At 71.5% G+C, this 56,609-nt stretch carries 50 protein-coding genes and 1 tRNA gene (1 of these 51 running past the window's edge); 23 read left to right on the forward strand and 28 right to left on the reverse strand.

The window, feature by feature from the left end; genetic code table 11:
• Positions 1–114: 114 nt before the first annotated feature.
• On the reverse strand, positions 115–603 hold the full coding sequence (locus ACFVQG_RS25885) for a hypothetical protein (RefSeq protein ID WP_383387799.1): 489 nt from the start codon (positions 601–603) through the stop codon (positions 115–117).
• 117 nt (positions 604–720) lie between these two features.
• Between ACFVQG_RS25885 and ACFVQG_RS25890 the strand changes: the two genes are divergently transcribed.
• Entirely contained in the window at positions 721–999 is a 279-nt protein-coding gene (locus ACFVQG_RS25890; protein ID WP_383387801.1) for a DUF1876 domain-containing protein, read from the forward strand.
• A 177-nt stretch (positions 1,000–1,176) separates the two neighbouring features.
• Here the strand turns inward: ACFVQG_RS25890 and ACFVQG_RS25895 are convergent, their stop codons facing one another.
• The 4 genes from ACFVQG_RS25895 to ACFVQG_RS25910 form a co-directional block, all read right to left on the reverse strand.
• Positions 1,177–2,337 carry a serine hydrolase domain-containing protein gene (locus tag ACFVQG_RS25895; protein WP_383388110.1) on the reverse strand — a complete coding sequence of 387 codons (1,161 nt, stop codon included), beginning with the start codon at positions 2,335–2,337 and terminating at the stop codon, positions 1,177–1,179.
• Positions 2,338–2,429: 92 nt separating this feature from the next.
• A complete protein-coding gene (locus ACFVQG_RS25900; RefSeq protein ID WP_383387803.1) occupies positions 2,430–3,200 on the reverse strand; it encodes an energy-coupling factor ABC transporter ATP-binding protein in 771 nt (256 codons plus the stop codon).
• Positions 3,188–3,949, reverse strand: a complete 762-nt coding sequence (cbiQ, locus tag ACFVQG_RS25905) for a cobalt ECF transporter T component CbiQ (protein ID WP_383387804.1) — start codon at positions 3,947–3,949, stop codon at positions 3,188–3,190. Before cbiQ ends, ACFVQG_RS25900 begins: the two co-directional genes overlap by 13 nt.
• A 1-nt stretch (position 3,950) precedes the next feature.
• Positions 3,951–5,012 carry an energy-coupling factor ABC transporter permease gene (locus ACFVQG_RS25910; protein WP_383387806.1) on the reverse strand — a complete coding sequence of 354 codons (1,062 nt, stop codon included), beginning with the start codon at positions 5,010–5,012 and terminating at the stop codon, positions 3,951–3,953.
• A 170-nt stretch (positions 5,013–5,182) separates the two neighbouring features.
• On the opposite strand from ACFVQG_RS25910, the gene ACFVQG_RS25915 reads away from it, so the two are divergent.
• Positions 5,183–5,548 carry an SsgA family sporulation/cell division regulator gene (locus ACFVQG_RS25915; RefSeq protein WP_383387808.1) on the forward strand — a complete coding sequence of 122 codons (366 nt, stop codon included), beginning with the start codon at positions 5,183–5,185 and terminating at the stop codon, positions 5,546–5,548.
• Here the strand turns inward: ACFVQG_RS25915 and ACFVQG_RS25920 are convergent.
• The 3 genes from ACFVQG_RS25920 to ACFVQG_RS25930 form a co-directional block, all read right to left on the reverse strand.
• Positions 5,532–7,208, reverse strand: a complete 1,677-nt coding sequence (locus ACFVQG_RS25920; protein WP_383387810.1) for a penicillin-binding transpeptidase domain-containing protein — start codon at positions 7,206–7,208, stop codon at positions 5,532–5,534. The two genes, ACFVQG_RS25915 and ACFVQG_RS25920, sit on opposite strands and share 17 nt — an antisense overlap.
• Before the next feature lie 134 nt (positions 7,209–7,342).
• On the reverse strand, positions 7,343–8,956 hold the full coding sequence (locus ACFVQG_RS25925; protein WP_383387814.1) for a penicillin-binding transpeptidase domain-containing protein: 1,614 nt from the start codon (positions 8,954–8,956) through the stop codon (positions 7,343–7,345).
• Between the two features lie 125 nt (positions 8,957–9,081).
• On the reverse strand, positions 9,082–10,827 hold the full coding sequence (locus tag ACFVQG_RS25930) for a dolichyl-phosphate-mannose--protein mannosyltransferase (protein ID WP_383387817.1): 1,746 nt from the start codon (positions 10,825–10,827) through the stop codon (positions 9,082–9,084).
• 104 nt (positions 10,828–10,931) lie between these two features.
• Between ACFVQG_RS25930 and rsmI the strand changes: the two genes are divergently transcribed.
• The 11 genes from rsmI (at position 10,932) to ACFVQG_RS25985 (ending at position 24,186) form a co-directional block, all read left to right on the forward strand.
• Positions 10,932–11,777 (forward strand): 16S rRNA (cytidine(1402)-2'-O)-methyltransferase, encoded by an 846-nt coding sequence (gene rsmI, locus ACFVQG_RS25935; RefSeq protein ID WP_383387819.1) that lies wholly within the window; start codon positions 10,932–10,934, stop codon positions 11,775–11,777.
• 231 nt (positions 11,778–12,008) lie between these two features.
• A complete protein-coding gene (locus ACFVQG_RS25940; RefSeq protein WP_383387820.1) occupies positions 12,009–12,329 on the forward strand; it encodes a hypothetical protein in 321 nt (106 codons plus the stop codon).
• Positions 12,330–12,367: 38 nt separating this feature from the next.
• Positions 12,368–13,240 carry a TatD family hydrolase gene (locus ACFVQG_RS25945; RefSeq protein WP_383387822.1) on the forward strand — a complete coding sequence of 291 codons (873 nt, stop codon included), beginning with the start codon at positions 12,368–12,370 and terminating at the stop codon, positions 13,238–13,240.
• A 103-nt stretch (positions 13,241–13,343) separates the two neighbouring features.
• Positions 13,344–14,618: a ubiquitin-like domain-containing protein gene (locus ACFVQG_RS25950; protein WP_383387825.1), complete on the forward strand. Its 1,275-nt coding sequence runs from the start codon at positions 13,344–13,346 to the stop codon at positions 14,616–14,618.
• A gap of 5 nt (positions 14,619–14,623) precedes the next feature.
• Complete coding sequence (gene rsmA / locus ACFVQG_RS25955) at positions 14,624–15,538, forward strand: 16S rRNA (adenine(1518)-N(6)/adenine(1519)-N(6))-dimethyltransferase RsmA (RefSeq protein WP_383387826.1); 915 nt, start codon at positions 14,624–14,626, stop codon at positions 15,536–15,538.
• Positions 15,535–16,440: a 4-(cytidine 5'-diphospho)-2-C-methyl-D-erythritol kinase gene (locus ACFVQG_RS25960; protein ID WP_383387828.1), complete on the forward strand. Its 906-nt coding sequence runs from the start codon at positions 15,535–15,537 to the stop codon at positions 16,438–16,440. Before rsmA ends, ACFVQG_RS25960 begins: the two co-directional genes overlap by 4 nt.
• A gap of 134 nt (positions 16,441–16,574) precedes the next feature.
• The gene (locus tag ACFVQG_RS25965; RefSeq protein WP_383387829.1) at positions 16,575–17,651 is read left to right on the forward strand and encodes a peptidoglycan recognition family protein; all 1,077 of its coding nucleotides are present in this window, start codon (positions 16,575–16,577) and stop codon (positions 17,649–17,651) included.
• Between the two features lie 75 nt (positions 17,652–17,726).
• Entirely contained in the window at positions 17,727–19,532 is a 1,806-nt protein-coding gene (locus ACFVQG_RS25970; protein ID WP_383387831.1) for an ABC-F family ATP-binding cassette domain-containing protein, read from the forward strand.
• Positions 19,533–19,746: 214 nt separating this feature from the next.
• Positions 19,747–21,522, forward strand: coding sequence for a PQQ-binding-like beta-propeller repeat protein (locus ACFVQG_RS25975; protein WP_383387833.1), 1,776 nt, complete (start codon positions 19,747–19,749; stop codon positions 21,520–21,522).
• Between the two features lie 88 nt (positions 21,523–21,610).
• Positions 21,611–23,347: a PQQ-binding-like beta-propeller repeat protein gene (locus tag ACFVQG_RS25980; RefSeq protein ID WP_383387834.1), complete on the forward strand. Its 1,737-nt coding sequence runs from the start codon at positions 21,611–21,613 to the stop codon at positions 23,345–23,347.
• A 164-nt stretch (positions 23,348–23,511) separates the two neighbouring features.
• Positions 23,512–24,186 carry a LuxR C-terminal-related transcriptional regulator gene (locus ACFVQG_RS25985; protein ID WP_383387836.1) on the forward strand — a complete coding sequence of 225 codons (675 nt, stop codon included), beginning with the start codon at positions 23,512–23,514 and terminating at the stop codon, positions 24,184–24,186.
• Positions 24,187–24,292: 106 nt separating this feature from the next.
• Here ACFVQG_RS25985 and ACFVQG_RS25990 read toward each other — a convergent pair whose 3' ends face one another.
• Positions 24,293–24,616 carry a hypothetical protein gene (locus ACFVQG_RS25990; protein ID WP_383387838.1) on the reverse strand — a complete coding sequence of 108 codons (324 nt, stop codon included), beginning with the start codon at positions 24,614–24,616 and terminating at the stop codon, positions 24,293–24,295.
• Positions 24,617–24,643: 27 nt separating this feature from the next.
• Positions 24,644–26,335, reverse strand: coding sequence for a sodium:solute symporter family protein (locus ACFVQG_RS25995; RefSeq protein ID WP_383387840.1), 1,692 nt, complete (start codon positions 26,333–26,335; stop codon positions 24,644–24,646).
• Between the two features lie 165 nt (positions 26,336–26,500).
• On the opposite strand from ACFVQG_RS25995, the gene galT reads away from it, so the two are divergent.
• The 3 genes from galT to galK are packed head-to-tail and all read left to right on the forward strand — an operon-like array spanning position 26,501 to position 29,735.
• Positions 26,501–27,586, forward strand: a complete 1,086-nt coding sequence (gene galT / locus ACFVQG_RS26000; protein WP_383388112.1) for a galactose-1-phosphate uridylyltransferase — start codon at positions 26,501–26,503, stop codon at positions 27,584–27,586.
• The gene (gene galE / locus ACFVQG_RS26005) at positions 27,583–28,545 is read left to right on the forward strand and encodes a UDP-glucose 4-epimerase GalE (RefSeq protein ID WP_383387842.1); all 963 of its coding nucleotides are present in this window, start codon (positions 27,583–27,585) and stop codon (positions 28,543–28,545) included. Before galT ends, galE begins: the two co-directional genes overlap by 4 nt.
• 23 nt (positions 28,546–28,568) lie before the next feature.
• Positions 28,569–29,735 carry a galactokinase gene (galK, locus tag ACFVQG_RS26010; protein WP_383387844.1) on the forward strand — a complete coding sequence of 389 codons (1,167 nt, stop codon included), beginning with the start codon at positions 28,569–28,571 and terminating at the stop codon, positions 29,733–29,735.
• 38 nt (positions 29,736–29,773) lie between these two features.
• Here galK and ACFVQG_RS26015 read toward each other — a convergent pair whose 3' ends face one another.
• The gene (locus tag ACFVQG_RS26015; protein WP_383387845.1) at positions 29,774–30,229 is read right to left on the reverse strand and encodes a GNAT family N-acetyltransferase; all 456 of its coding nucleotides are present in this window, start codon (positions 30,227–30,229) and stop codon (positions 29,774–29,776) included.
• A gap of 298 nt (positions 30,230–30,527) precedes the next feature.
• Between ACFVQG_RS26015 and ACFVQG_RS26020 the strand changes: the two genes are divergently transcribed.
• Positions 30,528–31,298: a LuxR C-terminal-related transcriptional regulator gene (locus tag ACFVQG_RS26020; protein WP_383387847.1), complete on the forward strand. Its 771-nt coding sequence runs from the start codon at positions 30,528–30,530 to the stop codon at positions 31,296–31,298.
• Between the two features lie 23 nt (positions 31,299–31,321).
• Here the strand turns inward: ACFVQG_RS26020 and tamR are convergent, their stop codons facing one another.
• Positions 31,322–31,819 carry a MarR family transcriptional regulator TamR gene (gene tamR, locus ACFVQG_RS26025; protein WP_383387849.1) on the reverse strand — a complete coding sequence of 166 codons (498 nt, stop codon included), beginning with the start codon at positions 31,817–31,819 and terminating at the stop codon, positions 31,322–31,324.
• 73 nt (positions 31,820–31,892) lie between these two features.
• Here tamR and ACFVQG_RS26030 point away from each other — a divergent pair, with 73 nt between their 5' ends.
• Positions 31,893–32,684, forward strand: coding sequence for a trans-aconitate 2-methyltransferase (locus ACFVQG_RS26030; RefSeq protein ID WP_383387851.1), 792 nt, complete (start codon positions 31,893–31,895; stop codon positions 32,682–32,684).
• Between the two features lie 4 nt (positions 32,685–32,688).
• Here ACFVQG_RS26030 and ACFVQG_RS26035 read toward each other — a convergent pair whose 3' ends face one another.
• Together ACFVQG_RS26035 and ACFVQG_RS26040 are read right to left on the reverse strand one after the other, a co-directional pair.
• Positions 32,689–33,369 carry a TetR family transcriptional regulator gene (locus ACFVQG_RS26035; protein WP_383387853.1) on the reverse strand — a complete coding sequence of 227 codons (681 nt, stop codon included), beginning with the start codon at positions 33,367–33,369 and terminating at the stop codon, positions 32,689–32,691.
• Positions 33,366–34,376: an acyl-CoA desaturase gene (locus tag ACFVQG_RS26040; RefSeq protein ID WP_383387854.1), complete on the reverse strand. Its 1,011-nt coding sequence runs from the start codon at positions 34,374–34,376 to the stop codon at positions 33,366–33,368. The genes ACFVQG_RS26035 and ACFVQG_RS26040 overlap by 4 nt, the downstream gene beginning before the upstream one ends.
• 302 nt (positions 34,377–34,678) lie before the next feature.
• Between ACFVQG_RS26040 and ppc the strand changes: the two genes are divergently transcribed.
• Positions 34,679–37,411, forward strand: coding sequence for a phosphoenolpyruvate carboxylase (gene ppc / locus ACFVQG_RS26045; RefSeq protein ID WP_383387856.1), 2,733 nt, complete (start codon positions 34,679–34,681; stop codon positions 37,409–37,411).
• A 91-nt stretch (positions 37,412–37,502) separates the two neighbouring features.
• Here the strand turns inward: ppc and ACFVQG_RS26050 are convergent, their stop codons facing one another.
• The 8 genes from ACFVQG_RS26050 to ACFVQG_RS26085 all read right to left on the reverse strand — a co-directional run bounded on the left by ACFVQG_RS26050 (position 37,503) and on the right by ACFVQG_RS26085 (position 44,021).
• Positions 37,503–38,192, reverse strand: coding sequence for an LPXTG cell wall anchor domain-containing protein (locus tag ACFVQG_RS26050; RefSeq protein WP_383387858.1), 690 nt, complete (start codon positions 38,190–38,192; stop codon positions 37,503–37,505).
• Between the two features lie 136 nt (positions 38,193–38,328).
• On the reverse strand, positions 38,329–38,820 hold the full coding sequence (locus ACFVQG_RS26055) for a hypothetical protein (RefSeq protein ID WP_383387860.1): 492 nt from the start codon (positions 38,818–38,820) through the stop codon (positions 38,329–38,331).
• Positions 38,821–38,895: 75 nt separating this feature from the next.
• Entirely contained in the window at positions 38,896–39,498 is a 603-nt protein-coding gene (gene pth / locus ACFVQG_RS26060) for an aminoacyl-tRNA hydrolase (protein WP_383387861.1), read from the reverse strand.
• A gap of 91 nt (positions 39,499–39,589) precedes the next feature.
• Positions 39,590–40,192, reverse strand: coding sequence for a 50S ribosomal protein L25/general stress protein Ctc (locus ACFVQG_RS26065; RefSeq protein WP_383387863.1), 603 nt, complete (start codon positions 40,190–40,192; stop codon positions 39,590–39,592).
• Positions 40,193–40,389: 197 nt separating this feature from the next.
• Positions 40,390–41,370, reverse strand: coding sequence for a ribose-phosphate diphosphokinase (locus tag ACFVQG_RS26070; protein ID WP_383387865.1), 981 nt, complete (start codon positions 41,368–41,370; stop codon positions 40,390–40,392).
• Positions 41,371–41,504: 134 nt separating this feature from the next.
• Positions 41,505–42,953 carry a bifunctional UDP-N-acetylglucosamine diphosphorylase/glucosamine-1-phosphate N-acetyltransferase GlmU gene (gene glmU / locus ACFVQG_RS26075; protein ID WP_383387866.1) on the reverse strand — a complete coding sequence of 483 codons (1,449 nt, stop codon included), beginning with the start codon at positions 42,951–42,953 and terminating at the stop codon, positions 41,505–41,507.
• 115 nt (positions 42,954–43,068) lie between these two features.
• Positions 43,069–43,143 (reverse strand) — tRNA-Gln (locus tag ACFVQG_RS26080).
• A 14-nt stretch (positions 43,144–43,157) separates the two neighbouring features.
• The gene (locus ACFVQG_RS26085) at positions 43,158–44,021 is read right to left on the reverse strand and encodes a hypothetical protein (RefSeq protein ID WP_383387868.1); all 864 of its coding nucleotides are present in this window, start codon (positions 44,019–44,021) and stop codon (positions 43,158–43,160) included.
• A gap of 133 nt (positions 44,022–44,154) precedes the next feature.
• On the opposite strand from ACFVQG_RS26085, the gene ACFVQG_RS26090 reads away from it, so the two are divergent.
• On the forward strand, positions 44,155–45,471 hold the full coding sequence (locus ACFVQG_RS26090; RefSeq protein ID WP_383387870.1) for a sensor histidine kinase: 1,317 nt from the start codon (positions 44,155–44,157) through the stop codon (positions 45,469–45,471).
• An 18-nt stretch (positions 45,472–45,489) separates the two neighbouring features.
• Here the strand turns inward: ACFVQG_RS26090 and ACFVQG_RS26095 are convergent, their stop codons facing one another.
• Together ACFVQG_RS26095 and ACFVQG_RS26100 are read right to left on the reverse strand one after the other, a co-directional pair.
• Entirely contained in the window at positions 45,490–45,999 is a 510-nt protein-coding gene (locus tag ACFVQG_RS26095; protein WP_383387872.1) for an SUKH-3 domain-containing protein, read from the reverse strand.
• 166 nt (positions 46,000–46,165) lie between these two features.
• Positions 46,166–46,678 (reverse strand): YwqJ-related putative deaminase, encoded by a 513-nt coding sequence (locus tag ACFVQG_RS26100; protein ID WP_383387873.1) that lies wholly within the window; start codon positions 46,676–46,678, stop codon positions 46,166–46,168.
• 364 nt (positions 46,679–47,042) lie between these two features.
• On the opposite strand from ACFVQG_RS26100, the gene ACFVQG_RS26105 reads away from it, so the two are divergent.
• From ACFVQG_RS26105 to ACFVQG_RS26115, 3 genes are all read left to right on the forward strand, one after another.
• Positions 47,043–48,047, forward strand: coding sequence for an SMI1/KNR4 family protein (locus ACFVQG_RS26105; RefSeq protein WP_383387875.1), 1,005 nt, complete (start codon positions 47,043–47,045; stop codon positions 48,045–48,047).
• A gap of 7 nt (positions 48,048–48,054) precedes the next feature.
• Entirely contained in the window at positions 48,055–50,547 is a 2,493-nt protein-coding gene (locus tag ACFVQG_RS26110; RefSeq protein WP_383387877.1) for an SUKH-4 family immunity protein, read from the forward strand.
• Positions 50,548–50,781: 234 nt separating this feature from the next.
• Positions 50,782–51,672 (forward strand): cellulose-binding protein, encoded by an 891-nt coding sequence (locus tag ACFVQG_RS26115; RefSeq protein WP_383387879.1) that lies wholly within the window; start codon positions 50,782–50,784, stop codon positions 51,670–51,672.
• A 73-nt stretch (positions 51,673–51,745) separates the two neighbouring features.
• On the opposite strand, the gene ACFVQG_RS26120 is transcribed toward ACFVQG_RS26115, so the two are convergent.
• From ACFVQG_RS26120 to ACFVQG_RS26135, 4 genes are all read right to left on the reverse strand, one after another.
• Positions 51,746–53,356 carry a cation acetate symporter gene (locus ACFVQG_RS26120; protein WP_383387881.1) on the reverse strand — a complete coding sequence of 537 codons (1,611 nt, stop codon included), beginning with the start codon at positions 53,354–53,356 and terminating at the stop codon, positions 51,746–51,748.
• Positions 53,353–53,796, reverse strand: coding sequence for a DUF485 domain-containing protein (locus ACFVQG_RS26125; protein ID WP_383387883.1), 444 nt, complete (start codon positions 53,794–53,796; stop codon positions 53,353–53,355). The genes ACFVQG_RS26120 and ACFVQG_RS26125 overlap by 4 nt, the downstream gene beginning before the upstream one ends.
• A gap of 239 nt (positions 53,797–54,035) precedes the next feature.
• Entirely contained in the window at positions 54,036–54,785 is a 750-nt protein-coding gene (locus ACFVQG_RS26130; RefSeq protein ID WP_383388114.1) for a hypothetical protein, read from the reverse strand.
• A 369-nt stretch (positions 54,786–55,154) separates the two neighbouring features.
• Positions 55,155–56,609, reverse strand: partial view of an MFS transporter gene (locus ACFVQG_RS26135; protein ID WP_383388116.1) — the 3' portion only. The gene runs 27 nt beyond the window's last position; only the last 1,455 of its 1,482 coding nucleotides appear in the window; its start codon lies off the right edge, out of view — the gene reads right to left on this strand; the stop codon is at positions 55,155–55,157.

Below are 56,609 nucleotides of genomic sequence, written 5' to 3' on the forward strand. Positions count from 1 at the left end.
CCCGTTCCCTCGGCCCCCCTTGGCGCTCCGCCCCCGGGGGGGGGGTGTCGTGGGGGTGGGGGGGGGCCGGCCCGCGTGCCGCGGGGGGGGGGCCCGCCCCCCCCACGGCGCGCGTCAGAGGGTGTAGTCCCTCCAGACGTACCGCTCCGCGATGACATTGCCCGAGAGGAGGCGGCTGTAGAGATAGCCGCTGTCATAGACGCCGAGGTGGTTTCCGTTCTGGTTCTGGAGGAAGGCGCTGTCCGCGGTCCAGAACTGTCCGGAACGGCCGCCTCCGCACGGGGCCATCCAGACGCTGTTGGTGTCCACCGCGTCGTCCGTGGTGAGGCAGTCACCGGACTGGTTGTTCACCAGGCGGCGCATGGAGTGGCCGTCCCAGCTGTTCGATTCCGATCCCCAGTGCCAGGTGTGCGAGATGCCGCTGCAATCGCCGACATAGGGCCGACTGCCCTCGGGCGCCTTGAGGCAGGCGAAGGCGTAGTCGCTGACGAAATACCAGTTGGTCGCCGCGGCCGCCGGGGTCAGGGCGCCGGTGAGCGTGAGCATGAAGGCGGCCAGCGCCATGGACACGGTCAGTCGCAGTTTCGCTCTTCGGGATGTCATGTACGCGAGGCTCTCCCCCCGCGCGGAACGTTCGACGACATCCACATGACATTTCGGTAGGTGCGTCCGGTTGCTCCGAGGGGCACTCTGGAAGCAGGTATTCCGGAGGTGACCGTCATGACGATGCACACCACAGTGGGATGGCACGTGGAGCTGGAGTTCCAGGAGGACGCCCAGCACACCAAGGCTGCCGCGCTGGTACGGCTGCCGGACGGGTCCGAGGTACGGGCCCACGGCAACGCCAGCAGGCACCACACGGACGCGAATCAGCCAAGGGTCGGCGAGGAGATCGCCGGGGCACGCGCCCTCAACGAACTCGCCATGCAACTGCTCACCAAGGCGCACGACGAGATCGACGCGGCGTCCGGCCGCACCTCGCACCCGATTCACGTATAAACGCCCACCCGGCGCATTCACGGCACGGCCCGACGGATGGCTCGATCCGAAGGGCCGTGCCGACTTCACCGAGGCGGCGCAGCCCCACCACGGTGCTCCCAGCCGATGATCGGAAGGCGTACGGCGCCCTGACTGATCGCGGGTGCGAACGGTCGCCGGGGTCTGTTGCCGGACCGGTTACCCGATCGCCGCGCGCACCGCCCGCACCAGCGCCTGCGCCCGCGGGTCCGCCGTCACGCTCGTACGGAAGCCGTTGGTCACATAGCCGAAGGCGATGCCCGCCTCCGGGTCGGCGAAGCCCAGCGCGCCGCCGCGGCCGGGGTGCCCGAAGGAGGCCGGGGACAGCAGCGGGGAGGCGGCGCCGTGCAGCATGTGGCCGAGGCCGAAGCGGGTGCCGACGACCAGGACCCGGTCGGGGCCCGCGGACCGCTCACCGCGCGCGAGTGCGACCGTCTCCGGGGTGAACAGCCGGGTGCCGCCGTCCACTTCGCCGATCAGGGCGGCGTAGACGCGGGCGAGTCCGTCGGCGGTGGCGATGCCGCTGGAGGCGGGCAGGGCGGCGGCGCGGTAGCCGGGGTCGTTCTCGTCGGGCACCGGGGTGATCGCGGCGAAGGCGCGGCTGGTGAGGGAGTCGGGGTCGGCGTAGGCGTCGACGACGGCCTGCTTGGGCCGGGTGCGCAGCGCGCCGGACGCGGCCGACACCTCGATCCGCCCCACCCGGCCCGCGCGGGAGGCGATGGCGTCGGGCAGCCCGAGCCAGAAGTCGGCGCCGACCGGCCCGGCGATCTCGTCGGCGATCCACGCGCCGATCGGCCGCCCGGTGACCCGGCGGACCAGCTCGCCGGTCAGCCAGCTGTAGGTCTGCGCGTGGTAGCCGTGGTCGGTGCCCGGCTCCCACACGGGCGCCTGCGCGGCGACGGCGGCGGCGCCCAGGTCGGGGTCGGCGGCCTCGGCGGGCGTCAGCGGCCGGTCCAGGACCGGCACTCCGGCGCGGTGCGCGAGCAGGTGCCGTACGAGCGTCTTCTCCTTGCCCGCCGCCTTGTACTCCGGCCACCACTGGCCGACGGGCGCGTCCAGGTCCAGCTCGCCGCGCTGGTGCAGCAGCAGGAGTACGGCGGCGGCGACGCCCTTGGTCGCGGAGCGCACGATCTGGGCGGTGCCGCGCTCCCAGGGCAGCGTGCCGTCGACGTCCTTGGCGCCGCCCCACAGGTCGACGACGCGGTGCCCGTCCCGGTAGACGGCGACGGCGGCGCCCCGGTCGCCGAGCGTCCGGAAGTTGCGCGCGAACGCCTCCCTGACCGGTTCGAAGCCCTCGGCCACCGTGCCGTGCACGTCCACGACGTCGTTCACGTCCGTACTCCGATCGCTCGTCCCGCCTGTGCCCGTGAGGGGAACACGGGGGTCTGGCCGTCGATTCCTGGGGTGGCCGTTCACGTGCCGAGGGTCACGGACCGCGGGTCGAACCCGAAGGGCAGCTCCAGGCGGTGGGCCCGCATCAGGGTGTCGTCGGAGAGCAGCTTGCCGGTGGGGCCGTCGGCGGCGATGACGCCGTCGCTGAGGATCAGCGAGCGGGGGCACAGTTCGAGGGCGTAGGGCAGGTCGTGGGTGACCATCAGGACCGTGACGTCCAGGGAGCGCAGGATGTCGGCGAGTTCGCGGCGGGAGGCCGGGTCGAGGTTGGAGGAGGGCTCGTCGAGGACGAGGATCTCCGGTTCCATCGCGAGGACGGTCGCCACCGCCACGCGCCGCCGCTGGCCGAAGGAGAGGTGGTGCGGGGGGCGGTCCAGGTACTCCGCCATGCCGACCTGCCGCAGGGCGTGCTCCACGCGCGCGTGCAGCTCGTCGCCCTTCAGTCCGGCCGCCGCCGGGCCGAACGCGACGTCCTCGCGGACGGTCGGCATGAACAGCTGGTCGTCCGGGTCCTGGAAGACGATGCCGACCTTCTGCCGGATCGCGGCCATGTGCTTCCTGCCGACCGGCAGCCCGGCCACCGTCACCGATCCGGTGCCGCCGCCGAGGATGCCGTTGAGGTGCAGCACGAGGGTGGTCTTCCCGGCGCCGTTGGGGCCGAGCAGCGCGACCCGCTCACCGCGCTCGACGCGGAAGTCCACGCCGAACAGGGCCTGGTGGCCGTCGGGGTAGGCGAAGGCGAGGCCGGAGACCTCGAGGGAGGGGGGCACGGGTGCGGTCACAGGGTCCATCCCAGCAGACATACGACGAGGGCGGCGGCGGGCAGGGTGAAGGCGTACGACCACTGGGCGCGCGAGGCGGTCACCTCGTCGATGACCGGCATGGCACCGGCGTACCCCCGGCTCACCATGGCCAGGTGCACGCGCTCCCCGCGTTCGTAGGAGCGGATGAACAGCGCGCCCGCCGACTTGGCGAGGACGCCCCAGTGGCGCGTCCCCCGGGCCTCGAAGCCCCGGGACTCGCGGGCGATCCGCATCCGCCGCATCTCGTCGGTGATGACATCGCCGTACCGGATCATGAAGGACGCGATCTGCACCAGCAGCGGGGGCAGCCGCAGGCGCTGGAGGCCGAGGAGCAGTTCGCGCAGTTCGGTGGTGGAGGCGAGCAGGACGGAGGTGGCGACGCCGAGGGTGCCCTTGGCCAGCACGTTCCAGGCGCCCCACAGTCCGCTGACGCTCAGCGACATGCCCAGGACGTCCACGCGCTCGCCCTCCGCCACGAACGGCAGGAGTACGGCGAACGCGACGAACGGCACCTCGATCAGCAGCCGCTTCAGCAGGAACCCGGGCGGCACGCGCGCCGTCCACGCGACCCCGGCGAGCAGGACGGCGTACAGCCCGAACGCCCACATCGCCTCGCGCGGCGTGGAGACCACCACGACCACGAAGGCGAACGCGGCGGCCAGCTTGGTGTGCGGCGGCAGACCGTGCACGGGGGAGTGTCCGTGCCGGTAGAGCCGGTGTGCGTGCCCGGCGCCCATGTCAGACGCTGGTCGTCGTGGTCGTGTCGGTCGGGCTGGCGTCCGGCGTGCGGCGCCTGCGCACCGCCCAGAACACGCCCGTGCCCGCGACGACCGTGACCCCGACGCCGACCACGCCCGCGAGGCCGCCGGAGAGGCGGGCGTCCTCGACGTCCTTGACGCCGTAGTCGGCGAGCGGGGAGTCGGCGAGGCCGTGGTCCTCGGCCTTCTCGTCGATGCCGTTGTCGGAGGCGACCTTCTCCAGGCCGTCGGGGTCGGCGGAGGCGTAGAAGCTGACGAACCCGGCGAGGACGAGGGAGGTGACCAGACCGGCGATCCACACCCGGCGCGGCGAGCGGGCGGCGACGGCGACCGGCTCCGGCTCGGCGGCCGGGGCGTCGACGAGTTCGCCGTTCACCCGCAGTTTCAGCCGCTGCGTCAGGCCGCGCGCCCCGTACACCAGGTCCGGGCGTACGGCGATGACCGCGCCGACGGTCAGCGCGGTGATGACGGCCTCGCCGATGCCGATGAGGACGTGCACGCCGACCATCGCGGTGGCGACCTTGCCGAGGGAGACGTCGGTGGTGCCGCCGATCGCGTACATGGCGGTGAACGCGAGCGCCGAGGCGGGCACCGAGACCAGCGCGGCGACGAAGGCGGCGACGGTGACGGTACGGCGGGTGCGCGGCCCCACCTTCACCAGGCCCCGGAAGAGGGCGTAGGCGACGACGGTGGTGACGATCGCCATGTTGGTGATGTTCACGCCGAGCGCGGTCAGACCGCCGTCCGCGAAGAGGATGCCCTGCATCAGCAGGACGACGGACACACACAGGACCCCGGTGTAGGGGCCCACGAGTATCGCGGCCAGCGCGCCGCCGAGCAGGTGTCCGCTGGTCCCGGCGGCAACCGGGAAGTTCAGCATCTGCACCGCGAAGATGAACGCGGCCACCAGACCGGCCAGCGGCGCGGTGCGCTCGTCCAGTTCCCTGCGCGCCCCGCGCAGGCTCACGGCCACGGCGCCCGCGGCGATCAGGCCGGTCGCGGCGGAGGTGGGGGCGTCGATGAATCCGTCAGGTACATGCACCGTTCGATGATAGTGGCTTAATGCGAACGGGTTGCAAGAGCGAGGTGGTCGTTATCTCACTCGTGAGATACGCAACGGCTCCGCAGGGTGTAATCCCCGATATGTGGGACATTGGAGTGGAAGCGGATTCATGGCTTTCACATAGGTCACTCAGCGTTAGGGGCCGCCCGATGTCTGTAGTCGAAGAGCACGCACGAGCCCAGATCGTCACGGACACGGACGACCAGGTGCAGACCGAGCGGGGGGCCATCCCGGTCGTCCTGCGCTACGACCCCGACAGCGACCCCCGCTCCGTGCGGATAGGCCTGCCCGGACCACACGAGTGGACCCTCTCCCGCTCCCTGCTGGAGCAGGGGCTGCGCGCCCCGGCCGGGAGCGGTGAGATCCGGGTGTGGCCCTGCGGCCGGGTCCAGGCCGTCGTGGAACTGCACTCCGCGAAGGGCGTCTCGGTCGTCCAGTTCGAGTCCAAGACCCTGGTCCGCTTCCTGCGCCGCACCTACCTGGAGGCGGGTACGCCGGTCACCCGCCCTGCTTGAGCAGCGCCGCGACGATCGGGCCCGCCGTCTCGCCGCCGTGTCCGGCCGCCTGGACCACGCCCGCGGCGGCCAGGTCGCCCCGGTAGGCGGTGAACCAGCCGTTGGGCTTCTTCTGGTTGTCGACCTCGGCCGAACCGGTCTTCGCGCCGACGCTGCCGCTGACGCCCGCCATCGCCTCCGCCGCCGTGCCGTAGGCGGCCGTGTAGGACATCAGCTCCCGCAGCTGGGCGAGGGTGCTCGCGGACATCGTCCGGGAGGCGGTGGCCAGCTTGCGGTCGTCCACCGACGGGGCCACCAGGTACGGCTGGCGGAAGACGCCGGACTGGACGGTCGCCGACACCGACGCCATGTTCAGCGGGTTCATCCGGACCAGGCCCTGCCCGATCAGGGAGGCGCCCATCGGGGCGTCCGAGGTCACCGGCACCGCGCCGTCGAAGGTGGGCACGCCCACCGCCCAGTTGTCCATGCCGAGCCCGAACACCTGCTGCGCCTGCTTGGTCAGGTCGTCGTCCTCCAGCTCCGGCGCCTGGCTGATGAAGGCGGTGTTGCAGGAGCGGGCGAAGCTCGCCTTGAAGGTGCCGTCCTCGATCTTGAACTTGTCGTCGTTCTGGAACTTCCAGCCGCCGTAGCTGAAGTACTTCGGGCACGGGTGCGGCTTGTCGTTCGCCGCCAGGCCCTTCTCCAGCAGCAGTGACGCGGAGATGACCTTCATCGTGGAGCCGGGGGCGAGGGAACCCTGGAAGGCGGTGTTGAAGCCCGTCGAGGAGTTGGCGACCGCGAGGATCTCGCCCGTGGACGGGCGCAGCACCACCACCGACGCCCGCTCCTTGGCGGCGACCTGCTGTTCCGCCGCCTTCTGCAGGGACGGGCTCAGGGTGGTCCGCACCTCGCCCGGGGTGCCCTCGCTCAGCTCGAGGAGCGTCTTGTCGGACAGCTCCGCGCCCTGGTCGTCCTTGGCCGCCTTGCCGCGCACCACGCGCAGTTCGACGCCCGCGGTGCCCCCGGCGGTCTTGCCGTACTTCTCGCGCAGGCCGTCCAGGACCGGCGCCAGCGACGGGTAGGCGTCGGTGGTCAGCTTGCCGCCGTCCCGGTCGAGGGCGGTCACCGGCGGGGTGCCCGCCTCCCCGGTGACCAGCCGGTCGCCGTCCTTCAGCTCGGGGTGCACCACGGAGGGCGCCCAGTCGACCAGCGGCCTGCCGTCCGAGGTGTCGCGTACGACGGTCAGCGCGCTGTCGTACGCCAGCGGCTTGCTGACGTCGTCGTGGGTCACCGTCGCCTTGACGGAGAACGGCAGCCGGTCGCCCACCCGGGTGCCCGGGGCGATGGCGACGTCCTCGATGTGGGCGTCCTCGGTGTAGCCGGTCAGCAGCGGCTTCGCCGCGGCGGGGTCGTCGGTCGCCGCCGCGGCCCCGGCCGCGTCGCCGTTCTGCCAGGCGGTGAGGAACGCCTCGGCGGCCCGGGTGACCTCGGCCGCGCTCAGCGGTCCCGTCCTGGCGGTCTTCTCCCCGGCGGCGACGGTCGCCGTGGCCTCGCCCTCGGTGCCGCCGAACAGCGCCCAGGCGCCGATCCCGGCTCCGACGGCCGCCACGGCGATCACTCCGCCGACGACGACGGGCCGCCTCGTGCTCCGCCGCTCGGCGACGCGCCTTCTCCTGCCCACAGTTACCCGTTCCTCCGTACTCGTCCCGGCTCCCCCGTGCCCTGCCCGTACCTACCACCCAACGACGGCACCACCCCGGAGTCCCGTCGCGGAGCCATCCGGAATGGTTGACGCCGCTTGGCGGTGTCCCGGTTTCAGCCCGCGGCCAGGACACTGGCCACGATGGGCCCGGCCGCGTCGCCGCCGTGGCCGCCGCCCTCGGTCATCGCCGCCGCGGCCACGTCGTCGCGGAAGCCGGTGAACCAACTGTTGAGGTCGGAGCCGTCGACCTCCGCGGTACCGGTCTTGGCGCCGATGTCACCGCCGAGCTTGTTCATCACCGGCGCGCCGGTGCCCTGGGTGGCCGTCAGGCGCATCATCTGCTTCAGCTGGGATGCGGTGTTCGGGTCCAGGCCCTTGGCCTGCGCCAGTTCCCGGTCGTCCAGCTCCGGCGAGACCAGATACGGCTGACGGAACGTTCCGGTCATCGCGGTCGCCGTCACCGAGGCCATGTTCAGGGGGTTCATCTGCACCTGGCCCTGGCCGATGGCGTTGGCCGCGCGGTCCGGGCCGCCGGAGGCGGGGACGCTGCCGTCGAAGGAGACGATGCCGGTCTTCCAGTCGTCCCGGCCGAGCCCGAACCGCTCCTCGGCCTCCGCCGTCAGCGAGGCGTCCGTGAGCGGCTGCTCGTCGACGAGCTTGATGAACGCCGTGTTGCACGAGCGCAGGAAGCTGTTGGCCAGGGTGGCGCCCTCGTTGGGCTCAAGGCCGGTGAGGTTCTCGAAGGTCTGGCTCTGCCAGACGGCCGTGTTCGGGCAGGGCGCCGGGCCGTTCATCGAGGTCACGCCGTTGTCGATGAGCATCGCGGCGGTGATGATCTTCATTGTGGAGCCGGGTGCGACCCGCCCCTGGAAGGCCGCGTTGAAGCCGTCCGCGCGGTTGTTGGCGACCGCCAGCACCTCGCCGGTGCTCGGCTTGACCGCCACCACCGACGACTCGTCGTACTTCTCGACCGCCTTCTCGGCCGCCGCCTGCACGGACGCGCTCAGCGTCGTGCGCAGCTCGCCCGCCTCGCCCTCGGTGACCGTCAGCAGCGGGGTGTCGGGCGCGCCGGTCGCGGTGTGCTGGATCGTCAGTTCGACGCCGGGCGTGCCACCCGCGGTGTCGCCGTACTTGGCGCGCAGCTCGTCCAGGACCGGCCCGAGGGAGGGGTACTCCTCCTTCGACAGCACGGTGCCGTCGCGGTCGACGGCCTCGATCGGCGCCTGCTCCGACTCCCCGGTGACCAGGGTGTCCCCGTCCTTCAGCTGCGGATGGACGACGCTGGGCTTCCAGTCGACCAGCGCCCGCCCGGTGGTGACCCCGCGCACCACGCTCAGCTTGCTGTCGTACGCCAGCTTCTTGCTCTCGCCCTCGTACGACACCGTCGCCCGCACCGAGAAGGGCACGGTCTCGCCCTTCGCCGCCCCCGGCGTGATCTTCACGTCCGCGATGTGCGCGGTCTGCCCGAAGGACGCCAGCAGCGGCCTGGCCGCGCCCGCGTTGTCCGTGTACTCGGCCGCCTTGGCCCCGTCGCCCTGCTCCCAGGCCGTGAAGAACGCCTGCGCGGTCTCCCGCACCTCGTCGTCGCTGGGCGGCCCGCTCTTGACCTCCGACTGCCCGCCGTCGTCGCTCAGCGCGGACACGAAGTTGAACGCCCCGTACCCGGCGCCCCCGATCATCGCGGCGAACACACTGCCCACGACGGCAGCCTTGACCCCCTTGCGCATCGCGCGGTCCCCTCCCCGTTGCGGACCTTCGACTGTAAACGGTGAGGCTGGAGGGGTGTGAGTGTTGTTTACGTCTGTTCTCGTATGGTGTCCGAACGGAGACCGGTGACCGGCTCAGGGCCAGGTCAGACCCAAGTGTCCAACCACATGCGTGAACGCCAGTCATCGATCGGGATCGCCTGGCCGGTGTACAGCGGATAGAAGTAGATGAAGTTCCAGGCGATCAGCAGCACCAGCACCCCCGCGCCCGCCGCCCCCGCGACCCGGCGTGTGTCGCGGGCGCCGGGCGGGCCGAGCAGGGCGCCGATCAGCATCGCCACCGCCAGGCACAGGAACGGCACGAAGACGTTGGCGTAGAAGAAGAAGATCGTCCGCTCCTGGTACAGGAACCACGGCAGATAGCCCGCCGCGACCGCGCAGGCGATCGCGCCCGCCCGCCAGTCACGCCGGAACAGCCACCGCCACAGCACGTACAGCAGCGCGAAACAGGCCGCCCACCACAGCACCGGCGTGCCCAGAGCCAGCACCTCGCGCGCGCACTTGTCGCCCGCGTCCAGCGGACAGCCGTCCTTGCCGGGCGCCGGGGACTCGTAGAAGTACGACACCGGGCGGCCCAGGACCAGCCAGCTCCACGGGTTGGACTCATAGGTGTGCGGCGAGGACAGGCCCACGTGGAAGTCGTACACCTGGTGCTCGTAGTGCCACAGGCTCAGCCACCAGTCCGGGAACAGCCAGCCCCAGTCGCTGCTGCGGCCGTTCGCGGTGGCCCAGTCGCGGTAGTAGCCGCCGGAACCGTCCGACGCGGAGAGGATCCAGCCGGTCCACGACGCGAAGTAGGTGAGGACCGCGACGGGCACGGTGGCGAGCGCCGCCAGGCCCAGGTCGCGCTTGGCGACCGCCACGTACGCGTTCCGGGCGCCCGCCACCCGCCGCGCGCCCACGTCCCACAGCACCGCCATCACACAGAACGCGGCCAGCACGTAGAGGCCGTTCCACTTGGTGCCGATCGCCAGGCCCATCATCACGCCCGCCGTCCAGCGCCACGGCCGCCACCCCAGCCGGGTCGTCTCCGCGATGTGCGCGTCCGGGCGGACCCTGCCGTCCGCGTCCACCGGCAGCGCGGCGGCGAGCCGCTCCCGCGCCCGGTCCCGGTCGACCAGCAGACAGCCGAACGCGGCCAGCACGAAGAACATCAGCACGCTGTCCAGCAGCGCGGTCCGGCTCATCACGAAGTGCAGACCGTCCAGCGCGAGCAGCGCGCCCGCCAGACAGCCCAGGAACGTCGAGCGGAACAGCCGCCGTCCGATCCGGCACAGCAGGAGCACGGCGAGGGTGCCGAGCAGGGCGGGCATGAAACGCCAGCCGAACGGGTCGAAGCCGAAGACCAGTTCGCCGAGCCCGATGACGTACTTGCCGACCGGCGGATGGACGACGTACGCCGCGTCCGTCGGGATCGGGACGTCACCGCCCGAGGACAGGATCAGGTCGTTGGCGTTCTTCTCCCAGTTGACCTCGAAACCGCGGTGGACGAGCGCCCACGCGTCCTTGGCGTAGTACGTCTCGTCGAATATCACCGCCTTCGGGTTGCCCAGGTTCCAGAACCGCAGCACCCCCGCGAACAGCGCCACCAGCAGCGGACCGCCCCAGCCCGACCAGCGGGCGATCCGTTCGGCCAGCGTGTGGCGCACCCCGAGCGCGGCCCACAGCCGTGGCCCCGGCGCGGTGTACGGCGGTACCAGCCGCTCCCGGACGTCGCCGCGCGGGCGCGCCGGTTGGTAACCGAATCGGCGCAGCCGCTGCTGCCACGGCGTCCGCTGCTCGTGCGGGGCCTGGTCCTGCCGGGTGTCCGTGGAGGACGCGGTACTGGTCACCGCGCCATCGTAGGGAACGCTTCTGTGCGAGTCCCGCGCATGGGGGCACGGGGCCGGTTGCGTCCGGATATCGGGTGCCTCGCGGGGGCTGGGAGGATGGGGGAGTGACTGGAACCCTCGTGCTGGCAGGTACCCCCATCGGTGACATCGCGGACGCGCCGCCCCGGCTCGCCGAGGAACTGGCGGCGGCCGACGTGGTCGCCGCCGAGGACACCCGGCGGCTGCGCCGACTGACGCAGGCCCTCGGTGTGACCCCCAAGGGGCGCGTCGTCTCCTACTTCGAGGGCAACGAGGCCGCCCGCACGCCCGAGCTGGTGGAGGAGCTGACGGGCGGGGCGCGCGTGCTGCTCGTCACGGACGCCGGGATGCCGTCCGTGTCCGACCCGGGGTACCGGCTGGTCGCCGCGGCGGTGGAGCGGGACGTGCGGGTCACCGCCGTGCCCGGACCGTCCGCCGTGCTCACCGCGCTCGCCCTGTCCGGGCTGCCGGTCGACCGGTTCTGCTTCGAGGGGTTCCTGCCCCGCAAGGCCGGTGAGCGGCTGTCCCGGCTGCGTGACGTCGCGGGCGAGCGCCGCACCCTCGTCTACTTCGAGGCTCCCCACCGGCTCGACGACACCCTCGCCGCGATGGCCGAGGTCTTCGGCGGCGAGCGGCGGGCCGCCGTCTGCCGCGAGCTGACCAAGACGTACGAGGAGGTACGGCGCGGGCCGCTCGCCGAGCTGGCGGTGTGGGCGGCGGAGGGGGTGCGCGGGGAGATCACCGTGGTGGTCGAGGGCGCGCCCGAGAAGGGGGCGGAGGAGGTCGGCCCGGAGGAGCTGGTGCGGCGGGTGCGGGTGCGGGAGGAGGCCGGGGAGCGGCGCAAGGAGGCGATCGCGGCGGTGGCGGTGGAGGCGGGGGTGCCGAAGCGGGTCGTCTTCGACGCGGTGGTGGCCGCCAAGAAGTCGCCGTGAGCGGGTGCGGGTCCGTCGTGGCTGGGCGCGCCCAGGCGGCGGAGCCGCATGCTGTCACGGCCCCGCGCCTCTGAGGGTTGGGCCATGGGCCGGTAAAGGGGGCCCCGGCGTTGGGCAAGGAGGGCTCAAATGCTGGGCAACAGTGGGTAGTTGACGTGGCTTTGCGGGCTTCCCGGGCATGCACTGGGGGTGGGGCGGAACGTCCCCCAGCGGATCAAAAGGGGAGTCGGCATGAGTCAGGACGCCAGCCGGATCGCCGTCGTACACGAGTCCTATTCGTTCGCCTGCATGCGGTGCGGGCACGGGTGGGAGCAGTCGTACGCGATCGAGCACCACACGAACGCCGAGGGCCGTGAGTTCGTGCGGTACGTCGTCGAGGGGCGTGTCGTGCCGTCGCCGCTGAGCCGTCCCGCGTGTGCCAACTGTGACGGGCACCTGGTGCGGATCATGCGGCCGGGGCGGGTGTCGTCCGCGCGGGACGCCTCCCGGGCGCGGCGGCCCGGACACCACTGGCAGCTGTCCGACCTGCTGCATCCCTTCCAGCGCCGGTGAGGGCGGAGGCGTCCGCCCGGCTTTCGTAGGATCGGGGCATGCCTTCCCGTGACGCCGAAGCACCGCCCCTGCCGCAGCCCCTGAGGGTGCCGGTCGCCGACTCCCACACGCACCTCGACATGCAGTCCGGCACGGTGGCGGAGGGGCTCGCGAAGGCCGCGTCGGTCGGGGTCACCACGGTCGTGCAGGTCGGCTGCGACATCAACGGCTCGCGCTGGGCGGCCGAGACGGCGGCGGCGTACGAGAACGTCCACGCGGCCGTCGCCCTGCACCCCAACGAGGCCCCGCGGATCGTGCACGGCGACCCCGACGGCTGGTCGCGGCAGGGGGCGCGGGAGCCGGGCGGGGACGCCGCCCTCGACGACGCGCTCGCCGAGATCGACCGGCTGGCCGCGCTTCAGCAGGTCAAGGCGGTCGGTGAGACGGGCCTGGACTACTTCCGGACCGGACCGGAGGGCAAGGCGGCCCAGGAGCGTTCCTTCCGCGCCCACATCGACATCGCCAAGCGGCACGGCAAGGCCCTCGTCATCCACGACCGGGACGCCCACGCGGACGTCCTGCGGGTGCTGAAGGAGGAAGGCGCGCCCGAGCGGACCGTCTTCCACTGCTACTCCGGCGACGCCGAGATGGCCGAGGTGTGCGCCCGCGCGGGCTACTACATGTCCTTCGCGGGCAACGTCACCTTCAAGAACGCCCAGAACCTGCGGGACGCGCTGACGGTGGCCCCGCTGGAACTGGTCCTGGTGGAGACGGACGCGCCCTTCCTCACCCCGGCCCCGTACCGCGGGCGGCCCAACGCGCCCTATCTCGTTCCGGTGACGGTACGCGCGATGGCCGCCGTGCGGGGCATCGACGAGGACGCGTTGGCGACGGCGCTGGGGGCGAACACGGCCCGCGCCTTCGGTTACTGACCAGCCACGTCCTCGTTGACGGGTCGTAGTCGCGTCGCTTTGGAGAGTGACGGGCGCTCCGCTAGGTTCTGGGCCCGGTCCGGACCCTTGGAGCGTGTCGGCAATGAGTAACTCGCAGTACGGGACGTCGACGTACGAGGCGCCCGCGGACGTGCACAGCGCGCAGACGCTGGGGGACGGGCTGACGGCACCGCCGTACACGCTGCCGCGGCAGGCCCAGCCGCCGTCGGGAAGACGGCCGTCGTCGCACCGGCGCGGATCCCGCAGGGCCCGGTCCGCGCCGCGGGACGGCTCCGTGGGGCGGCTGCTGCCGAGGGCGCTGGTGGTGGCGTTCCTCGCGGGCGGCACCACCGCGTTCGTCGCCGAGGACAAGGCGGTCGAACTGAACGTCGACGGACAGCCCCGGCGGCTGCACACCTTCGCCGACGACGTCACCGAACTGCTCGCCGACGAGGGCGTCCGGCTGGGGACGCGTGACGTGGTCACCCCCGCCCCCGGCACCGCCCTCACCAGCGGCGACGAGATCGCCGTGCGCTACGGGCGCCCCCTGCGGCTCACCCTCGACGGTGAGCGGCGCGAGGTGTGGACGACGGCGCGCACGGTCGAGGGCGCGCTCCGGGAGTTCGGGGTGCGCTCGGCGGGCGCCCACCTCTCCGCCCCGCCCTCCCGGCGGATCGGCCGGGAGGGGCTCGCGCTGGACGTCCGTACCGAACGGGCGGTGACCGTCATGGCCGACGGGCGGGCCCGGACCATCCGCACCAACGTGGCGACCGTCCGCGAGGCCGTCGAGGAGGCCGGGGTCACCCTGCGCGCGCAGGACACCACTTCCGTGGCGCCGGGGAGCTTCCCGCGCGACGGGCAGACCATCACCGTGCTGCGGATCACCGGGGTGCGGGAGGTACGGGACGAGGAGATCCCCTTCGAGGTACGGCGGGTGCCCGACCCGATGGTGTTCAAGGGCACCGAGATCGTGGACCAGGCGGGCCAGCCGGGCCTGCGGCGCGTCACATACCTGCTCCGGACGGTCAACGGGGTGGAGGAGCGGCCCCGGCGCGTGAAGACGGAGGTGCTGCGGGAGCCCCGGGAGCAGGTGGTCAAGGTGGGCACGCGGCCGATGCCCTCGTCCGTCCACGGGGCCGACCACCTGAACTGGCAGGGGCTCGCGGAGTGCGAGTCGGGCGGGCGCCCCGACGCGGTGGACGCCTCCGGGACGTACGGCGGCCTGTACCAGTTCGACACGCACACCTGGCAGACGCTCGGCGGGCAGGGCCGACCCCAGGACGCGTCGGCCTCGGAACAGACGTACCGCGCGAAGAAGCTGTACGTGCGGCGAGGGGCGACGCCCTGGCCGCATTGCGGGTCGCGGTTGCACGGCTGAGCACCATGACGACCCCGGCCCCCACCCACCCGTACCCTTGTCCCGTGAGCAGCAGCCCCACCCCCGACGCCCTCCTGGGCCCCGCCGACGTCCGTGAGCTGGCGGCAGCCCTCGGTGTGCGTCCCACCAAGCAGCGCGGCCAGAACTTCGTGATCGACGCGAACACGGTCCGCCGCATCGTCCGCACGGCGGAGGTCCACCCGGAGGACAACGTCGTGGAGGTGGGCCCGGGCCTGGGCTCGCTCACCCTCGCGCTGCTGGAGGTGGCGGCGCACGTCACCGCGGTGGAGATCGACGACGTACTCGCCGGGGCGCTCCCCGCGACCATCGCCGCCCGCCTGCCCGAGCGCGCCGACCGCTTCGCGCTGGTGCACACCGACGCGATGCACGTCACCGACCTGCCGGGCCCGCCGCCCACCGCGCTCGTGGCGAACCTGCCGTACAACGTCGCCGTCCCGGTGCTGCTGCACATGCTCGACACCTTCCCGAGCATCGAGCGCACCCTCGTCATGGTGCAGTCCGAGGTCGCCGACCGCCTCGCCGCCGCCCCCGGCTCGAAGGTGTACGGCGTCCCGTCGGTCAAGGCCAACTGGTACGCCGACGTCAAGCGGGCCGGGGCGATCGGCCGCAACGTCTTCTGGCCCGCGCCGAACGTCGACAGCGGCCTCGTCGCGCTCACCCGCCGCACCGAGCCGATCAAGACGACCGCGTCCCGGCGCGAGGTCTTCGCGGTCGTCGACGCGGCGTTCGCCCAGCGCCGCAAGACGCTGCGGGCCGCGCTCGCCGGGTGGGCCGGTTCCGCGGCGGCGGCCGAGGCGGCCCTCGTCGCGGCGGGAGTCCCACCGCAGGCCCGCGGGGAGGCGCTCACCGTCGAGGAGTTCGCCCGCATCGCCGAGCACAAGGAGCCGGGTCAGCAGTGAGCGTCACCGTACGCGTCCCCGCCAAGGTCAACGTCCAGCTCGCGGTCGGTGCCGCCCGGCCCGACGGCTTCCACGACCTGGCCAACGTCTTCCTCGCCGTCGGCCTGTACGACGAGATCACCGCGACCCCGGCCGCCCCCGGCGACGGCGTCCGCGTCACCTGCGCCGGGCCGGACGCCGGTCAGGTGCCCCTGGACGGTACGAACCTCGCCGCGCGGGCCGCCGAGGCGCTGGCAGCGCGCTACGGCCGTACCCCGGACGTGCACCTCCACATCGCCAAGGACATCCCCGTCGCGGGCGGCATGGCGGGCGGCAGCGCGGACGGCGCGGGCGCGCTGGTGGCGTGCGACGCGCTGTGGGGGACGGCCGCCCCGCGCCGTGAACTGCTCGACATCTGCGCCGAGTTGGGCAGCGATGTGCCGTTCAGCCTGATCGGCGGGGCCGCGCTCGGGACCGGGCGGGGGGAGAGGCTGACGGCCCTGGACGTCGGCGGGGTCTTCCACTGGGTGTTCGCGATGGCGGACCGGGGGCTGTCCACCCCGGCCGTGTTCCGGGAGTTCGACCGCCTCGCCGAGGGGACCGACGTACCCGGGCCCGTGGCCTCGCGGCCGCTGCTCGACGCGCTGGCCAAGGGCGACGCGGACGCGCTCGCCGCCGCGGTCTCCAACGACCTCGAGCCCGCCGCGCTCTCCCTCTTCCCGGCCCTCGCCGACACCCTCGCCGCGGGCACCGCCGCGGGGGCGCTGGCCGCGCTGGTCTCCGGGTCCGGGCCGACCACCGCCTTCCTCGCCCGCGACCCCGAGTCCGCGGCGAAGGTCGCCGACGGGCTGCGCGCGTCCGGGACCTGCCGGACGGTGCGCACGGCGCCGGGGCCCGCGCGGGGTGCGACGGTCATGGCGTGACATCGCCCCCGATCGGTTGCCCGCGATCCGCGTGGTGATGGTCTCACCGCGTCTTCACGTCAAATTCCGGCCGGACAACGATCTTGTCCCTAGGGTGAGTTGACGCTCCACCACTCCCCACGGAAGGCAACCCCGTGTCCGAAACCCCCCGCTCGCGTCCCCTGTCCCGCCGCGGTGTGCTCGGCGCCGCCGGTGCCGTGACCGTCGGAGCCGCCCTCACCCCGGACGCCTTCGCGGCGGCCACCCCCGCGGGCGCGCGACCCGCCGGTACGGCACCCCGGAAGTTCCCCGCCACCCGCACCGAGGCCGCCACCGGCACCGCCGCCACCGCCCTCGCCGCCTCCTATGTCGCGCTGCGCTGGACCGGCGCCCCCGACGGCGCCTCGATCCGGTTCGCCAACGGCACGCAGGCGGGCACCGTCAAGCCGGTGACCTGCGGCTGCGCGACCGTCGAGGGCGGCGGTACGGCGCTGGTGCCCGCCGGTGACGCCACCGCCTACGAGGTCCAGGCACCCGAGGGGGCGACCGACGTGCGCTCGCTGGCCATCGACACCACCGACGGGCCGCGCGAGACCTTCCAGGTGCCGACCGAGCCCACACGCGTGCGGGGCGTGCGCTATCTGTCCCGGCCCGCGTGGGGCGCCGACGAGTCCAAGCGCTACAAGGACGGCGTCGTCAACTCGCCCGAGGTGTACTACCCGCTCCAGTCGATCACCGTCCACCACACGGCGGGCGTGAACGGCGACCCGGACCCCGCGGCGACCATCCGGGCGATCTACGAGTACCACGCGGTCACCCTGGACTGGGGCGACATCGGCTACCACTTCCTCATCGACGAGGCGGGCAACGTCTACGAGGGCCGCTACTCCGGCGACGACGGCGTCCCCGGCTTCGACGCGGACGGCAGGGTCGTCACCGCCTTCCACACCGGCGGCTACAACTCCGGCAACCTGGGCATCGCCCTGCTCGGCGACCTCACCGCGACCGGGCCCACGCCCGCCGCCAAGGAGTCCCTGACCCGCCTGATCAGGGCGATCGCCCGGATCAAGGGCCTGGACCCGCAGGCCCGGATCACCTACGTCAACCCGGTCAACGGCGTCACCAAGGACGTGCCGGTCGTGAGCGGCCACCGCGACTGGCTGGCCACCGAGTGCCCGGGCCAGACGATGTACGACCTGCTCGGCGAGGTACGGGCCGCCGCCGCCCGGTGATCGGGCGGGGGGCCGGTCACCGACCGGAGCGCATTAGGCTGGGAGGCTGACCGGTCCCCGCGCAGCAGGAGTGAAATGGCCGTCAACCTCGTCAATGTCGAGAACGTCAGCAAGGTGTACGGCACCCGTGCCCTGCTCGACGGGATCTCCCTCGGCGTCTCGGAGGGGGACCGGATCGGCGTCGTCGGGCGCAACGGCGACGGCAAGACCACCCTCATCCGGATGCTCGCCAAGCTGGAGGACGCGGACACCGGCCGGGTCACCCACTCCGGCGGGCTGCGCATGGGCGTCCTCACCCAGCACGACTCCCTCGACCCCACGGCGACGGTCCGGCACGAGGTCATCCGGGACCTCGCCGACCACGAGTGGGCCGGGAACGCCAAGATCAGGGACGTACTGACCGGGCTGTTCGGCGGGCTCGACCTGCCCGGGTTCCCGCAGGGCCTGGACACCGTCATCGGGCCGCTCTCCGGTGGTGAGCGGCGGCGGATCGCGCTGGCCAAGCTGCTCATCGACGAGCAGGACCTGATCGTCCTCGACGAGCCCACCAACCACCTCGACGTCGAGGGCATCGCCTGGCTCGCCCGCCATCTGCGCGAGCGCCGCTCGGCGCTGGTGTGCGTCACCCACGACCGGTGGTTCCTGGACCAGGTGTGCACGCGCATGTGGGATGTACAGCGCGGTGACGTCTTCGAGTACGAGGGCGGCTACTCCGACTACGTCTTCGCCCGCGCCGAGCGCGAGCGCATCGCCGCCACCGAGGAGGTCAAGCGGCAGAACCTGGTCCGCAAGGAGCTGGCCTGGCTGCGGCGCGGCGCGCCCGCGCGGACGTCGAAGCCGCGGTTCCGGGTGGAGGCGGCCAACGAGCTGATCAAGGACGTACCGCCGCCCCGGGACACCTCCGAGCTGATGAAGTTCGCCTCCTCCCGGCTCGGCAAGAGCGTCTTCGACCTCGAGGACGTCACCGTCCAGGCCGGGCCCAAGGTGCTGCTGAAGCATGTGACCTGGCAGCTCGGCCCCGGTGACCGGATCGGTCTCGTCGGCGTCAACGGCGCGGGCAAGACCTCGCTGCTGCGGGCCATGGCGGACGCGGCGTTCAGCGAGGGCGAGGAGCAGCCCGCCGCGGGGCGGGTGAAGGTCGGCAAGACCGTCAGGCTCGCCTACCTGTCCCAGGAGGTCGCCGAGCTGAACCCGGCCTGGCGGGTGCTGGAGGCCGTCCAGGCGGTGCGCGAGCGCGTCGACCTCGGCAAGGGGCGCGAGATGACCGCGGGCCAGCTGTGCGAGACGTTCGGCTTCGGCAAGGAGAAGCAGTGGACGCCGGTCGGGGACCTGTCCGGCGGTGAGCGGCGGCGGCTGCAGCTGCTGCGGCTGCTGATGGACGAGCCCAACGTCCTCTTCCTCGACGAGCCCACCAACGACCTCGACATCGAGACCCTCACCCAGCTCGAGGACGTCCTCGACGGCTGGCCCGGCTCGATGATCGTCATCTCCCACGACCGGTTCTTCGTCGAGCGGACCACCGACCGGGTGTTCGCCCTGCTCGGTGACGGCGCCCTGCGGATGCTGCCGCGCGGCATCGACGAGTACCTGGAGCGGCGGCAGCGCATGGAGGAGGCCGCGGCGGCCTCGTCACCGGTCGCCGCCGTCAAGCCCACCACCGAGAGGAGCGCCGCCGACCAGCGCGCCGCGAAGAAGGAACTCCAGCGCGTCGAGCGGCAGTTGGACAAGGTGTCCGAGCGGGAGAGCAGGCTGCACACCGCCATCGCCGAGAGCGCGACCGACTTCGCCAAGGTGGCCGAACTCGACGCCGAGCTGCGCAAGCTGGCCGGTGAGCGGGAGGAGCTGGAGCTGCGCTGGCTCGAACTCGCCGAGGACGCGTAGGCGCTCGACGCCGTTGCGGTGCAGGGCGCGCGCGTCGCGTGAAGGGGGCGTGAAGGCGCGTAACGAGGGCATCACGGGCCGGTCCTCCCTTGGGAACAGGGGCGGACGCGGCCCGTCGCGCTGTCGGTGCCGGGTGATAGAAAGGGCCGTCTGAGAACTGGCCGAAGCTGGCCAGAACTGGCTAGAAATCAGTGAGGAACGGGGGAAGCCGCTGATGACGCAGCCGCCCAACCAGCCGCCACAGCAGGGTGGTTTCGGAGCGCCGCAGGACCCGACGCCGCCGGGCACACCGCCCGGCGCGCCCCAGGGAGGTGGCTTCGGGGCTCCGCAGACGCCCTCGACGCCGCCGCCCCCGGCCGGTCCGCCGCAGCCGGGCTACGGCTATCCGCAGCAGCCCGCACCGCCCGGGCCGTACGGACAGCCGGGGCCGTACAACACCCCGGGCCCGTACCAGACGCCCGGCCCGTACGGGCAGCCGCAGCAGCCCGGATACGGCTATCCGCAGCCGCAGTTCCCGGGCGCGCCCGGCACCCCGCCGCCCGGCGGCGGCTCGCGCAACCCCTTCAAGGGCAAGCCCGCCGTCGTCATCGGCGCCGCGGTGGCCGTGCTGCTGGTCGCCGGGGCCACCGTGTTCGCGGTGTCCGGCGGTGACGACGACGGCAAGGGCAAGAAGAAGCCGGTCGCCCAGCAGACCGACGACGCCAAGCCCACCGACAGCGGTGCCCCGGTCAACCCCGGCGACGGCAGCGGCGACGGCGGCGAGGACCCCGAGAACCTCAACGAGGGCCGCCAGGCCGGTGAGGCGAAGGTGCTCTGGTACAAGGAGGCGCCCGACGCGCCCGGTTCCGGTGCCGACGCCGAGGGCATGTGGATCACCGGCAAGACCGCGGTGAAGGCGGCGTACAAGCAGCTGTTCGCCTACAACGTCGGCGACGGCAACCCCACCTGGGACCCGATCACCTTCGACCAGAAGATCTGCGCGACCACCGCGGAGAAGACGGCCGACGACAAGATCGTCGTCGCCTACATGAACGGCGCCAGCGACCGCGCCAAGTGCAACCAGCTCCAGGAGATCGACCTCGCCACCGGCGAGAAGGGCTGGAGCGGTGAGGTCGCCGACGGCGGGCTGTTCGACAGCGCGCTCAGCATCGAGCTGTCCATCACCGGCAACACCCTGATGGTCGGCCGCTCCCAGTCCGGCACCGGGTACGACGTGACGACCGGCAAGAAGCTGTTCGACAAGGAGAAGTACGGCGACGCCTGCTTCCCCACCGCGTTCGCGGGCGGCGCGCGGCTGGTCTCCGTGGCGTCCTGCGGCGCGGGCACCGCGGGCGAGCACGACGAGGTGCAGGAGCTGGACCCGGCCACCGGCAAGGCCAAGTGGACCCAGAAGTTCGACAAGGGGTGGCGGGTCGCCCGTACGTACTCCGTCGACCCGCTGGTGGTCTACAGCACCAACGAGGACAAGAAGCAGTGGAACATCTCCGTCCTCGGCGCGGGCGGTGCCTTCGGGGCGCAGGTCGAGGTCGACGAGGACTTCGCGCCCGAGTGCGGCTGGGCCATCCTCCAGCGTGACCTCACCGGCTGCGAGGGTGTCGCCGTCGACGACGACACCCTGTACCTGCCGACCGAGTCCTCCGCCAGCGCCAACGAGATCGTCGCCATCAGCCTCTCCAACGGCAAGGAGAAGTGGCGGGTGAAGTCGCCGACGGACAGCGCGATGCAGCCGCTGAAGGTGGAGGGCGGCAAGCTCGTCGCCTACGTCCAGGCGACGTACGACGGGGGCGGGCAGGTCGTGTCCATCCCGACGACCAGCGGCAGCCACGAGCCCGTCAAGCTGCTCCAGAACCCGCAGGGCGCGTCCGAGGTCGAGCGCGGCTTCTTCTCCCGGGACATCGACTGGGTCGACGGCCGCTTCTACATCTCCACCACGCGGCTGTCCGGGAACGACGACTCCAAGGAGAAGCTGATGCTTGCCTACGGCAAGTAGCCCTCCCGGCCGTTCCGTTCCGTTCCCCGCGTCCCCTTCCTTCCCGCCGTTCTGTCTGTCTCACGAGCTTCACGAGGTAACCCACGTCATGACCCAGCCGCCGCCTCCGCCGCCCAACCAGCCCCCGCAGGGGGGTGGCTTCGGTGCGCCCACCCCGCCCCCGCCCGGTGGGCAGCCGGGGTACGGGTATCCGCAGACCCCTCCGGTTCCGCCGCAGGGACCGCCCACGCCCCAGCCCGGGTACGGGTACCCGGGCCAGCAGCCCAACCCCAACCCCTACACCGTTCCGCAAGGTGGGTACGGGTACGGCCACCCGGGTGCCACCGTGCCGATGCAGACCCAGCCCGGGCCGCCGTCCGGCGGTGGCGGCGGCAAGATCAACGCGCAGGTGGCCATCATCGTCTCCGCGGTGGTGGCGATCGCGCTGATCGTCGGCGGCGGTGTGTGGTACGCCAGTTCGTCCGACGACGGCGGCAAGGACGACACCGCCAGCACCAGTGGCGGTGGTGACGGTGGCGGCGGCGACGGCGGTGACGCGAAGGGCGGGACGTCGTCCAAGGGCTCGGAGAAGGTGCCGTCCGACCCGGCCTCCAAGGTGCTCTTCCAGGTGCCCGCGCCCAAGGTCGCCAAGGACGACAGCGTCGTCACGGAGGGCTCCTGGCTGACCGACGACGTGTACGCCAAGAGCGGGATCGCCGAGATCGTCGGCTACGACCCCGACAAGGGCACCAAGAAGTGGACGATCCCGCTGTCCGGGCCGGTGTGCCAGGCCAGCCGGTTCAAGACCGAGGACAATCTGACCGCCGTCATCTTCCAGCCCGAGATGCCGGACAAGAACTCCTCCGCCGGGTGCAGCCAGGTCGCGGCGATCAACCTCGACACCGGCAAGAAGCTGTGGGAGGAGACCGCCAAGACCGGCGACCAGTCCATCCGCTTCGACAACGTCACCGTCAGCGCGAACACCGTGGCCGTCGGCAGCACGAGTGGCGGCGCCGCCTTCGACATCAAGACCGGCAAGTCCCTGTGGGCGCCGAAGGCCGCGGACACCTGCTACGACGCCGGGTACGGCGGTGGCGCGAAGCTGGTCGCGGTGCGCAAGTGCGGGTCGTACGACCAGCGGCAACTGCACATCCAGACCATCGACCCGCAGTCCGGGAAGGTGATCTCCGAGTACAAGATGACCGAGGGCATCGAGTACGCGAGCGTCGTCTCGACGGACCCGCTGGTCGTGGCCGCGGACGTCGGTGACTCGGCCGGGGACGGCAGCGGCATCTCGGACTTCTTCTCCATCGACAACAAGACCGGCGAGCTGCGCACCCGGATCTCCGCGCCGGGCGACACCTACGCCGCGGAGTGCGACGGCATCTCCCGGATCGAGGACTGCTCGGGGATCGCGGTCGGCAGCGACCGGCTGTACGTGCCGACCGAGGAGCACGACGGCAGCGGGGAGTCGTACAGCCAGACCAACGAGATCGTCGCCTTCGACCTCGCGACCGGGAAGCAGACCGGGCAGCGGGCGGACGCGGGCGACGGGTACACGATCACTCCGCTGCGGATGGACGGGCCGAACGTGCTCGCGTACAAGCGTCCGCCGTACGACAAGGGCGGGCAGATCGTCAGCATCGACGGTGCGTCGTTCAAGGAGACGAAGCTGCTGGAGAACCCGGCGACGGAGTCCGTGCGGGACGTGGAGAGCAGCATGCTGCCGGAGTACGCGGAGTTCGTGTACGCGCAGGGGCGGCTGTACATGTCCGATGTGTACGCGAGTGAGTCCAGTTCGGGCGATCAGGAGTACCTGGTGATCGCTTTCGGCGTGGGGGCGTGAAAGGTTCCCCGGTAGGGGCAGCGCAACGCCGAGTGAGCGTGTAGCTTCCGGGAGCATGTCGGAGAGCTGACGTCGTGGGGCCGGCTGGCGTCAGGGGGGTCTTTCCGTGTGGGCCTCCGGGCATCCATAGTGGGCGTCCGTTGGGGGGACTGGGGGGTTGCTCGATGGGAGTGCGGCTCATGGTGGTCGACGACCACCGTCTGCTTGCCGAGGCGTTGGCCTCCGCGCTGAAGCTGCGGGGGCACCGGGTGCTGGCCGCGGCGGCGCCCGCCGCGGGTGCGGCGGAGCTGGTGATCGCGCGGGCGCCGGAGGTGTGCCTGCTGGGGACGGCCGTTCCCGCGGAGCCCGGGGTGTTCGACCCGGTGCTGAAGATCAAGCGGGAGCGGCCGCAGGTGGCGGTGCTGGTGCTCGGGCCGGTGCCGAGCCCTCGGGGGATCGCGGCGGCCTTCGCGGCCGGGGCGTCGGGGTACGTGCGGCACGATGAGCGCATAGAGGGCGTGGAGCGGGCCATCATGAAGGCGCGGGCGGGGGAGGCGGCGGTGGCGCCCGCGCTGCTGCAAGGGGCGTTCAGCGAGCTGCTGAACCCGGCCGAGCAGCCGGACGACGAGGGCCAGCGGCTCCTGCAGATGCTGACCCCCCGTGAGGTGGAGGTCCTCGTCCGGGTCGCCGAGGGCGAGGACACCCGCCTCATCGCCGCGGGCATGGGCATCGCCCCCTCCACGGCCCGCACCCACGTCCAACGCGTCCTCATGAAACTGGGCGTCGGCTCCCGCCTGGAGGCGGCGGCGTTGGCGGCCCGAACGGGCCTTCTGGACCGGGCCTCCCGCCCGGACGCGTGAGCGTCCCGCCCGGGCGGGTGACCTGGGGGAGGGTGGGCGCAGCGGCGCCCCGTCAGCGCCGGGTCGCGCTACCCGCCCCCGCGCGCGCACCCGTACCGTGCACCGGTCAGGGGTGGTCAGAAGGCTCCGTATCCGAAACCGGCGGGGGTGGCGGAGCCGTGGGGCGTAGTTTCAGCCAGGTCAGGAAGAACAGGCCCAGCAGGAGCATCGCCAGGCCGGTCCAGAGGTTGATGTTGACGCCCTCCGCCTTGTCGATGTCCGCGTCGGACGCGGTGAATCCGGCGATCGTGACGATGACGCCGTAGAGGACGAACAGGATGCCGATGATGCGCCGGATGTCGAAGAGGCGTGCCGCCGTCGCGGACCTGGTCTCCAGTTCGGAGACCTCGCGCTGGACGTCACGCTCGGAGTACTCGTGGTGTTCGGACATGGTCGGTCACACTCCCGATCGGAGACGTCAGAAGGAGAACGGGATGTAGCAGGCCGCCGCCAGCACGATCGCCCCCCACCCGAGCAGCGCGGGCTTGCGGTACCACGCGTCGTCGCCCGCGGCGGGCGGTTCGTCCATGCCGGGGGAGCGGGTGCCGTAGACCAGCCCTTGCAGGTCCTCCGCGGGCTTGGGCGCGGTGAAGAGGCTGACCGCGAACATGACCACCGCACCGGCGACGAAGCCCGCGATCGCCGAGACGAAGTTGGCGCCCTGGTCGCTGGGGATGTCGATGATGTCCTGCTTGTAGATGACGAAGTAGTTGATCATCGCGGCCGTGGTGCCCGCCAGCAGGCCCCAGAAGCCCGACTTCATCGACGCCCGCCGCCAGAACATGCCGATGATGAAGACCACGAACATCGGCACGTTGAAGAAGGAGAACAGCGTCTGGAGGTAGCTCATGATGTTGGAGAAGGAGGACGCCAGGAACGCCGTGCCGATGGAGGCGAGGACGCCGACCGCGGTGATGAGGCGGCCGAACCGGACGTAGTAGGTGTCCTCGCGGCCACGGACCACGTACTTCGCCCAGATGTCGTTCGTGAAGACCGTGTTGAAGGACGACACGTTGGCCGCCATGCCCGCCATGAAGGCGGCGAGGAGACCGGTGACCGCGATGCCCAGGACACCGTTGGGGAGCAGCTCCCGCATGAGGTAGGGGATCGCGTCGTTGTACTGGTAGCCCGACTCGGGCGTGCCGAACCGGGGGACCAGGGCCGCGGCCACCAGGCCCGGGATCATCACCAGGAAGACGATGAAGATCTTGGGGAACGCCGCGATCAGCGGGGTGCGCTGGGCCGCCGAGAGGTTCTTCGCGGAGAGGGCTCGCTGGACCTCCGCGAAGTTCGTCGTCCAGTAGCCGAAGGAGAGCACGAAGCCCAGCCCCAGCACGATCGTCAGCCAGTTCGCGCCCAGCGGGTTCGCCTCGCCGATGCCCGTGCCGCCCCACGCCGTCATGAAGTCGTCGCCGTGGCTCTGGCCGAGGGTGTCGGACAGACCGTCCCAGCCGCCCGCCTTCTTCAGGCCCAGGACGGTGATCGGGATCAGCGCGGCGAGGATGACGAAGAACTGGAGGACCTCGTTGTAGATCGCCGAGGAGAGGCCGCCCAGGGTGATGTAGGCGAGGACGAAGAAGCCCGCCACGACGATGGAGACCCACTCCGGCCAGCCGAGCAGGGCCTCGACGACGATCGCCAGCGCGTAGAGGTTGACGCCCGCGATGAGGATCGCCGCGAAGGCGAACAGGATCGAGCTGAGCAGGTGCGCTCCCCGGTCGAAGCGCAGGAGCAGGAACTCGGGGACCGAGCGGACCTTGGAGCCGTAGTAGAACGGCATCATCACCAGGCCCAGGAAGACCATGGCCGGGACCGCGCCGATCCAGTACCAGTGGGTGGTGTAGACGCCGTACTGCGCGCTGTTGGCGGCCATGCCGAGGATCTCGGTGGCGCCCAGGTTGGCGGCGATGAACGCGAGGCCGGTGACCCAGGCCGGGAGCGAGCGGCCCGAGAGGAAGAAGTCCAGGCTGGTCTTGACGGAGCGGCGGGCCGCGAATCCGATGCCGAGGACCGCGACGAAGTAGATGCCGAGGATCAGGTAGTCGAGCCAGTTCGTGGGGAGCCGTAGCTCGGCGGCGAGGTAGGTGGGCATGTATGTGGGGGTTTGCATATGTACTCGCTTCGTTGTGCGAACCGATACAGCGCGGAACCTACGCCTCCGCGTTCAGTAATTGAACACTTCTGTTGATGCTCTTTGTTTGATTGTGATGTTGACGGGTGTGGTGAGTTGTGTTTCGATGTGTTTGGTTATGTTTGAAGAGTGGCGGGAGCACTGGTGAAGAAGACCTCGTCCCGGCTGGCCGACGGTCGTGAGCTGATCTACTACGACCTGCGCGACGACGTCGTGCGCGCGGCGGTCGACCGGCGTCCGCTGGAACCGACCGTCACCACCTCCGAGATCCGGCCCGACGCGCTGCTGGGCGACGCCGTCGCCATCGCCTCGCACCGGCAGGGGCGCACCTACCACCCGCCCGCCGACGAGTGCCCGCTGTGCCCGTCGCAGGGTGAGCGGCTGAGTGAGATCCCCGACTCGTCGTACGACGTGGTCGTCTTCGAGAATCGCTTCCCCTCGCTGGCCGGGGACTCGGGGCGGTGTGAGGTCGTCTGCTTCACCTCCGACCACGACGCCGCCTTCGCCGATCTGAGCGACGAGCAGGCGCGGCTGGTGCTGGACGCGTGGACCGATCGCACGGCTGAGTTGTCCCATCTGCCTTCCGTGGAGCAGGTGTTCTGTTTTGAGAACCGTGGGGCGGAGATCGGCGTCACGCTCCAGCACCCGCACGGGCAGATCTACGCGTACCCCTTCACCACGCCGCGCACCGCGTTGATGCTGCGTCAGGTCGCCGCCCACAAGGAGGCCACCGGCGGCGAGAACCTCTTCGACGCCGTCCTGGAGCGGGAACTCGCCGGGGAGCGGGTCGTCCTGCAGGGTGAACACTGGGTCGCCTTCGTGCCGTACGCCGCGCACTGGCCGTACGAGGTGCATCTGTACCCGCGCCGCCGGGTGCCCGACCTGCTGGGGCTCGACGAGGCGGCGCGCACAGAGTTTCCCCAGGTCTATCTGGAACTGTTGAGGCGCTTCGACCGGATCTTCGACGGGCGGGAGGGAGGGGAGGGCACCGAGGGTGAGCCTCCGACGCCGTACATCGCCGCCTGGCACCAGGCGCCGTTCGGCCAGCTGGAGCAGTTCGACGGCGTCAACCGTGACGACTTCGCGCTGCACCTGGAGCTTTTCACCATCCGCCGAACCTCCGGCAAGCTGAAGTTCCTCGCGGGCTCCGAGTCCGGCATGAACGTGTTCATCAACGACGTGCCGCCGGAGCGCGCGGCCGAGCGACTGCGAGAGGTAGCGAGTTCATGAGCGGGAAGTACCTGGTGACCGGCGGGGCGGGGTACGTGGGCAGTGTGGTCGCCCAGCATCTGCTGGAGGCCGGGCACGAGGTCGTCGTGCTCGACGACCTGTCCACCGGGTTCCGCGAAGGGGTCCCGGCGGGGGCCTCGTTCGTCGAGGGTGACATCCGCGATGCCGCCAAATGGCTGGATTCCTCGTACGACGGGGTGCTGCACTTCGCCGCCTCGTCCCAGGTCGGCGAGTCCGTCGCCAAGCCCGAGAAGTACTGGGACAACAACGTCGGCGGCACCATGGCCCTGCTGGGCGCCATGCGGGAGGCGGGCGTGCGACGGCTCGTCTTCTCCTCCACGGCCGCCACCTACGGCGAGCCCGAGCAGGTCCCCATCGTCGAGACGGCCGCCACCCGGCCGACCAATCCCTACGGCGCCTCCAAGCTCGCCGTCGACCATATGATCAGCGGTGAAGCGGTGGCTCATGGGCTGGGGGCGGTCTCGCTGCGCTACTTCAACGTGGCCGGTGCGTACGGGGAGTTCGGCGAGCGGCACGACCCCGAGTCCCATCTGATCCCGCTGGTGCTCCAGGTCGCGCAGGGGCGGCGGGAGTCCATCTCCGTGTACGGCGACGACTACCCGACGCCGGACGGCACGTGTGTCCGTGACTACATCCATGTCGCCGACCTGGCCGAGGCCCATCTGCTGGCGCTGGCGGCGGCGGCTCCCGGTGAGCACCTGATCTGCAACCTCGGCAACGGCAGCGGCTTCTCCGTGCGCGAGGTCGTCGAGACGGTCCGGCGGGTGACGGGGCAGCCGATCCCGGAGGTCGTGGCCCCCCGGCGCGGCGGTGACCCCGCCGTCCTGGTCGCCGCCGCCGACACCGCGCGGGCACGGCTCGGCTGGAACCCGACCCGTACGGATCTCGCGGGCATCGTCGCCGACGCATGGGCCTTCGCGCAGCGGCGCGGCAAGTAGCAGGCAGGCAAGGAGAGGTTGGGATGAGCGTCGATACGGCGGCGGCCGAGGTCGCTGAGCGGTTCACACAGCTGTACGGGAGCGCGCCGGACGGGGTGTGGGCCGCGCCCGGCCGCGTCAACCTCATCGGCGAGCACACCGACTACAACGACGGCTTCGTGATGCCGTTCGCCCTCCCGCACACGGCGGTCGCGGCGGTGGCCCGGCGCACGGACGGCGTCCTGCGGCTGCACTCGGCGGACGTCGAGGGCGGCGTCGTCGAGCTGCACGTGGACGCCCTGGTGCCGGAGGCGGACCGGGAGTGGACCGCGTACCCGTCGGGTGTGGTGTGGGCGCTGCGGGCGGCCGGACACGCCGTGACCGGCGCCGACATCCATCTGGCCTCCACCGTCCCGGCGGGCGCGGGGCTGTCGTCGTCGGCGGCCCTCGAGGTCGTGGTCGCGCTCGCGCTGAACGACCTCCACGGGCTCGGGCTGCGGGGCTGGCAACTGGCGCGGCTGTGCCAGCGCGCGGAGAACGTCTACGTGGGCGCGCCCGTCGGCATCATGGACCAGACGGCGTCCGCCTGCTGCGCGGCGGGCCACGCGCTGTTCCTGGACACCCGCGACCTGGCCCAGCAGCAGATCCCCTTCGACCTGGCGGCGGAGGGCATGCGGCTGCTCGTCGTCGACACCCGCGTCAAGCACTCCCACAGCGAGGGCGAGTACGGCAAGCGCCGCGCGGGCTGCGAGAAGGGCGCGGCGCTGCTGGGCGTCGACGCCCTGCGGGACGTCCCCTACGACGGGTTGGACGCGGCGCTGGAACGGCTGGGCGACGAGGAGGAGGTCCGCCGTCTGGTGCGCCACGTGGTGACCGAGGACGAGCGCGTCGAGCGGGTCGTGTCGCTCCTGGAGGCGGGCGAGACCCGCGCCATCGGGCCCGTCCTGGTCGAGGGGCACGCCTCCCTGCGCGACGACTTCCGGATCTCCTGCCCGGAGCTGGACCTCGTCGTCGACACCGCCCTGGCCGCGGGCGCGCTCGGCGCCCGGATGACCGGCGGCGGCTTCGGCGGCTCGGCCATCGTGCTGGCGGAGGCGGCCGACGTCGACGCGATCACCAAGGCGGTCGGGGAGGCCTTCGCGCAGGCCGGGTTCATCGCGCCACGGGTGTTCGAGGCGGTGCCCGCGCAGGGCGCGCGGCGGGTCCGGTAGGGGCTCGACCGGGTCCTCGGCCCTGGGGGCCGATACACCTAGGCCAGCCGCTTCGTCAGGGTGTACTCCGTGATGCCCGGCGGATAGTCGTCGATCACGCAGACGATGTCGTAGCCGAGCCTGGTGTAGAAGCCGGGGGCCTGGAAGTCCCAGGTCTCCAGGCGGGACGCCCGGCAGCCGCGTTCCGTGGCGGCGAGGTGTTCCGCCTCCGCGAGGAGGCGGGAGCCGAGGCCGCCGCCGCGGTGGGCGGCGTCGACCCAGAGGTGGGTGACGTGCAGCCAGGTCGCCCAGGTGTAGCCGACGAGGCCGCCCGCGAGGGCGTCCTGGCCGTCCATGGCCCAGATGTGCAGCGGGGTGTCGTGTTCACCGGGGGTGCCGCGCAGGGACTGCAGGATCGGGGACGCCAGGGTGTTGGTGTCCCGCAGACGGGTGCGGAGCAGATCGCGTCGAGCCTTGTCGACTTCTGTCTCTAGACGAAACATGCGGCACACCATAAACGCGCTGGGCAGCCAGTTCTGCGAATTTCCTTCCCCTGGGGGCCCCCGCCCGTACTCTGATGGACAGCACCGGTGGGGGCCGGTGCTGTCCAGGGGGCGAGACAAGTCGGGTACGACACCCGAAGTGGGGGTAGCAGTCTCTGCACGGCGGCGGCCGTGTGGCTGCGGCGACCCATTCCGGGGGGAAGCGATCCCAAGGAAACCCGGGAGCTTCGGGTGTCGTGCCCGCACCGGTCGTCGGCTCCCGACGATGGGGTGATCCCCTGCTCGTGTAGAGCTTGGGGAAGGGGGTTTCGTGGTTCGCATCCGAGTGCTGGTCGTCGACGATCACCGCATCTTCGCGGAGTCGCTCGCCGCGGCGTTGGCCGCCGAGCCCGATGTCGACGTGTCCGCGGCCGGGAGCGGTCCCGCCGCGCTGCGCAGTCTGGAGCGGGCGGCTGCCGAAGGCCGCCGGTTCGATGTGCTGCTCGTCGACGCCGATCTGGGCGGCACGGCGCCGGGCGTCCGGCCCGCTGCCGTGCCCATGCGGGAGAACGGTGAGGAAGGGCTCGTCGACGGGCTGTCGCTGGTCGCCGGGGTGCGGTCCGCGCAGCCCGCGGTGCGGATCGTCGTACTCGCCGAGCGGGACGACGCGCGCCGGGCCGCGCTCGCGTTGCAGGCCGGGGCGTCCGGCTGGGTGGCGAAGGACTGCTCGCTGTCCCGGCTGCTGACGGTGATACGGGGCGTGCTGCGCGACGAGACGCATCTGCCGCCCGCGCTGCTCACGGGCGTGCTGCGGGAGCTGACCGCCGCCCGCAAGCACCGCACCGAGAGCGAACGGCTCGTGGAGTCGCTGACGCCGCGGGAGCGGGAGGTGCTGCGCTGCATGGTCGCGGGGCTGGGGCGGAAGGCGGTCGCGGAGCGGCTGTACCTGTCCCCGCACACCGTACGGACGCATATGCAGAACGTCCTCGGGAAGCTGGGGGTGCACTCCACGCTCGCGGCGGTGGCGTTGGCGCGGCGGGCGGGGGTGGGGCCGGTGGACCTGACCGGGGACGTGGTGGAACGGGGCGGGCAGTTGGCCTAGGGGCGGGTGCGCGCCGCGTGGGCCTAACCCGGGATGTTGTCGAACGGGGCGGTCAGCTGGCGCAGCAGGGCGGCCAGTTCGCCGCGCTGGGCGTGGGAGAGTTCGGCGAGGATGGCGCGCTCCTGGTCCAGGAGGCCCGCCAGGGCCTGGTCCGCGCGGTCGCGGCCCTCGGGGGTGAGGCGGACCAGGACGCCGCGCCGGTCGCTGGGGTCGGGCAGGCGTTCGACCAGGCCCTTCTTGGCCAGGCGGTCGATGCGGTTGGTCATCGTGCCGGAGGTGACCAGGGTCTGGGTGAGCAGTTGTCCGGGGGAGAGCTGGTACGGCGTCCCCGCGCGCCTGAGCGCGGTCAGTACGTCGAACTCCCAGGGCTCCAGGCTGTGCTCGGCGAACGCCAGACGGCGGGCGCGGTCCAGGTGCCGGGCCAGTCTGCTCACCCGGCTGAGTACCTCGAGCGGTTCCACGTCGAGGTCAGGGCGCTCCCGGCGCCATGCTGCGACCAGCCGATCGACCTCGTCCTCCATGGCGATCAGTGTAGTGGTTGTGTCGACGTGAAGTCTCTTGACGTCAAGACATCTTGATGGCCAGGCTGGTCGCATGACGAACGCTGCCCCCGGCTGGGACCCGGCCCAGTACCTGCGCCACGCCGACCACCGCGCCCGCCCGTTCCTGGACCTGCTGGCCCGCGTGCCCGGCGACCCCGTGCGCATCGCCGACCTGGGGTGCGGCCCCGGCAACGTCACGGCCCTGCTCGCCGACCGCTGGCCCACCGCCCGGATCACCGGCTACGACAACTCCCCCGAAATGCTCGCGAAGGCGCGGGCCGACCACCCCAGGCTGGCCTTCGAGGCGGCCGACGCCCGCACCTGGGCGCCCGCGCCCGGCTCCCACGACCTGATCATCAGCAACGCCACCCTCCAGTGGGTGCCGGGCCACGCCGACCGCTTCCCCGACTGGATCGCCGCGCTCGCCCCCGGCGGCACCCTCGCCTTCCAGGTCCCCGGCAACTTCGACGCCCCCAGCCACCGCCTGATGCGCGACCTCGCCGAGTCCCCCCGCTGGCGCGACCGCCTCGCCGCGACCCTCCGCCACGACGACGCCGTCCTCACCCCCGAGGCCTACCTCTCCCGCCTCACGTCCCTCGGCTGCACCGTGGACGCCTGGGAGACGACGTACATCCATCTGCTGACCGGCCAGGACCCCGTCCTGGACTGGGTGAAGGGAACAGGCCTCCGCCCCGTCCTGACGGCCCTCAGGGACGACCCGCAGGCCCGGGACGCGTTCCTGGGCGAGTACCGGGCAGCGTTGCGCGAGGCGTATCCGAGCGGGCCGTACGGCACGCCGTTCCCGTTCCGACGGGTGTTCGCGGTGGCCCGCGCCACTGGGTGAGACATCAGCTCTTGCGTCGCCCTATCAGGTGAGGCTTCGCCTCCAGCCCATCCAGCCCATGCCACGCCAGGTTCACCAGGTGCGCCGCCACCTCCGCCTTCTTCGGGCGGCGGACCTCCAGCCACCACTGGCCGGTGAGGGCGACCATGCCGACCAGGGCCTGGGCGTAGAGGGGGGCCAGCTTGGGGTCGAAGCCGCGGCTCTTGAACTCACGGCCGAGGATGTCCTCCACCTGGGTGGCGATGTCGGAGATCAGGGAGGCGAAGGAACCGGTGGACTGCGGGATGGGGGAGTCACGGACCAGGATGCGGAAGCCGTCCGTGTACTCCTCGATGTAGTCCAGGAGGGCGAAGGCCGCCTGTTCGCACAGCTCGCGGGGGTGACCGGCGGTGAGTGAGCTGGTGACCATGTCCAGCAGGCGGCGCATCTCGCGGTCGACCACCACCGCGTACAACCCCTCCTTGCCGCCGAAGTGCTCGTACACCACCGGCTTGGAGACCCCGGCCTTCGCCGCGATCTCCTCCACCGAGGTGCCCTCGAAGCCCTTCGCGGCGAAGAGGGTGCGACCGATCTCCAGCAGCTGCTGGCGGCGCTCGGCACCGGTCATCCGGGTGCGCCGAGCGCGCCGCGGCTTGTCACTGCTGCTGGAGGTACTGCTGGAGTCGGTCGCCACGGCGTCAATCATGCCGCCTTGGCGGTCTCCTTCCCGCGCGGGGAGCGGTCTTCCTCGGTGATGCGGCGGGAATCGATACGCGAGCGTGACGGCCAGCGCACGTCATACGCCCAGCCGAGCTTCTCGAACCAGCGGATCAGCCGGGCCGAGGAGTCCAGCTGGCCGCGCTCCACACCGTGGCGCGCGGACGTCGGGTCGGCGTGGTGCAGGTTGTGCCAGGACTCACCGCAGGACAGCACCGCCAGCCACCACACGTTGCCCGAGCGGTCCCGGGACTTGAACGGCCGCTTGCCGACCGCGTGACAGATCGAGTTGATCGACCAGGTGACGTGGTGGAGCAGGGCCACGCGTACCAGCGAGCCCCAGAAGAAGCCGGTGAGCGCGCCCCACCAGGACATCGTCACCAGACCGCCGATCAGCGCGGGCAGGGCGAGCGAGATCAGGGTCCACAGCACGAACTGGCGGGAGATCGCCCGCAGGGCCGGGTCCTTGACCAGGTCCGGCGCGTACTTCTCCTGCGGCGTCTGCTCCTCGTCGAACATCCATGCGATGTGGGCCCACCACAGGCCCTTCATCAGCGCCGGGACCGTCTCGCCGTACCGCCACGGCGAGTGCGGGTCGCCCTCCGCGTCGGAGAACTTGTGGTGCTTGCGGTGATCCGCGACCCAGCGGACCAAGGGGCCCTCGACCGCCATCGAACCCGCGATCGCCAGCGCGATCTTCAGGGGCCGCTTGGCCTTGAAGGAGCCGTGAGTGAAGTGACGGTGGAAGCCGATGGTGATGCCGTGGCATCCGAGGAAGTAGAAGAAGACCAGCAGACCCAGGTCCAGCCAGCTCACCCCCCATCCCCACGCCAGCGGCACGGCCGCGACCAGCGCGAGGAACGGCACGGTGATGAACAGCAGCAGCGCCAGCTGCTCGACTGAACGCTTCTGCTCGCCGCCCAGCGTGGCCGAGGAGACCAGGGTGTCGTCGGCGGTCTTCGGGTCGTCTTCAATCACATCGGAGCTTGAGGTCATAAGGGGCGTCCCCTGTGTGGGATCGAGGGTTGAGGCAGGTGCCGGGCGGCGGAACCACGCGGTCTCCCTACGGTTCCGTAACCTACGGCGTCGTAAGTATGGCAGTGCGTCGCCCGGCGGCAAGAGCCCGTGAGCCTGCGCGTCCGCGCCGACACCTATCCTGGTGTCGGTCGGACAGCGCGGTCCGCTCTGTTTACTTCCCGGATGTCCGGCCCGTATGCGGCACCCGCCGTGCGACGGTCATCCGGGTTCCCTCCCAGCCGAGCTTCAGACGAGCTTCAACACTGCAAGGAGCCGCACCTGTGAGCAGTGCCGACGACCAGACCACGACGACGAGCAGCGAGCTGCGCGCCGACATCCGCCGACTGGGTGACCTCCTGGGAGAGACCCTCGTCCGGCAGGAGGGCCCGGAGCTGCTGGAACTCGTCGAGAAGGTACGCCGCCTCACCCGAGAGGACGGCGAGGCCGCCGCCGAACTGCTGCGCGGCACCGAACTCCAGACCGCGGCCAAGCTGGTCCGCGCCTTCTCCACCTACTTCCACCTCGCCAACGTCACCGAGCAGGTGCACCGCGGCCGCGAACTGCGCGAGCGGCGCGCCGCCGAGGGCGGCCTGCTCTCCCGCACCGCCGACCGGCTCAAGGACGCCGACCCCGAGCACCTGCGCGAGACCGTCCAGCACCTCAACGTCCGCCCGGTGTTCACCGCGCACCCCACCGAGGCCGCGCGCCGCTCCGTGCTGAACAAGCTCCGGCGTGTCGCCGCCCTGCTCGACACCCCGGTCCTGGACTCCGACCGCCGCCGCCACGACACCCGGCTGGCCGAGAACATCGACCTCATCTGGCAGACCGACGAACTGCGCGTCGTGCGCCCCGAGCCCGCCGACGAGGCCCGCAACGCCATCTACTACCTCGACGAGCTGCACGCGGGCGCGGTCGGCGACGTCCTGGAGGACCTCACCGCCGAACTGGAGCGCGTCGGCGTCAAGCTCCCCGACGACACCCGCCCCCTCACCTTCGGCACCTGGATCGGCGGCGACCGCGACGGCAACCCCAACGTGACCCCCCAGGTCACCTGGGACGTCCTCATCCTCCAGCACGAGCACGGCATCAACGACGCCCTGGAGATGATCGACGAGCTGCGCGGCTTCCTGTCCAACTCCATCCGCTACACCGGCGCCACCGAGGAACTGCTGGAGTCCCTCCAGGCCGATCTCGAACGCCTCCCCGAGATCAGCCCCCGCTACAAGCGCCTCAACGCCGAGGAGCCCTACCGGCTCAAGTCCACCTGCGTCCGCCAGAAGCTCGCCAACACCAAGACCCGGCTCGCCCAGGGCACCCCCCACGAGCCCGGCCGCGACTACCTCGGCACCGGCGAACTCCTGCACGACCTGCGGATCATCCAGACCTCGCTCAGAGAGCACCGCGGCTCCCTCTTCGCCGACGGCCGCCTCGCCCGCACCATCCGCACCCTGGCCGCCTTCGGCCTCCAGCTCGCCACCATGGACGTACGCGAACACGCGGACGCCCACCACCACGCCCTCGGCCAGCTGTTCGACCGGCTCGGCGAGGAGTCCTGGCGGTACGCCGACATGCCCCGCGAGTACCGCACCAAGCTGCTCGCCAAGGAGCTGCGCTCGCGCAGGCCGCTCGCCCCGACCCCGGCGCCCGTGGACGCGGCCGGGGAGAAGACCCTCGGCGTCTTCCAGACCGTGAGGAAGGCCCTGGAGGTCTTCGGACCCGAGGTCATCGAGTCGTACATCATCTCCATGTGCCAGGGCGCCGACGACGTCTTCGCCGCCGCCGTGCTCGCCCGCGAGGCGGGCCTGATCGACCTGCACGCGGGCTGGGCGAAGATCGGCATCGTGCCGCTGCTCGAGACCACCGACGAGCTGAAGGCCGCCGACACCATCCTGGAGGACATGCTCTCCGACCCGTCCTACCGGCGCCTCGTCGCGCTCCGGGGGGACGTCCAGGAGGTCATGCTCGGCTACTCCGACTCCTCCAAGTTCGGCGGCATCACCACCAGCCAGTGGGAGATCCACCGCGCCCAGCGCCGCCTGCGCGACGTCGCCCACCGCTACGGCGTCCGGCTGCGCCTCTTCCACGGCCGCGGCGGCACCGTCGGCCGCGGTGGCGGCCCCACCCACGACGCCATCCTCGCCCAGCCCTGGGGCACCCTGGAGGGCGAGATCAAGGTCACCGAGCAGGGCGAGGTCATCTCCGACAAGTACCTCATCCCCTCGCTGGCCAGGGAGAACCTGGAACTGACCATCGCGGCCACCCTCCAGGCCTCCGCCCTGCACACCGCCCCCCGCCAGTCCGACGAGGCCCTCGCCCGCTGGGACGCCGCGATGGACGTCGTCTCCGACGCCGCCCACGCCGCCTACCGACGGCTGGTCGAGGACCCCGACCTGCCGACGTACTTCCTCGCGTCGACGCCGGTGGACCAGCTCGCCGACCTGCACCTGGGCTCGCGGCCCTCCCGGCGCCCCGGCTCCGGCGTCTCCCTCGACGGACTGCGCGCCATCCCCTGGGTGTTCGGCTGGACCCAGTCCCGGCAGATCGTCCCCGGCTGGTTCGGCGTCGGATCCGGACTGAAGGCGCTGCGCGAGGCCGGGCTCGACACCGTGCTCGACGAGATGTACGAACAGTGGCACTTCTTCCGCAACTTCATCTCCAACGTCGAGATGACCCTCGCCAAGACGGACCTGCGGATCGCCCAGCACTACGTCGACACCCTCGTCCCCGACGAGCTGAAGCACGTCTTCGACACCATCCGCACCGAGCACGAACTGACCGTCCGTGAGGTGCTGCGCGTCACCGGCGAGGACGAACTGCTCGACGCACAGCCCGTGCTGAAGCAGACCTTCACCATCCGCGACGCCTATCTGGACCCGATCTCCTACCTCCAGGTCGCCCTGCTCAAGCGCCAGCGCGACGCCGTCGCCTCCGGCGCCGAGGCCGACCCGCTGCTCGCCCGTGCCCTGCTGCTCACCGTGAACGGCGTGGCGGCGGGCCTGCGCAACACCGGCTGAACCGCCCGGCCGGAGAGACACCGGTGCCCCCGTGCGCGTACGAGCACGGGGGCACCGCCCTGTCCAGGGCCACCGGGTTCACCCGAAGGGATTAACCCTGCTGGGCCTTCCGGCGGCGGAACAGCAGGAAACCGCCCGCCGCGACCAGCGCCGCGGCGACACCCGAGAGCAGGCCGACCGGAGCACCGGCGCCCGTCTCGGCGAGGCCACCGCCACCGCCCTGCGCCGACGGCGACGACGACGCGGAGGCACCCGGGGCGACCTCCCCGCCGGACTCACCGGCGGACGGCGTCGGAGAGGCCGTCGTACCGGCGCTCTGGGAAGCGGAGGGCGACGTGGACGCGGACGGCGTCGGGGAACCGCCCTCCTCGTCCTCGCAGTCGGTCCAGAACACCTTGTGCTTGGCCGAGCCGTGCTCGCCCTCGAAGTTCCAGAACAGCTTGTAGTGACCGTCGGGCAGCGACAGGTCCTCGGTACGGCCGTGGCCCTCGTCGTCGAGGGTGATGGCACCGGTCTTCACCGTCTCGCCCTTGACGTCGGCGGTCGGGGCCCAGGCCTCGATGCGCCAGTCCACCTCCTGGGCGCCGTCGAAACCGAAGGCGTCCAGGTAGAAGGTGCACACGCGCGGCTCGTTCCGGCGCTGCTCCTCGCCGGTGGCCGCATCGTGGATCTTCACGGTGCCGTTGTCGCCGGGCGGGGTGGCGACGGCTGCGGGGGCCGCGAGCAGAACGGCCGAGGACGCGGCGGCGACGAATACGCCGACGCGGGAGAGGGTACGCATGAGTCAACCCATCTTCTGTTACCTATGGGGAAGATGTGAGGGGGGCAGCTCAGCTTCCTGCACCGCGCGGGCGCAGGTCAATTACGAACGCAGAACGCTCAGATGATCCACAGCTGTGGAAGTCGGACAGCGGCTCTCAGACCGCCACAAACGCCGCGGTGAGCAACGCGGCCCCCGCCCCGGCCATCAGCCACGCCAGCCGCGTACGCCCCAGCCCGCCCGCCACCACCACCGACGCCAGCAGCAGCGCACCGCCGAACGGCACCCACGCGTAGAGCACCCCGGCCGGACCCGACCGCACCGCCTCAGCGCTGCCGGGCTTCAGCACGACCGTGTACGTACGCCCCTCCTCCACCGCCACCGACCGCTCGACGACCACCCGGTCGTGGTCCGAGACGGAGACGCCCCCACCCGGCTCGAACGGGCCGCCGCACCACTCGTCCTCGCACCGCGTCAGCTGCACCGTGCCGGTCTCCCGGCCCTTGGTGAGCATCACGTACTGCGCGGTACCCCAGGACGCCCAGACGCCCGCGATCAGGATCAGCGCCGCGACGACCCCCATCGCCGCGAGCCGTCCGAACCACAGTGCGCCGGCCGCGCCCCGGCTCGACATGACGGCGGTAGGCATGGCCGTGATCCTTGGCCATGCCTGCGCGAACAGTCAACTTGAGCGGGGTGCGGCACGGGACAACAGACGGACAAGTCAGGAGTTGTACGTACCCTGCGCCCGCTCCAGGCCATCGATCACCAGACACTCCACCGCGTCCGCCGCCCGGTCCACGAAGTAGTCCAGCTCCTTGCGCTCCGCCGCGGCGAAATCCTTCAGCACGAAGTCCGCCACCGGCATCCGCCCCGGCGGACGCCCGATCCCGAACCGCACCCGGTGGTAGTCCGCACCCATCGCCTTGGTGATCGACTTCAGACCGTTGTGCCCGTTGTCCCCACCACCCAGCTTCAGCCGCAGCGTCCCGTAGTCGATGTCCAACTCGTCATGCACGGCCACCACATGCGCCACCGGCACCTTGTAGAAGTCCCGCAGGGCGTTCACCGGGCCACCCGACAGATTCATGTACGACATCGGCTTCGCCAGCACCACCCGCCGGTTCCCCGGCCCCGGCGGACCGATCCGGCCCTCCACGACCTGCGCCTGCGCCCGGCCCGCCCGCTTGAACCGGCCCCCGACCCGCTCCGCCAGCAGATCCGCCACCATGAACCCCACGTTGTGCCGGTTCATGGCGTACTCCGGCCCGGGATTGCCCAGCCCCACGATCAGCCAGGGGGCACTGGCATCGGTCGTCACGTCCACGTCTCCTCGATATACGGATACACGCCAGCCGCTGGCCCCCACAGGAACACCCGCGGGGGAACAGCGGCTGACGGAACGGCGAAGGTGAGGATCAGGCCTCGGCGGCCGCCTCGCCCTCGCCCTCGGCCTCGGCACCCTCCGGCGCCTCCTCGGCCTGCGCGGCCAGCACCTGGAGGACCACCGCGTCCTCGTCGACGGCCAGCGTGACACCGTTCGGCAGGGTGATGTCCTTGGCCAGGATCGAGGCACCGGCCGCCAGACCCTCGACCGACACCGTGACCTGCTCCGGGATGTGGGTGGCCTCGGCCTCCACCGGCAGCGCGTTCAGCACGTGCTCCAGCAGGTTGCCGCCCGCGGCCAGCTCACCCTCGGCGACGACCGGGATCTCGACGTTGACCTTCTCGCCCCGCTGCACCAGCTGGAGGTCGACGTGGACCAGGAAACCCTTCAGCGCGTCACGCTGCACGGCCTTCGGGATCGCCAGCTCGTTCGACTTGCCGTCGATGTCCAGCGCGATCAGCACGTTCGGCGTACGCAGCGCCAGCAGCAGCTCATGACCCGGCAGGGTCAGGTGCAGCGGGTCGGAACCGTGACCGTAGAGAACACCGGGAACCTTGTCGGCACGACGGATACGACGGGCGGCACCCTTACCGAACTCGGTACGAGTCTCGGCGGACAGCTTCACCTCAGACATGATCACTCCTCGTAGAAAGCTAGGAACGGACGCGGTCACCCGGCCACGAACGGCCTGCTACGAAGAGCGCGTCGATAACGGACCGCCGTACATCCGTGCCACACACGGACCACGGCCTCCCTCGCCGAGCAACTCCAGCAGGATACTCGGCGAGGGAGGCCGCGAAAAATCGATCAAGCAGAACGCGCGTACTCGGCCTACTGCTCGTCGAACAGGCTCGTCACCGAACCGTCCTCGAACACCTCACGCACCGCCCGCGCGATCGTCGGCGCGATCGACAGCACCTTGATCTTGTCCAGGTCGTTCGCCAGCTCACCCGGCGTCGGCAGCGTGTTCGTGAACACGAACTCGCTCACCCGCGAGTTCTTCAGCCGGTCCGCGGCCGGACCCGACAGCACACCGTGCGTCGCCGTCACGATCACGTCCTCCGCGCCATGCGCGAACAGCGCGTCCGCCGCGGCACAGATCGTGCCACCGGTGTCGATCATGTCGTCCACCAGGACGCAGATACGGCCCTCCACATCACCCACGACCTCGTGCACGGTGACCTGGTTCGCCACGTCCTTGTCCCGCCGCTTGTGCACGATCGCCAGCGGCGCGCCCAGCCGGTCGCACCACCGGTCGGCCACCCGCACCCGGCCCGCGTCCGGCGACACCACGGTCAGCTTCGCCCGGTCCACCTTCGCGCCCACGTAGTCCGCCAGCAGTGGCAGCGCGAACAGATGATCCACGGGACCGTCGAAGAAGCCCTGGATCTGATCGGTGTGCAGATCCACGGCGAGAATCCGGTCCGCGCCCGACGTCTTCATCAGATCGGCGATCAGACGGGCCGAAATCGGTTCACGGCCACGGTGCTTCTTGTCCTGCCGCGCGTAACCGTAGAAGGGCACGATGACCGTGATGGAACGGGCCGACGCACGCTTCAGCGCGTCGATCATGATCAACTGCTCCATGATCCACTGGTTGATCGGAGCCGTGTGGCTCTGGATCACGAAGCAGTCGGCACCACGGGCAGACTCCTGATACCGCACATAGATCTCGCCGTTGGCGAAGTCGAAGGCCTTCGTCGGGACGACCCCGACACCCAGCTGGTGGGCGATTTCCTCGGCAAGCACGGGGTGGGCGCGGCCGGAGAAGAACATCATCTTCTTCTCGCCGGTCGTCTTGATCCCGGTCACAGCACTGTCTCCTCAGAGGTGTCGCAGCTGGGTGTCGACACGGCGTACCGGCGGCGGGCCGGAGGCCGTCTCAGCTGGTGGGGTGCGGTTGTGCACTTATCACGGTACGCCGTCCCAGACGCACCTGTTTCCGGTCAGCCTTCGCGATCCGCCTCCCGGGAAGCGGCCTCGGCCGCCTTCGCCGCCGCGCTCCCCGGACGCTTACGAGCCACCCAACCCTCGATATTCCGCTGCTGACCGCGGGCCACGGCCAGCGAACCGGGCGGTACGTCACGCGTGATCACGGACCCGGCGGCGGTGTACGCGCCGTCCTCGACCGTGACAGGAGCCACAAACATGTTGTCGGCCCCGGTACGGCAGTGCGACCCCACGGTGGTGTGATGCTTCTCCTGCCCGTCGTAGTTCACGAACACGCTCGCGGCACCGATGTTGGTGTAGTCCCCGATGGTCGCGTCCCCCACGTACGACAGATGCGGAACCTTCGTCCCCTCCCCGATGGAGGTGTTCTTGATCTCGACATACGTCCCGACCTTCGACTTCACCCCCAGCCGCGCCCCCGGCCGCAGATAGGCGTACGGCCCCACCTTCGCCTGCGGACCGACGTCCGCCCCGTCGGAGACGGTGTTGTCGACGCGGGCCCCCGCGCCCACCCGGGTGTCCTTGAGCCGACTGTTGGGCCCGACCTCGGCACCCTCGGCGAGATGGGTGTCCCCGAGGAGCTGCGTCCCCGGATGCACCGTCACGTCCCGCTCGAAGGAGACGGTGACATCGACGAAGGTCGTCGCCGGGTCGATGACGGTGACACCGCCGAGCATGGCGGCCGTCAGGAGCCGGTCGTTGAGGATGCGCCGCGCCTCGGCGAGCTGCACCCGGTTGTTGATCCCCGCGATCTCCCGGTGATCGGCGGCGACGCACGCCCCGACCCGGTGCCCGGCCTCCCGCAGGATGCCGAGCACATCGGTCAGGTACTCCTCCCCCTGACTGTTGTCCGTACGCACCTTCCCCAGCGCGTCCGCCAACAGCCGCCCGTCGAAGGCGAACACCCCCGAGTTGATCTCCCGGACCGACCGCTGGGCGTCCGTGGCGTCCTTGTGCTCGACGATCGCCGTGACGGCACCGGTGGCCTCGTCCCGCACGATCCGCCCGTACCCGGTGGCGTCCGGCACCTCGGCGGTGAGCACGGTGACGGCGTTCCCGTCGGTGCCGTGGGTGGCGGCGAGGTGGGCGAGCGTCTCCCCGGTGAGCAGCGGCGTGTCCCCGCACACGACGACCACGGTCCCGTCGACCGCACCCCCCAACTCCTCCAGGGCCATCCGTACGGCGTGCCCGGTGCCGTTCTGCTCCGCCTGCACGGCGGTGCGCACGCCGGGGGCGGCCTCGGCGAGATGCGCGGTCACCTGCTCCCGCGCGTGCCCGACCACGACGACCAGGTTCTCCGGCTCCAGCTCACCGGCGGCGGCCAGCACATGGCCCACGAGAGAACGGCCACAGATCTCATGCAGGACCTTCGGTGTGGCCGACTTCATACGGGTGCCCTCACCCGCTGCGAGAACGACGACGGCTGCCGGGCGAATGGCGCTCACGGGATGCCCTTCGGCTTTTGGGATGGGGTGGGGTGGACATCCGCAGGATACCGGGGCGTTTTTGGGAGGACATGAGTGTGGGCCCTGACTTGGCTGTCAGGGCCCGAACCGAGCATGGCTCCCCCGCCAGGACTCGAACCTGAAATACATTATCCAAAGTAATGTGTGTTGCCGATTACACCACGGGGGATCACCCAGGGCAGCCTACGCGGTTCGCCGCTTGGCCTCCACCACCATGCCAGACCACCAGCCTTCGATGCGACGGTACAAGTCGGCCCCCTTGAGGACTCTGATGGCTAGGCAACCTCGGTATGAGTCGCCGACGTTCTTCCGGGCCGTCTTGGGGTTGTGCTTCTTGAGGGTTGTCTTGTAGAAGGCGGAACGGTCGGCACGTACGAGATCGGCCCAGTACTGTTCGGCTGCTGTCACCTCTGCGGTCTCGTGGATCATGACGGTGTACCGCAGCCGCTCGCGCTCAACGCCGAGAAGGTCCAGCCAGGCCAGGAAGACCTCGATCATGCCGGGGTCGCTGTTGACGAAGGTGACCTTTTCACGGCGGTCGTACGGTTTGTCCTTCGTGCCCTCGGCCCAGTACAGACCGACGCCGACGAGGAACAGCTCGCGCTCCGTCATGCGCCCGATCTCCTCCGCTGCACGTTGCCTCGCCTGTTGGCGATCCTCTTCACGCAGCTGGAGCTTGGCTTCCCAGCCCCGCTTCGCGATCAGCGAGGCTTCCTCCCGGGTGCGTTTCCGTCGCTCCGGCTTCGGTAGGTCCCGTACCCAGAGCGAGATCGAACTCTTCGAGCACCCCAGTTCCACCTGGATCTGGTCGTACGTCCAGCCCTGGAGCCGTAGCTCGCGCGCCTTCTCCCGCAGGTCGTCCTTGGCGTTCGGGCGGCGGGTCCACTCCGGGGGCGGCTCGCCCTCCAGGAGGCGGTTGAGGATGTCGTTGTTGTCGACGTGGAGCCGGTCGCGGATCCGGCGGCGGCTGAGGCCCGCGCGCCGCAGCTCCACCGCCCGCTCGCGCAGCCCCTCGAAGTCCGCGTACTTGTTCTGTGGATGTGCCATGGGCATACCGTCCGAGAGGAATGCCTGGTTCCGGGCCCGGGGGCGGAGGAGTTCACCTGTTCGAGGGCTATCGCGACGTATCGCTTGCGGAACTCGCCGGAAAAGCGGTGGCGGGCGATCGTAGGCTTGAGGCATGACCGCGACGGGGGAAGAGGACGTGACGGCCCGGGGAGGGCCGTTGTGGTGGGAGCGGCGGCGTAGTGCCGCTTTGGACGGAGGGCTCGCCCTGCTGTCCGCGGTGGAGTGTGCGGGCGAGGGGGTCAAGTTCGCGGGGGACGCCGGGATACCGGTGGCGGTGGGGGTCGTCTTCGGGCTGCTGGCCGGGTCCGTGTTGCTGGTGCGGCGGCAGTGGCCGATCGCTGTCGTGCTCGTCGCCATCGCCGTCGCGCCCGCTCAGATGGGCTTCCTGATGAGCATCGTCGGCCTGTACACGCTCGCCGCCTCCGAGCTGCCCCGCCGGATCATCGCGTCGCTCGCCGGGATGTCACTGGTCGGGACCTTGATCGTGACGTTTGTACGGGCTCAGCAGGGGATGACCCGGGGGGAGTACGAGATCGGCGGGGACTGGTTCGTCCCCTTCATTTCCATTACGGCGTCCCTCGGGGTCACCGCGCCTCCCGTGCTGCTCGGTATGTACGTCGGCGCCCGGCGGCGGCTGATGGAGAGCCTGCGGGAGCGGGCGGACAGTCTGGAGCGGGAGCTCCAGTTGCTGGCCGAGCGGGCGGAGGAACGGGCCGAGTGGGCGCGTAACGAGGAGCGGACCCGGATCGCGCGGGAGATGCATGACGTCGTCGCGCATCGGGTGAGTCTGATGGTGGTGCACGCCGCCGCGCTTCAGGCGGTGGCCCGGAAGGACCCGGAGAAGGCGGTGAAGAACGCCGCCCTGGTGGGGGACATGGGGCGGCAGGCGCTGACCGAGTTGCGGGAGATGCTCGGGGTGCTGCGGAGTTCGGACGGGGCCGCGAAGCCTCGGCCGCCCGCGCAGGTGGCCTCGGTGCCGCTCGCCGCCGTGGGTGCCGCCGCTGCCGCCGCCGCGTCGAGGGTGGCCGACGAGGCCGACGGGCCGTGTCTGGATGAGCTGGACGAACTGGTCGGGCAGTCGGCCGCCGCCGGGATGGCGGTGGATCTGTCGGTGGTGGGGGAGGTGCGTTCGTACGCGCCGGAGGTGGAGCAGACCGCCTTCCGGGTCGTGCAGGAGGCGCTGACCAACGTGCACAAGCACGCGGCCGGTGCGAAGACGTATGTCCGTCTCGCGCACCGGGCCGCGGAGATCGCGATGCAGGTGGAGAACGAGCCGCCTCCGGAGGCGGCGTCGTCGGCCCGTCTGCCGTCCGGCGGGAACGGGCTGGTGGGGATGAAGGAGCGGGTCTCCGCGCTGGGGGGCGTCTTCGTGTCCGGGCCGACGGATGCCGGGGGGTTCCGGGTGTCGGCGGTCATCCCGGCGTCGTAGCGCGTCCCGTCGCGGGATTCAGGCCGCCGTCGCCAGGCGTACCGGCTCCATGCCCGTGACCAGGGTCGCCAGGGCCTGGTCTATGGTCGCGCCGAGGTACCAGTCGCCGGTGTGGTCGAGGGCGTAGACGCGGCCTTCGGCGTCGATGGCGAGGAGGGTCTCGGAGTCGGTCTCGGTGCCGAGGGGGCTGACCTCGGTGTCGAGGGCGCGGCCGAGGTCGCTGAGGGTGCGGGCCATGTGGAGGCCGTGCAGGGGGTCGAGGTGCAGGGCCACGGGGGCCAGTTGGCGGCCGGTGCCGGTGGGGTTGACGCGCAGGCCGCCGAATTCGGCCCAGGCCTCCACCGCGGCGGGGAAGACGGCGTGGCGGTGTCCGGCCGGTGAGGTGTGCTCGCGGAGAGTGTCGGCCCAGATCTCCGCTTGTTTGATGTCCCAGCGTCCGGGCTGCCAGCCCGCGGAGCGCAGGGCGGCGTCGACGGGTACGGGGAAGCGCGTGCTGGACGTGCGGTCGGGGTGCGGGTGCGGGTGCATCTGCCCTTCGATCGTGAGATGGGTGCGGTCGTGCCTGGGTGTCCGGTGGTGCCTGGGTGTCCGGTGGTGCCTGGGTGTCCGGTCGTGCCTGGGTGTCCGGTCGTGCCTGTGTGTCCGGCTGTGCGTGGGCGTACGGGGGTGGGTACGTGTGGTGCGGTCCGGATGTTCAGTCGGCCGTGGTCGGGTCGACGACGCGGACGCCGAAGTGGGCGCTGAGCGCGGCGCAGGCGCGGCAGGGGGCGGCGTAGCTGCCGTGCAGGGGGTCGCCGTCCTCGCGGATGCGGCGGGCGGTGAGCTTGGCCTGTCTGAGGGCCTTGCGGGCCTCGCCGTTGGTCATGGGTTTGCGGGCGGCGCGTTTGCTGCGGGCGGCGTCGGCGGCGGCGATGTGGCGGGAGATGAGGATGGTCTCGGCGCAACGGCCGGTGAAGCGGTCGCGTTGGGCGCTGGTGAGGGTGTCGAGGAAGTCCTGTACCAGCGGGTGAAGGGCCGGTGGCTGGTCGCCGCGGGCGGCGGTGCCGGTGAGCGTGGTGCCGCGGACGGAGAGGGCGGCGGCGACGGTGGGGAGTATGCCGTCGCGGCGGTGACGCAGTGTAGGGGGCTGGGGGGCTTCGTTGGCGCTCCAGCCGATGCGTGGGTCGCCGGATGCGCTGGTGTGCGGCCCCGTCTGTGTCGCGTTCATGATCGTTTTTCCCCTCCAGTGCATCCCCCCGGCTGACACAGAGTGCCAAATGGCGTGGCTGGTGCGGAAGCTGGGGCGCCGCGACACGCCCGGTCGGGGCGGTGCGTCACGGCAGGGTGACGGCTGGTCACGGTCGCGGGGCGGAAGCGGAGGGGCCGTCCACCGGTGCCGGTGACCGGTGCGGGCGTACCGCATAGGCTGTCGGGCACCGCGCTTGCGCGGGCAACGCGTCGCGGACGGGGAACGGTGGAACCGCCGGGTCCCGGATGCGGAAGAGACGTGGAAGATCGGAAATCGATACGGGGTGTGACGGCCAAGGGTGGTCGTCGCGGCCCGTACCAGAGTGCCGCAGGGGGCAACCGCCATGACGACAGGTCGGCTCGGGCAGCAAGCCGCGCCGCCGAACGCGGCCTATGCCGGGCAGGTCGTGCATTTCCCGGATCCGGTCCGGGCGTCGCGTCATCCGAGAGGGGTACGGGTCGACGAGCACGGCTATCCCGACTTCTCGCCCTACGCGCGCGCGGCGGTGGAGATCGCGGAGCCCCCGGAGGGGTTCGGCGTGGACGAACTGCGGCTGACGGACTACGTCTCGGCGAACGCGGCCCTGTCGGCTTCGGGGCATGAACTGTGGGACACGGTGCCCGCGGTGGCCACGCCGCACGGCTGGACGTGGCACCACGTCGCCGGGACGCGCCGCCTTGAGCTGGTGCCGGTCGAGGTGAAGGCGTTGCTGCGGCATCACGGCGGCATCGCGACCTCGGCCGTCGACCACGCCAAGCGCGGTACCCGCCCGCTCCAGGAGACGCGGCCCGCGCACTTCGGGCTGCCGAAGGTGGCGGTGGCGGTGACCGAGACGCAGGTGCTGGGTGTCGAGGAGGAACTGGGGTACCGGCTGCCCGGCGCCTACCGGACGTTCCTGAAGGCGGCGGGCGGTTGCGCGCCGGTGGGGACGGCGTTGGACGCGGAGTTGGGGCTGCTGGTCGACCAGCCGTTCTTCACGGTGCGGGACGAGGCGGCGGTCAACGACCTCGTCTACGTCAACAAGTGCCTGCGGGACCATCTGACCAAGGACTACCTCGGCGTCGCGTTCATCCAGGGCGGTCTGCTGGCCGTGAAGGTGAAGGGCGAGCGGATCGGTTCGGTGTGGTTCTGCGCCTACGACGACGCGCGGGACGTCGACCCGTCGTGGCCGCCGACCGAGCGGGTGGGGCGGCTGCTGCTGCCGTGCGGGGAGGACTTCGACGTGTTCCTGTCGCGGCTGGCGGGCTCGCCGCCGGAGTTGGAGACGGTGGCGAACCTGATGGTGGACGGTGGCTTCGCGCGGGTCGTGCCCGTGGCGTCCGGGGCCGCGTCCTCGGTGGGGGAGTGAGCTGACGATGGTGACCTTCGCGCAGGCGCAGGAGCGCGCCGAGGAGTGGATCAACGGGGATGTGCCGTCGTACCAGCACCGTGAGGTGCGGGTGCGGGAGTTCGACCTGGGGTTCGTGGTGTGGGCCGAGGACCGGGCCGACGGGCCCCGCTCCGACGGCGGTACGCAGCGGCTGGTGATCGCCCGGGACAGCGGGGAGGCCACGCTGTGGCCGTCGCTGCCGGTGGGTGAGGTGATCCGCCGCTACGAGGAGGAGTACGGCGGCCAGGCGGACGCCGTGGCCGACGCGCCGCCCGCGCCTCCGGCGCGCGTGGACCTGAATCAGACGTCCTTCCTGCTGACTCCGCCGGAGTGGCTCCAGGAGGCGGCGGATCGGATGGGGATTCCGGATCGGCGGGGTGCGGAGACCTCTGGTGGCGGTTCGGCTCCCGCGTGGCCTGCCGCTGCGGGCGGGGGCGATGTGGCGCCGGGGGCGCCCGCGGGGGCTACGCCGTGGGCGGGTACGGACACCAACGGGGACGCCGGTGAGGATCGCTCCGTGCCGCTGCCGGAGACGGTGTACGCACCGCAGTTGAGCGACGCGGACATGGCACCTGGCGCGGGGACGACGCCGACGCCTCCGGAGGCGCAGACGGCGTTGATGTCGGGGGGCAGCCAACTGCCGCCTACGGCTGTGGCGCCTGCGGTGACTCCTGGGGCGGGCGCGGCTGGTGCGCCGGGGGCTGGGCAGACGCCGCCTCCCGGGGTGCCGGGCCCTGGGCAGACTCCGCCTCCGGGGGTGCCGGGGGCTGGGCAGACCCCGCCCCCCGGAGTGCCGGGCCCTGGGCAGACTCCGCCTCCGGGTGCGCCGGGGCTTGGGCAGACCCCGCCCCCCGGAGTGCCGGGCCATGGGCAGACCCCGGCCGCCCCCGGCGCCGGACAGACCCCGCCCCCCGGCGCCCCCGACCGTCCCCTCCCGCCCCACGCCGGGGACATCGCCGACGCCGCGACCAGCAAGGCCGCCCCGCCCCCGCGCCGGGGCGGCGGGATGGCGCCGCCGCCTCCGCCGGGTGCGCCCGGTGCGCCGGGGGCGCGGGCCGGGGGTGCGACTCCGCCGCCGCCTTCGCCGCCGGGGGTGCCTGGTGGCGGTACCGGCGGTGGGGCCTACGTACCGACGCAGTTGGTGTCGTCGCTGGGGCCCGACGGCCCCGCTACCCCGCCTCCGCCGAGCCCGCCGCCCGGTGGCGGCACCCCTCCGGGCGGTGTCCACCACGCCGCGACGATGCTCGCCGACCCCGGTGCTCCGGGCGCTCCACAGCCGCCGGGTGCTCCTGGCGCTCCCGGCGCTCCCGGCGCTCCGGGTGCTCCGGGTGCCTCCGCGGGCGGTGCGCGCGGTGCCGTGCACCACGCGGAGACGGTGCTGTCCGGGCCCCCGGTCGGCGGCCCGGGTGCGCCTCTGCCGCCACCCCCGCCGCAGCCGATGCCGCCCGCGCCCGTGCCCGGTGGTCCGCCCCCGGCGTACGGCTACCCGCAGCCGCCGACCGGTCAGCCGACGGTCGGCCCCGGCTACCAGGCGGTGCTGCGCTACCGCGCGCAGGACGGTTCCGAGCAGCAGCTGATCCGGCGTTCCGCGCCGGGTACGCCGCACCCGGAGTGGCAGATCTTCCATGAGCTGCGGGCGATGAACGTGCCGCCGGACCAGGTCCTGGAGCTGCACACGGAGCTGGAGTCGTGCGAGCTGCCGGGCGCGTACTGTGCGCGGATGATCCGTGAGCAGTGGCCGCAGGCCCGGATCACGTCCATCGCGCCGTACGGCACGGACCAGGCGAGCCGTCAGCAGGGGATGCGGCAACTGCTGGCCCACCAGGGTGAGTTGCACCAGGTGGCCGACGGTCCGGCGCGTCCGGCTCCGGTGCGGGCGCCGTTGCCGCCGGTGCAGCCCGTGCCGCCGTTGCCCCCGGAGGGCGTGGCGCAGGAGCTGGCGGCGGCGTTCGGGCCGGGGGTCTTCCGGTTCGAGCAGGCGGCGGTGTCCCGGCAGGGTGTGCCGCCGGTCGTGGCGCACACGCTGATGGTGGCCGGGCTGCCGATGGACATGGGCCCGTTCTTCTGGGCGCAGGCCCAGCCGGGGCGGCCGGTGCCGACGCTGGCGGAGCTGGCGGCCGAGCGCGGCGTGCAGCCCGCGGCGGACGCGGGGTCGTACCTCGTCATGGGCAGTGACTTCGGCAAGGCGATCTGTGTGCAGTACGGCACCGCGAACATCGTGGCGGTGCCGGTGGAGGCCGGGCCCGGCGGGGCGCCGGTGCCGCCGCAGTTCGTGAACACCGGGCTGCCGGAGTTCGGGCGGTGCCTGGCGCTGCTGGGACGGATGTGGCGGCTGCGGTTCGGGCTGAACCAGGAGCAGGCAGGGCGCTGGACGGTGGACTTCCAGGCCCAGTTGGCGGCGCTCGATCCGGCGGCGCTGGGTTCGCCGGAGAGCTGGTGGTCGGTGCTGCTGGAAGAGATGTGGGACGGGCTGCTGTAGGGCGGCAGTCAAGGGCGGTTGACCCACCCAGCAGGACCGGGGAGGGGCCGGGACTGGTCGAATGACCGGTTCCGGCCCTTTCGTATGCGCGTACGCGCGAGACGCATGCCCGCGTGTGCGTATGTGTGCGTGACTTGAAGACGGAGTGTCGCGTTATGACCATTTCCCTCTGATCCATCAAGATGTGCGCGACATGGGCATCTTTCGTTGTGGTCGGTGGAGAGGGGTTCCAGGATGAGTAGCGCGCTGACGCCGCCCTATGGGTTCACGATCGTCCGGGGGCGCGGCTACCGGCCCGAACAGGTGGACGCCTACGCCGCGGCGCTCTCCGCGGACCGGGACGCCGCGTGGGAGCGGGCCGCCCGGCTCACCGTCCTCGCCCGGGAGATGGAGGAGGAGTTCGAGGAACTGCGCGAGACGGTCGCGGGGCTCCAGCCGCAGACGTACGAGGCGCTCGGGGAGCGGGCGCGGCGTCTCTTCCTGCTCGGGGAGGAAGAGGCGGCGGAGGTGCGGGAGCGCGCACGGAGCGCGGGGCGCGAGGAGTTGGCGCGGGCCGAGGAGTGGGCGGACGACGTGCTGAGCAAGGCGCGGGCGTACGCCGATGAGGTGCGCGCCGATGCCGAGGAGCGTGCGCGGCAGCGGCTGCTCGCGGCGCGCGCCGAGGCCGACGAGAGCCGGGTCGCGGCCCGGAGTGAGGTGAAGGAGCGGCGCTCGGAGGCGCTCGCCGCGTTGCGTGAGGTGCGGCAGCGCACCGCCGCGATGCTCGCCGAGCGGGAGAAGGAGCACGCCGAGCGGCTGGCCCACGTGGAGCGGCAGGCCGTTGAGTGCGCCGCCGCGCTCGACGCGCACCACGCCGAGGCGGTGGCGCGCGCCGAGGCGGCGCTGTCGGATGCCGAGCGGGCCTTCGCCGACGCGGAGGTGTCCGCGCGGCGGCGGCAGGAGGAGGCACACGCGCGTGCCGCCGCGATCCTCGACGAGGCCCGTGCCCGCGCGGACCGCATCGCCCGGGAGACGGAGCGGGTGCTGCGTGAGCACGGGGAGCGGTGGGACGACGTACAGGCGCAGATGGACCACGTACGCAGCAGTCTGGCGGCGCTGACGGGGGGCAGGGCGGTGGCCGAATAGACCGGTCGCCCGGTCGCCCGGTCGCCCGATCGCGCGGTCGCCCGGTGGCCCGGTGGCCCGGTCACACGTGCCGTTACTTCCCCCTGCGGGTCACCCCCGCCAGGATCCACCCCTCCACGGCCTCGTACTGGCGACGCTGTTCGTCGGCCTGGCGGCGGCTGGAGAGGACGGTGCCGAGCCAGCCGAAGGCGAAGCCGAGGGGGATGGTGACGAGGCCGGTGGTGGTGAAGGGGAAGAAGTTGAAGTCGGCCTCGGGGAAGGCGGAGTGCGGGGAGCCGGAGACGAGGTTGGTGCCCGGCATCAGCACGAGGACCGCGAGGGTGCCGCCGATGAGGGTGGTCAGCAGGCCGGTGCGGGTGTAGCGGCGCCAGAAGAGGCTGTAGACCAGGGCGGGCGCGAGGGCCGAGGCGCCGATGCAGAAGGAGACGGTGACCAGGGGTTGCAGGCTGCGGTGCTGGACCATGGTCGCGAGCAGGATCGCGGGGACGCCGACGGCCAGGGCGGAGAGGCGGGCGAGGGTCATCTCGCGCCGGGGGGTCATCTCCTGCACGCGGGCCGCGAAGACGTCGTGCGCCAGGGAGTTGGCGCAGGCGAGGATCATCCCGGCGACGGAGGCGAGCACGGTGAGGAAGATGGCGCTGGTGACGGTGGTGAAGAGGAACGTCTCCGCGGTGGAGACCTCGGCGCCGAACGCGGCCCGGGAGCCGAGCAGATAGGCGGTGTTGCCCTGGGGGTCGGCGGTGGCGATCGCCTCGCGCCCGATCAGGGCGGTGGCGCCGAACCCGACGACGGTGATCACGACGACGAACAGCGCCACGCAGGAGACCGCCCAGGACATCGAGCGCCGTACCTGGCGGGCGCTGGAGGCGGTGTACATGCGCATGGTGACGTGGGGGAGGCAGGCGCCGCCGAGGACGACCGCCAATTGTGAAGTGATCATGTCAATCTCAGGTGCCGGGCCCGCCTGGAACTCCAGCCCGGAGCTGAGGAAGGCGTCGCCGACACCGCTGTTGGCCGCCGCCGCGTCGAACAGGGCGCCCGGGCTCCAGTCGAACCGGTTCAGCACCAGCGCGGCGACGGCGGCACCGGAGCCGAGCAGCAGCACGATCTTCAGGATCTGGATCAGGGCGGTGCCCTTCATCCCGCCGATCGCCGCGTACGAGATCATCAGCACACCGACCCCGACGATGACGCCGGTCTTCAGCTCATCACTGCTGAACCCCAGGATGAAGGCCAGCAGTTGGCCGGTCCCGGCGAGCTGCACGAGCATCATCGGCAGCAGCGCGGCCAGCGTCACCACACACGCCGCGATGCGCGCCGCGCGCCCCGGGGTACGGCGGGCGAAGGCGTCGCCCATGGTGAACCGGCCCGCATTGCGCAGGGGTTCGGCCAGCAGGAACATCAGCAGCATCAGCGACAGTGCGGTACTCAGCGCCAGGACGATCCCGTCGTAGCCGTAGAGCGCGATCACCCCGCCGGTGCCGAGCACGGTCGCGGCGGAGATGTAGTCGCCCGCGATGGCGAGCCCGTTGCGCAGGGGGGACAGGGAGCTGTATCCGGTGTAGAACTCGTCGAGATCATCTCGATCGGGCCCGGTCATCACGCACAGCAACAACGTGATGGTCGCCACGGCGGTGAAGGCGACCAGGGACATGGCCTGGTCGGAGTCGCTGAACCCGGTCATCGAGCCGCCGCTCCTTCACGTCCTTCGTACGGGGCGCGCCTGGCGTCCACCTCGGCCTGGCGCCGGATCCGGCGGGCGAGGGGGTCCACGTAGCGGCTGGCGGTGTACTCGTACAGCCCGATCGCCAGCCAGGTGACCGGCAGTTGGACGAGCGCGAGCAGCAGCCCGACCGGCAGCCCGTCGGCGACGGTGCCGGTCATGAGTCCCGGCGCGAACGCCGACAGCACCAGGAACAGCGTGAAGTACCCGAGCGCGGCAAGCGTCGCCACCCGCCGCTGCCAGCGGTAGGCGGTCCGCAGAACCCGCAGGTCACTGTGGTGACCCAGGGGCGGGTGCGCGGGCGTCCGTGGCAGGGTGGGGCTGGGCGGGCTGGCTGGTGGCGGGGGTTGCCAGGGGTAGGTCAGATGGGGCGGGTCGGCTGAATAGGAGTCGTAGGACATCCCGGTCCTCCGTGCGCGGCTCAGGTCCCCGAGGGACAGCAGGGAGTGGGGGGCGTGGTGCGGGCACGCACGTTACTCGGCCGTAGACCCTGGTGTAAGAGTTTCACCAAACTGATTGGTCGGTATGCGCTTACGGGGGCGCGGCGGGGCTGACCTGGGGTGTTACCCGCGTTAACTCAGACTTTTGCGGTCGGGGAGTCGGGCTGCCGGGTTGGTCGCGGCGCCCAACGGTCACTTCTTCACTTCCCGTGGGCTTCCTGGTCCTTCGTGGCTGTGCCCGGGTGCCCCACTCGGTGGCGTGGTGCCGCTCGGCGTGGTGTCCGGGTCAGGGTGACCTGGCGGACCGCCTGTTGGAGGCAGGCCAGGGCGGCGAGGCCCGGGAGGGCCGCCGCGGTGCTGTCGAGGAAGGTGTGCGGGGCCTGGGCGACGCACAGGGAGACGGCGATCGCCGAGAAGACGAGGACCGTGAACCAGGAGTGCGTGGCGCGGCGGCGGTGCAGGGCCGCCCGGAGGATCGACAGCGACGCCACCAGCCACGGGCCGTACACCAGCAGCGGCCACCACACGATGATGCCGCCCTCCGCACGCGTCGCCGCCACCGCGCGCAGCGGATCGCTGGCGACCATTCCGCTCAGGAGACTCACCGCCGAGGCGATCACCGCCGCCAGCGCCGCCACGACGTAACTGATCGACCGCAGCGTGCTGAGGTGCTTTCGTTCACGAACTCTGCGGTGACTCCGAGAAGCCGTTCTTTTCAGTGGCGGCAGTTCCGCCGTGATTTCCTGAAGATTGCTCAGGGGCGTTCCGGCGGCCGGTGCGGTGACCGACTGTTCATCGCGCGGTGCGGGGATCGCCGGAGGTTCCAAAGACTCGTGGACCACCGCTTCCTGCAGCATCCAGGCCAGTTCCTCGGCCGGATCCCACGCCGAGTCCGGTGGCACCAACGGGACCGAGTGCACGCGCCCGTGACCGAGCTGTTCGTCGTGCATCACGCGGCCGGATTACTCCGCTCTCGCCCGACAGCGTCCACCCTCGAATCTGGGCCATCGTTGAGCGAGGTCGGCCTCGAGTGTGGCCATTGCGTCCAGAAATTCCGGCAGAAGGGACTCGGTCACCTTCAGTTCCGCCGGAAGGTCGTGGAGTCGGGTTCCCCACGTCACCCGGTTGGTGGGCCCGGTTGCCTCATTCATATACCGACTAACGTCGCCTCACTCCGGCGGATGCGCGGCAAGCGAGTGAATGGATGCGGGGATTGTTATCTAATCGCGGGGGATTACCTAATAAATGGTTACCTTCCGGCGAGGGAGGGAACGAACGTCTGCCCGCCCTCGCGTACCGGTCGTCGAAGCCCGGCGCGCCTACCGACTCGGCGGGCCCGTCTCCGCCGTGTGCGTGTCCTCGGTGTCGGAACCGGAGTCGGGTGCCGGGGTGAGGACCGGGAAGCGGCGCGGGGCGAGGAACAGCAGGACCAGGAACGCCAGCGCCGCCGCGGCCGACGCGCCGAGGTAGACCGCGTGGACCGCGTCGGCGATCGCACCCCGTACCGGTTCCGGCGCCGCCGTCCCCGTGTCGTAGCCGCGGGTGACGGAGTCGAGGTCGCTCGCACCGCCGAGGCGGGAGGCGAGCACGCCGTTGGCGACCGCGCCGAACAGGGCCGCGCCGAGGGTCTGGCCGGTCTGGCGGCAGAAGAGGACGGACGCGGTGGTGGTGCCGCGTTCCGCCCAGCCGACGGTGGACTGGACGCCGACGATGAGCGGGAGCTGGAAGAGGCCGAGCGCGGCGCCGAGGAGGAGCATCAGCAGCGTCGGCTGCCAGGCCGAGCCGGGGTAGGGGAGGAAGGGGAACGCGAGCAGGATCAGCGACGACATGCCGATGCCCAGCATCGCCGTCGCGCGGAAGCCGATGCGGCGGTACACGTGCTGGCTGAGTGCCGCCGACACCGGCCAGCTCAGCGTCCAGACCGAGAGGACGAAACCGGCGGCGACCGGGGCCAGGCCCAGTACCGATTGGGCGTACGTGGGCAGGAACACCGTCGGCGCGACCATCAGCAACCCCAGCGCGCCCAGGGCGAGGTTCACCGCCGCGATCGTGCGGCGCCGCCAGACCCAGCCGGGGATGATCGGCTCCGCCGCCCGGCGTTCGATCGCGACGACCAGCGCCGCCAGGGCGACCCCGAGGCCCAGCAGCGTCAGCGAGGGGCCGGACAGCCACGACCAGGCGACGCCGCCCTGGACCAGCGCGGTGAGCAGCACGCCGCCGCAGGCGAAGATGGCCAGCGCGCCCCACCAGTCCACGCGGGGACGGGAGTTCGCCCGACGTCGTACCGGCTCGTGGAGGTGGCGGACGATCAGCCAGAGCGCCACCGCCCCGATCGGCAGGTTGACCAGGAAGATCCAGCGCCAGTCGGCGTACGTCGCCAGGACGCCGCCGACCGCGGGGCCCGTCACCGCCGACACCGCCCAGACCGTGGACAGCCGGGCCTGGATCTTCGGGCGCTGTTCGAGGGGGTAGAGGTCGGCGGCGAGGGTCTGCACCGTGCCCTGGAGGGCGCCGCCGCCCAGGCCCTGCACGATACGGAAGGCGATCAGGGCCCACATGTTCCAGGCCAGGGCGCACAGGAGCGAGCCGAGCAGGAACACCGCGGCGCCGACCACCAGCACCGGCTTGCGGCCGAAGGTGTCGGAGAGCTTGCCGTAGACCGGCAGTGAGACGGTGACCGCGAGCAGGTAGCCGGAGAACAGCCAGGAGAAGACCGAGAAGCCGCCGAGGTCGCCGACGATCTGCGGTACGGCCGTGGAGACGATGGTGGTGTC

Source organism: Streptomyces sp. NPDC057877, assembly GCF_042796855.1.
Classification (GTDB): Bacteria; Actinomycetota; Actinomycetes; order Streptomycetales; family Streptomycetaceae; genus Streptomyces.

Bases quoted from the DNA above. Each gene is read 5' to 3' on its own strand.
- cbiQ (WP_383387804.1), bottom strand. From the start codon at position 3,949: ATGGGCGCCGGGCACGCACACCGGCTCTACCGGCACGGACACTCCCCC.
- ACFVQG_RS26105 (WP_383387875.1), top strand. From the start codon at position 47,043: ATGACGACAGGTCGGCTCGGGCAGCAAGCCGCGCCGCCGAACGCGGCC.
- ACFVQG_RS25900 (WP_383387803.1), bottom strand. From the start codon at position 3,200: ATGGACCCTGTGACCGCACCCGTGCCCCCCTCCCTCGAGGTCTCCGGC.
- ACFVQG_RS26100 (WP_383387873.1), bottom strand. From the start codon at position 46,678: ATGAACGCGACACAGACGGGGCCGCACACCAGCGCATCCGGCGACCCA.
- ACFVQG_RS25980 (WP_383387834.1), top strand. From the start codon at position 21,611: ATGACCCAGCCGCCGCCTCCGCCGCCCAACCAGCCCCCGCAGGGGGGT.
- galK (WP_383387844.1), top strand. From the start codon at position 28,569: ATGAGCGTCGATACGGCGGCGGCCGAGGTCGCTGAGCGGTTCACACAG.
- ACFVQG_RS26050 (WP_383387858.1), bottom strand. From the start codon at position 38,192: ATGCGTACCCTCTCCCGCGTCGGCGTATTCGTCGCCGCCGCGTCCTCG.
- ACFVQG_RS26120 (WP_383387881.1), bottom strand. From the start codon at position 53,356: ATGACCGGGTTCAGCGACTCCGACCAGGCCATGTCCCTGGTCGCCTTC.
- ACFVQG_RS25975 (WP_383387833.1), top strand. From the start codon at position 19,747: ATGACGCAGCCGCCCAACCAGCCGCCACAGCAGGGTGGTTTCGGAGCG.
- ACFVQG_RS25945 (WP_383387822.1), top strand. From the start codon at position 12,368: ATGCCTTCCCGTGACGCCGAAGCACCGCCCCTGCCGCAGCCCCTGAGG.
- ACFVQG_RS26015 (WP_383387845.1), bottom strand. From the start codon at position 30,229: ATGGTGTGCCGCATGTTTCGTCTAGAGACAGAAGTCGACAAGGCTCGA.
- ACFVQG_RS26055 (WP_383387860.1), bottom strand. From the start codon at position 38,820: ATGCCTACCGCCGTCATGTCGAGCCGGGGCGCGGCCGGCGCACTGTGG.
- ACFVQG_RS25925 (WP_383387814.1), bottom strand. From the start codon at position 8,956: ATGCGCAAGGGGGTCAAGGCTGCCGTCGTGGGCAGTGTGTTCGCCGCG.
- ACFVQG_RS25940 (WP_383387820.1), top strand. From the start codon at position 12,009: ATGAGTCAGGACGCCAGCCGGATCGCCGTCGTACACGAGTCCTATTCG.
- ACFVQG_RS26030 (WP_383387851.1), top strand. From the start codon at position 31,893: ATGACGAACGCTGCCCCCGGCTGGGACCCGGCCCAGTACCTGCGCCAC.
- ACFVQG_RS25890 (WP_383387801.1), top strand. From the start codon at position 721: ATGACGATGCACACCACAGTGGGATGGCACGTGGAGCTGGAGTTCCAG.
- ACFVQG_RS26130 (WP_383388114.1), bottom strand. From the start codon at position 54,785: ATGCACGACGAACAGCTCGGTCACGGGCGCGTGCACTCGGTCCCGTTG.
- ACFVQG_RS25950 (WP_383387825.1), top strand. From the start codon at position 13,344: ATGAGTAACTCGCAGTACGGGACGTCGACGTACGAGGCGCCCGCGGAC.
- ACFVQG_RS25885 (WP_383387799.1), bottom strand. From the start codon at position 603: ATGACATCCCGAAGAGCGAAACTGCGACTGACCGTGTCCATGGCGCTG.
- ACFVQG_RS26035 (WP_383387853.1), bottom strand. From the start codon at position 33,369: ATGATTGACGCCGTGGCGACCGACTCCAGCAGTACCTCCAGCAGCAGT.
- ACFVQG_RS25985 (WP_383387836.1), top strand. From the start codon at position 23,512: ATGGGAGTGCGGCTCATGGTGGTCGACGACCACCGTCTGCTTGCCGAG.
- ACFVQG_RS25970 (WP_383387831.1), top strand. From the start codon at position 17,727: ATGGCCGTCAACCTCGTCAATGTCGAGAACGTCAGCAAGGTGTACGGC.
- ACFVQG_RS26095 (WP_383387872.1), bottom strand. From the start codon at position 45,999: ATGCACCCGCACCCGCACCCCGACCGCACGTCCAGCACGCGCTTCCCC.
- tamR (WP_383387849.1), bottom strand. From the start codon at position 31,819: ATGGAGGACGAGGTCGATCGGCTGGTCGCAGCATGGCGCCGGGAGCGC.
- ACFVQG_RS26115 (WP_383387879.1), top strand. From the start codon at position 50,782: ATGAGTAGCGCGCTGACGCCGCCCTATGGGTTCACGATCGTCCGGGGG.
- ACFVQG_RS26125 (WP_383387883.1), bottom strand. From the start codon at position 53,796: ATGTCCTACGACTCCTATTCAGCCGACCCGCCCCATCTGACCTACCCC.
- ACFVQG_RS26110 (WP_383387877.1), top strand. From the start codon at position 48,055: ATGGTGACCTTCGCGCAGGCGCAGGAGCGCGCCGAGGAGTGGATCAAC.
- ACFVQG_RS25915 (WP_383387808.1), top strand. From the start codon at position 5,183: ATGTCTGTAGTCGAAGAGCACGCACGAGCCCAGATCGTCACGGACACG.
- ACFVQG_RS26090 (WP_383387870.1), top strand. From the start codon at position 44,155: ATGACCGCGACGGGGGAAGAGGACGTGACGGCCCGGGGAGGGCCGTTG.
- ACFVQG_RS25995 (WP_383387840.1), bottom strand. From the start codon at position 26,335: ATGCAAACCCCCACATACATGCCCACCTACCTCGCCGCCGAGCTACGG.
- ACFVQG_RS26085 (WP_383387868.1), bottom strand. From the start codon at position 44,021: ATGGCACATCCACAGAACAAGTACGCGGACTTCGAGGGGCTGCGCGAG.
- ACFVQG_RS25990 (WP_383387838.1), bottom strand. From the start codon at position 24,616: ATGTCCGAACACCACGAGTACTCCGAGCGTGACGTCCAGCGCGAGGTC.
- ACFVQG_RS26040 (WP_383387854.1), bottom strand. From the start codon at position 34,376: ATGACCTCAAGCTCCGATGTGATTGAAGACGACCCGAAGACCGCCGAC.
- galE (WP_383387842.1), top strand. From the start codon at position 27,583: ATGAGCGGGAAGTACCTGGTGACCGGCGGGGCGGGGTACGTGGGCAGT.
- ACFVQG_RS26065 (WP_383387863.1), bottom strand. From the start codon at position 40,192: ATGTCTGAGGTGAAGCTGTCCGCCGAGACTCGTACCGAGTTCGGTAAG.
- rsmA (WP_383387826.1), top strand. From the start codon at position 14,624: ATGACGACCCCGGCCCCCACCCACCCGTACCCTTGTCCCGTGAGCAGC.